Here is a 56,604-nt window from a genome sequence, read left to right on the forward strand (position 1 = left end):
AGGTGACCCACGGCCTTGGTCGGAGTGGTTGGGGTTGCTGGGTGCGTTAGTGGTGGGTTTTTTTTCGCCTTGACCCCAAAAACCCCCCCCCCGCGCCAAGCCAAACCCCACCCTCCTCCCCCCCCCCCCCAGCCAGGGCGGCGGCGACCAGCCGGGCATAGCCAGCGTGTACGTCGGCCGGCACCTTCGGCAGCATGTCGTTCCAGCTCGCGATGTTTGCACCGCGGAGCTGCATCATCCCGAGCGGCCGCGCCAGGAACCACAGGTGGAAGTGCTCACTCCCGTCACCCCACCGATTGAAGTGGGTCCGTCCGACGGCGTCGATCCGGCCGATCGCACCGGTCACGCGCTGGATCATCACGCCCAGCGTCGCGGTCAGCTCCGGCGGCAGGTTGTCGAGCCGGTAGTGCTCCCGCGGCTCCAGGATCGCGACGAACGGCAGACCGTCGGGCCCGAACCCGGTCTTGAGCTTCCACTGTTCGTCACGCCAGATCACTGACCAGTCCGGCTTCTCACACGAGATGCACGGCTTACCGCCGGGCTCACCGGCCCGCGGCGGCTCCGGGATCACCGGCTCGTCCAGTGGCACGACCCGGACATCACCCTCGAACGGGAAGAACGGGTGGCCGATGAACTCGTCGGCCGACATGCGTTCGCCGTACGGGAGGTTGCGGTGGTACTGCGACGGAAGTTCGGTCATGCGCCGCAGTCTGCCGGGGTTGGCCGCAACAGGCCATCGCAATTGCAGGAACCTGCCGAGGCACTACCGTCCCGCGCATGGGGCTGGAGTGGGATCCGAAGCTGGGGGCGGCGGCTGCGGAGTGTGTGGCCGGGTTCCGGCCTGTCTTCGGGGAGTTCGTCGCGCGTGCCGGTAGCGGCGGGCCGGAGCGGATCAAGTTCGCCGCCGAGAAGCTGCTGGACTACGTGAGTGCCCGGTCGATCACCGTCGATCGGCGGATCGAGCACCGGGAGACGTGGGTCGCACTGCGTACCGCAGCCGAGCTGGCAGTGCGCTACCTGGACGCCTGCTGGACGCCGGCCGGGGACGTGGTGCACTGCTGGGTCGAGTACCTCGGTGTGGGCTTTGGGTTCGAGCAGCAGAACGACGAGGAGCTGCGGCTGGAGGACTGGACGAAGGCCTTCGAGCTGGCGGTGATCCTGCGGGATGAGGAGCTGCTGCTCCGGCTGATCGAGTTCACCGACAGCTTCCCGGTCGACGACCTGTCCCCTGACATCCGTGGCTACCTGGCGATCACCGCAGGTGAGCCGCTGGATCCGGATGCACCGCCTGTGCTCCGGGCGATCGCTGACCACGATGCGGCGCAGTTCACTCAGGAGCTGGCCCAGGTACTGCAGCAACGACCAGTTGCGACGGCTGACACCTTGCGGGACCTCCTGCCTTGGTCAGCGCTCGCAATGTCGTCGTACGCGTTCAAGGCCGACCTCGGCATCGAGTCCGGCGCCCTGCCCCGCCGGCTGGTGGAAGGCAGTGGCTACCGTTCTGGGTATGGCGACTGATGACGTGAAGCGGCCGGAGCTCGCGGAGCTGCTGGACCTCGAGGCGCACCCGGAAGGTGGTTGGTACCGCGAGACCTGGCGGTCCGAGGTGACGTTCCAGCCCGACGGGTACGACGGTGACCGGGCCAGCGCGACGGCCATCTACTTCCTGCTGGGACCGGGCGAGGAGTCAGCGTGGCACCGGGTGCGGTCGGCAGAGATCTGGCTGTGGCACTCCGGCGGACCACTGACACTCCAGTACGGCGAATCGCCGGAGCAGGCCGTGTCGGTCACGCTGGGAACTGACGTGGCGGCCGGACAGCAGCCGCAGGTGGTGATCCCGGCCGGCGCGTGGCAGGCAGCCAGGCCGGCCGGGGATCATGCAGTACTGGTGTCGTGCGTGGTGTCGCCCGGCTTCGACTTCAAGGACTTCTCGATGTAAGACACAGCCGGGCGACTCAGCCTTCACATCTGCGGTACGGCGGCCTCCCCCGTCGTCAGCTCGGGCAGGTGCTCACGGACCATGTAACCGCCGGCGCAGGCGATCCAGAGTGCCGAGAGCAACAACGGGACACCCGTCATCAGGAAGCCACCGGCAACGAATGTGCCGGTAGAAGCGAAGATGCCGAACGAGCCGACGACGGACACCACCGCCGCCAGCAGGGCCAGGTAACCGAGCCAGTTCGGCATCAGGTGCGTGCGCATCACTCCGATTCCGGCCGCGGCCAGGGGCAGAGCTGCGGCGAACCCGATCATCGTGGTCAGGACCGACGTCGTCTCGTACATCATCGTTGTGAGCGCAGCGTCCCGGCCGTCGATACCGAAGGCGGTCGCGCCGGTCATCGCCGCGTTGACGAAGATCGCACCACCGACCAGCACCGAACCTGCCAGCAGCGCCAGGTGGACGTCGCTGCGCTCTTCCCGCTCCCGCATCGCCTCGGCGAAGGCGGACGCGAACCAGATGACCAACCCGCCGGCCGCGGCCCACATCAGCGCACTGGTGAGCATAATGCCGCGGTTGTCGGCGATCCAGGCGGTGATGGTGCTCTGTGATTCGTCGACGTTCGGTGGGTTGCCGGGCAGGAACCTGCCCAGGAGAGCCAGGACGACAAACGCCAGCCCGGCGAAGCCACCCCACCGCAACTCGTGTCGCTCAGTCATGGGGAAACACCTCCAGTGTGCACACCACGAAATGTGGTGCGTCTACTGCTGATATTCCTCCGCTTCGGCCAGCCGTCAAGGGGTGCCGTAGAGGGGTGCCGTCCGGCGAACGAGCGCGTCGGCGGACGGCACGGCGCACCCTATTGGAGAACGGTTGCCAAGGCCTCGTAACCAGGCAGTAGATCGATGCCCTCGCGCCCCAACTGCTGGATCGCGACATGGTCGGCGCCAGCCTCCAGATGGGCGTTCAGGCCCTCGGCGATCTCCACCGCTGACCCGTGCAGCACCAGGGCGTCGACCAGCCGGTCGCTACCACCGTCAGCGACATCCTCATCGGTGAACCCGAGCCGCTTCAGATTGCTCACGTAGTTGCTCAGCGCAAGGTAGTTGGCCAGGTAGTCACGGGCAGTCGTTCGGGCGATGTCCACATCCGTTTCGAGCACAACTTTCTGCTCGGGTGCGAGCAGCACTCCGCCGCCCAGCGTCCGCCGTGCCTCCCGGGTGTGCTCCGGAGTGGTCAGGTACGGGAGTGCGCCGGCGGTGCGGCTGCCGGACAGCTGCAGCACCTTCGGACCGAGCGCGGCCAGCGCCCGCCGCTCGACCGGCACCTTGGCGTCGTCCAGCTCGTCGAGGTAGGACACGATCGTCTCGTACGGCGACTTGTACTCAGCACTCCGTTCCCGGTGCCCGATGCCCACTCCGAGCAGAAAGCGTCCCGGCGCGGCCTCCTCGAGGCGGTGGTACGACTCCGCCACGTCCTCGGCCGGCGACTTCCACATGTTCACCACGCTGGTGCCGACAGCAACAGAGCTCGTTGCGGCCAGCAACACCTCGGCGTCGCGCAGACCGGCTCCCGGGGACCCGCCCAGCCACAGCGCGCCGTACCCGGCTTGCTCCAGCGAGGCTGCGAGCTCCGGACCCCAGTGCTGCGCACCGTGCCAGACCCCGAAGCGTCCCAGTTCGATCGCCACGTCGTACCCCTCTCGTCGTCCCACTGTCAGGCACAACCCGGAGCGGTCGGGCAGTACTGCCAGGTGCAAGCATCTCCGATGGGACGGCGGTCTCGTCAATGATGGTTGTCACGTCAAAGGTGACTTGCCCGCTACTTGTCAGTCACATGTCCATCAGACCAACCGATCAGGTGGTATGGCCTGAGCAGGCATACACTCGGCACCGACCTGGCATCATCCGCTCACCGCCGGGCCGCGGTCACAACGATGTGCGCCGTCCTCCTGGAAGGAAAGAAGGGCAAGCAGTGAAGGTCGGAGTTCCGAAGGAAGTCAAGAACCACGAGTACCGGGTGGCCATCACGCCGTCCGGTGTGCACGAGTTCGTGCGCCACGGGCACGAGGTTCTGATCGAGCAGAACGCGGGCAGCGGATCGCTGATCCCCGACGAGGAGTTCGTCACGGCCGGGGCGCGGATCGTGCCCACCGCGGACGAGGTGTGGGGCGAGGCGGACCTGATCCTGAAGGTCAAGGAGCCGGTCGCCGAGGAGTACCACCGGATGCGCAAGGACCAGGTGCTGTTCACGTACCTGCACCTGGCCGCCAGCAAGGAGTGCACCGACGCTCTGCTGACCGCCGGCGTCACCGGCATCGCCTACGAGACGGTTCAGTTACCGGACGGCTCGCTGCCGCTGCTGGCCCCGATGAGCGAGGTCGCCGGCCGGCTCGCGCCGCAGTCAGGCGCCTACCACCTGATGCGCAGCGGTGGTGGGCGTGGTGTCCTGCTCGGCGGAGTTTCCGGCACGCACCCGGCCCGCGTGGTCATCCTGGGCGCCGGTGTCTCCGGCATGAACGCGGCCGCGATCGCGCTCGGGATGCAGGCGCAGGTCCAGCTCTTCGACCGCAACATCGCGCGGCTCCGCCAGGCCGACCAGATCTACCAGGGCCACCTGCTGACGATCGCCTCGAACGCCTACGAGATCGAGCGTGCGGCCCTGGAGGCCGACCTCGTCATCGGTGCGGTGCTGGTCCCCGGTGCCAAGGCGCCGAAGCTGATCGACAACGAGCTGGTGAGCCGGATGAAGCCGGGCAGCGTGCTCGTCGACATCGCGATCGACCAGGGCGGCTGCTTCGAGGACTCGCGTCCGACCACCCACGCGGACCCGGTCTACCAGGTGCACAACTCGCTGTTCTACTGCGTCGCCAACATGCCCGGCGCGGTCCCGAACACGTCGACGTACGCGCTCACCAACGTGACGCTGCCGTACGCGATCGAGCTGGCCAACCTGGGCTGGCGCGAGGCGCTGAAGCGCGACCACAGCCTGGCGCTCGGCCTGAACACCTACGACGGCCACATCACCTACGGCCCCGTCGCGGACGCCCACGACGTCTCCCAGCTCAAGCTGGACGAGGTCCTGGTCTGAGCATCAGCCGTGCGGTTGGTGCTTACCTCGACCACCTGACGGTCGAACGCGGTCTCGCCGCGAACACCCTGGCGTCGTACCGGCGTGATCTGCGCCGGTACGACGCTCACCTGGCCGCGACCGGTATCACCGAGCTCGGCCAGGTCACCGAGGCAGTGGTCAGTGACTTCCTGATGCGGTTGCGTGAGGGCGATGAGGACCATCCGCCGCTCACCGCCTCCAGCGCGGGCCGCACTCTCGTCGCAGTGCGCGGCTTTCACAAGTTCTGCCTGCGTGAGGGGCTGACCGCAGTGGATCCCGCTGCGGCCGTGAAGCCACCGGCTCCGCCACAGCGGTTGCCGAAGGCGTTGTCCGTCGACGAAGTGAGCCGGATCCTGACTGCCGCGGCCGGTGCGGAGGCGGAGCCCGCCGTACTGGCTACTCGGGACGCTGCGCTGCTGGAGTTCCTCTATGGGACCGGTGCGCGCATCTCGGAGGCGGTGGGGCTCGATGTGGACGACATCGACCTGGAGGTCGGTGCAGTGCTGCTGCGAGGTAAGGGCAGCAAGGAGCGGGTCGTTCCGGTCGGCACCTACGCGCTGAACGCGTTGTCGGCGTACCAGGTGCGTGGCCGTCCTGACCTGGTCGGACGGGGACGCGGTACGCACGCACTGTTCCTGAACGCGCGTGGTGGTCGGCTCTCGCGGCAGAGTGCCTGGACGGTGCTGCGGCGCGCGGCGGAGCGGGCCGGGATCGCGAAAGAGATCTCCCCGCACACACTGCGGCACTCGTTCGCGACTCACCTGCTGGACGGCGGCGCCGACGTACGGGTGGTGCAGGAGCTGCTCGGGCACGCGTCGGTGACCACGACGCAGGTTTACACGCTGGTGACCGTCGACAAGCTCCGTGAGGTCTACGCAACGTCACACCCGCGCGCCCTTTAAGGTTCATCGCGTGAGTGAACAGACGGGGGCGGCTGAAGAGCGGCATGCCAGTTGGCTGGAGTTGTTCTTCGATCTGACCGTGGTGGCCGCGGCGGCGCAGATCTCGCACCGCCTGCACGGTGCCGAGACCGTCGGCCAGGTCGCCATCTGCGCAGCGATGTTCTACGCGGTCTGGAGTGTGTGGACCGCGACCAGCGTCTATGCGAACGTGGCGGGCGAGCGCACCCGCCGCCGGACCGTCCTGTGGACGATGCTGGGCATCGGGGTGATGGCCGCGGCCGCTCCGGGCGTCTGGCCGGGACTGCTGCCCGAGCACGGCGCTGCCGAACTCAGTGCCAGAGCATCCGGAGACAGCCGGACCATCGCGTTCACCATCGCGTTCCTGCTCTGCCGCGGCCTCGCGTCACGGTCGGCCAGCAGTGACGGCAAGGTCATCGGCTTCTGGCCGGCTACGCAGGGTGTGTCGGCCGTGCCATGGGTCGTCGCTCTCCTCGTGCGGCCGGAGACGGCGTACTGGCTCTGGCTCGGTGGGATCGCCGCGGACCTGCTGTTCTCGGTGATGGGCGCCCGCAACCCCAAGGCAATGGAGCAACGCGCGGACAGCATCCGGCGGGAGCAGGACAAGCAGCAGCGCCGCGATCGATGGTTCTACCGGTTGCCGTTCGGCCGGCCCGACGACGTACCGGTGCAGCCGCCGCTGATCTCGATGGCGAAGGTCGAGCGAGGGCATCTGGACGAGCGCCTGGGACTGTTCGTGATCATCGTCCTCGGTGAGGCGCTGGCACAGGTGGTCGCAGCCGATACGGCGCTGGAGTGGGACTGGCGGGTGGCGGCGGCGTCGCTGGCGGCATTCTGGCTCGTGATCGAACTGTGGCAGCTCACCACGTTGTACGGGTTCACCCCTGCGCCGCGCAGCACCACCCCGCTGCAGCCGTGGGCCGCACTGCTCGCCCACCTCGGCGTCACCGGGGCGATCCTCGCCATGGCGGCCGGACTGGGTGGGCTGATCGCGGAGTCCGGGGAGCACCCGGAGACCAAGGAACGCTGGTACCTCTTCGGCGGCCTCGCCCTGTACTGCGCGATCAGCGGAGTGGCTGGGGTGATCGGCCGGGTGCGGCTGCGGTGGTTCCTCGGCTGGCAGTTGCCCTGCCTGCTCGCGGCCGTGCTGATCGCGGTGCTCGGGCACGGATTGCCGGGCTGGGCGCTGGCCGCGCTGGCGGCCGTCGTACCGACCTGGTTGGCCGGCTACACCCGGCTCGTGAAACGCTAGACCCCGGTGCTGGGCTTGCCGGAACGGTGTGCAATGATCTGCTCACGGTCGGTCACCACGACGGGGTGATCGGTCTACTGTGGAATGCCGACCGGAAACCGCTCGACCCGGGTGCGGAGTGGCCGCTTGAGAGTGCTTGAATGCACGCTTACAGTCGCAGGCGTCGCCCGTATCGGTTGAAAGGTTTGGCGAGTCATGAACGAGTCGACATTCCCGGGCACCGAGCAGCACCTCGGCGGCGCTTCGCAAGAGCCGCCGGCGGTGACACCTGCCGAACCAAGCGCGCCGCCCCAGCGCACCACGTTGACCCCACCCGAGAACTATGCGGCGATGCCCAGGCCCACGGCCAAGCTCACCGCGGAGGACCTTGCACCTGTGAGCGATCCCAGCGGCCCGCGCAAGATCGGGCCGACCGGCCGTCCGTTGCCGGACCTGCCGGAAGTCCTGCCGCCGACCAAGACCGGTCCGGCGCAGGTCATCGCCATGTGCAACCAGAAGGGTGGCGTGGGCAAGACCACGACCACGATCAACCTCGGTGCCGCGATCGCCGAGACCGGCCGCAAGGTGCTGCTGATCGACTTCGACCCGCAGGGGTCCGCCTCGATCGGGCTCGGCGTGCAGCCGCACGACCTGGAGCTCTCGGTCTACAACCTTCTGATGCAGCGCGACATCACCCCGGCCGAGGTCATCCAGGCGACCCGGGTGCCGAACCTCGACCTGCTGCCGGCCAACATCGACCTGTCCGCGGCCGAGGTGCAGCTGGTCCAGGAGGTCGCCCGGGAGTACACGCTGCAGCGCGTGCTCGAGCCGATCATCCCCAACTACGACGTGATCCTGATCGACTGCGCTCCGTCGCTCGGTCTGCTCACGGTGAACGCGCTGACCGCGTCGAACGGCATCGTCGTACCGCTGGAGTGCGAGTTCTTCGCGCTCCGTGGTCTGGCCATGCTGACCGACACGATCGGCAAGGTGCAGGACCGGCTGAACCCGAAGCTGGAGATCGTCGGCATCCTCGGCACCATGTTCGACGGGCGCACCACGCACGCGCGTGAGGTGCTCGACCGCGTCGTCCAGGCCTTCGACGAGCGGGTTTTCCACACTGTCATCCGGCGCACCGTGAAGTTCCCCGAGACCACGGTCGTCGGCGAACCGATCACGACGTACGCGCCCTCGTCCCAAGCGGCCACGCAGTACCGCGACCTTGCCAAGGAGGTGCTCGCGCGTTGTCCCGCCGGGTGAGCCTGCCAGGTGCCAGTGAACTCTTCGGGGGTGCGGCACCGCAGCAGACCAGACCCGAGAAGCGCACCACCACTGACGGACCGGCTTCGAGTTCCGTGCGTTCGCGCACGGCGGTCGCCGACGACCGGAAGTCCAGTGGACGGATCCGCCACGACACGAAGATCACCGTGTACGTGACGGAGGAAGAGCTGCTCGGATTGGAACAGGTGCGGCTGGCGCTGCGGGCCGAACACGGCCTCAGCGCGGACCGCGGCCGGATCGTGCGCGAGGCGATCGACGTCCTGCTGGCCGACTTCGTCGACCACGGACCGGACTCGGTGCTGGTACGGCGGCTCAAGGCGTCGGAGTGACCGTGTCCGACTCCCTGCCGTTGGACCTGCCGGCCGGTTCGGGCACCGTACCGGTTGTTGCCGAGGGCAAGGGTTTTGAGGTTCACCTGGTGAACTTCGACGGACCGTTCGACCTGCTGCTGCAGCTGATCAGCAAGCACAAGCTCGACATCACCGAGATCGCCTTGTCGGTGATCACGGACGACTTCATCGCGCACATCAAGGCTCTCGGGTCTGATTGGGATCTTGATCAGACGTCAGAGTTCTTGCTGATCGCGGCGACGTTGCTGGATCTGAAGGCGGCTCGACTGCTGCCGAAGGGCGAGGTCGAGGACAGCGAGGATCTCGAGCTGCTCGAAGCGCGGGATCTGCTGTTCGCGCGGCTGTTGCAGTACCGCGCCTTCAAGCAGATCGCGGCGCTGGTGCAGGAGCGGATGGCGACGCAGGCCAAGAGCTTCCCGCGCGCTGTCGGTGTAGAGCCGCGGTTCGCGGAACTGCTTCCTGAGGTGCTGCTCGGCCTGGACCCGAACGGCCTGATGCTGCTTGCGCAGAAGGCGATGGCGCGTAAGGACATCGTCCCCGAGGGTGTGTCCCTGGCCCACCTGCACGCGCCCGCGGTCACGGTTCGCGAGCAGGCGCTCGTGATCGTCGACCGGCTGCGGCGGCAGCGCACCACGACGTTCCGCATGCTCGTGTCGGACTCGCCGGACACGGTGACCACGGTCTGCCGGTTCCTCGCGCTGCTGGAGCTGTTCCGCTCGGCCGACGTGGCGTTCGACCAGGTCACGCCGCTCGGTGAACTCACCATCCGCTGGACCGGTACCGACGACGGCGAGATCGCCGTCAGCGACGAGTTCGACGAGGAGGGCCTCCCGGCCTCCGACGACGGCGAAGCCCCCATAGTCACCGACGAGGACTCCTTCCTGGAACCAGGCGACTCCCTGACCGAAGACACCACCCCTGAGGCTCCCGCCCAGCCCGAACCACCCCACGAGACGGTGCCCCAGTGACCGAACACCCCCCAACAACAGACGAGCTGGACGTCCCCTCACCAGAGGAGTCGAACGCGGTCATTACCTCGGGCGAGGCTGACCCGGACGAGCCCTCAATCGACATCCCGTCAGTGGAGGACGCGGACGGATCTTCCGAGCTCGCGTCTGCTGATGATGCGCCCACCTCCGAGGCCGGTGGGCGGGACGACGCCGACCCCGATGCCGAGGACGCTGCCCCGGAAAGCGACGTACCGGGTGAGGACGCTGAGCCGGGAGACGGCGTACCGGGTGAGGGCGGCGACGTACCGGGGGATGAGGATCATTTGCCGCCGGGGCAGACGGAGGTGCCGACCGGCGACGAGGTGGTGATCGATGACGACACCATGCGGCGGGCGCTTGAGGCGATTTTGATGGTGACGGACGAGCCGTTGCCGGTGCTGACGTTGGCGCGGGCGGTGGGGCGGCCGACGGGTGATGTGGCGGCGGCGCTGAGTGGGTTGTCGGCTGAGTACACCGAGCAAGGGCGTGGGTTCGACCTGCGCGAGATCGGTGGTGGGTGGCGGTACTACACGCGCCCAGAGGCTGCGGCGTTCGTTGAGCGGTTCGTGCTCGACGGGCAGCAGGCGCGGCTCACCCAAGCGGCGCTCGAGACGCTGTCCGTGGTTGCGTACAAGCAGCCGGTCAGCCGCGCGCGCGTCTCCGCGATCCGTGGTGTGAACGTGGACGGTGTCATGCGGACGCTGATCGCCCGCGGGCTCGTGGAAGAGGCCGGTTCGGATACCGACTCGCAGGCGACTCTCTACCGCACCACGTCTTACTTCCTCGAGCGGATGGGCATGCAGTCCCTCGACGACCTCCCCGAGCTCGCGCCGTACCTGCCCGACATGGACGACATCGAGGACGAACTGGCCGCCCAGTCCCTCCCACCGGCCACAGAGGAAGCAGCACCCGACGGTACGACGCCCGCCGAGCCCGAGCCCGAGCCCGAGCCAGAGCCCGAGGACGACAACACTCCCCTCGAAAACGACCTGGCCCCGGCGCCCATCGCCCCAGCCCCCGAAGACGACGACGAGGACGACGAGGATGACGAGTCCGAGTACGGCGAGACTGGGGTGATCGCCTCCGTCGATCCGACGCCTAGTGACGGCGACGAGGACGACGAGTCCGAGTACGGTGCAACTGCGGTCGGGGAGGTTGGTTCGGGCGACTCGATCGCCGAGTCCACCACGTCGGATCCTGCGGATGAGGAAAGCGACCTGAGCGCCGAGGACTCCGCCGACGAGACCTACTCCGGCGGCAGCGCCGACGTGTCCGACGGCGATGAGTCGCCGGTTGTGGGTTCGGGGGATGCACCTAGTCGGTGGTATCCGTACGACCAGACTGCCGAGGAGATCGACTCCGCGGCCGACGTACCTAATGGTGATGGAGAGTTGCGTGAGCGGGGTGAGTGAGGACGAGGGTATTCGGCTGCAGAAGGCTTTGGCGCAGGCCGGGGTCGCGAGCCGGCGGAATGCCGAGATCCTGATCGAGCAGGGGCGCGTCGAGGTCGATGGCGCGGTGGTGACGGAGTTCGGGAAGCGGGTGGACCCGGCGGTCTCGGTCATCCGGGTGGACGGTGAGCGGATCCCGCCGACCAGTGCGCACGCGTACCTCGTGCTGAACAAGCCGCGCGGTGTCGTCACCACGATGTCCGATCCGCAGGGTCGTGCGTGCATCGCCGACTACGTACAGGATCGCGAGGAGCGGCTGTTCCACATCGGCCGGCTCGACACCGACACCGAGGGCCTGCTGCTGCTCACGAACCACGGTGAGTTCGCGCACCGCCTCGCGCATCCGTCGTACGAGGTCTCCAAGACGTACGTCGCCGAGGTCGAAGGCAACGTGAAGCCGGGCACCCTCCGCCGTCTCCTCGACGGCGTCAACCTCGAGGACGGCCCGGCCCAGGCCGACACCGTCAAGGAAATGAGCAGCATCCGCGGCCGCACCCTGGTCCAGATCACCCTGCACGAGGGCCGCAACCGGATCGTCCGCCGCATGTTCGACGCCATCGGTCACCCGGTCAAGCGCCTCACCCGCACCGCCATCGGCCCGGTCCGCCGCGGCAACCTGCACACCGGCGAACTCCGCGAGCTCGACCCCAAGGAACTCGGCCAGCTCCTCGACATCGTCGACCTCTGAGAGCGCCGAACCCCCTTGGCTGCGCGGCCGATACGGGACGCTGGGTATCGGCGACCAGCTAGTACGGCGGCGAGTAGCTAGACGGCGGAGGGCCGGTGCCGGTCGGCTGGCCGGATCGGGGTGGCTGGACGGATGCGGTGTGTCGCGCAGCTTGCGAGTGTTGGGTCATTGGGCCCCGGGCCGGCGGAACAGTGGTGTACCGGTGTCCGGTGGGTGTTGTCAGGGTGAGGGATCCGTCGGGGTGGTTGGTGGTGGTCCAACCCCACTCGGGGGTGTCCTTGATGACGTGGTGGTACTCGCAGAGTGGCGCGAGGCCGGCGAGGCTGGTCTGGCCAGAGACGGCGAACGGGGTGCCGTGGTCGCGGTCGCATTCGCGCGACGAACGGTTGCAGCCGGGCCAGGCACAGACCGGGTGCCGAGCCAGCAGGGTTTCGCTCACGAGCGTGCCTGGGTCGTGTCTGGTGGTGGAGGCCTCGAGGACGGTTCCGTTCATCGGATCGGTGAGCAGCCGGCGCCAGGTGCCGTTGGCCGAGATCCGTCGAGCCATTTCTGCGGGGATCGGGCCGTAGCCGGAGAGTTCGCAGGGGTCATCGTCCAGCCCGAGCAAGGTGCTCGCTGGAATCACGACCTCGATGTGTGGCCTGCGTCGGTGTCGATCCGGTAGCCGGCGGCCGAGCCAGTCGAGGCCGTTGGACAGGATGTGGCCGAAGACATCGACGACGACGTCCGCACGGCGTTGCTCCGCGGTCCGCTTCTCCGGTTGCGAGTCAGTGGATGAAGCGGCGGCCGGTACGTCGGACTGGGCCGGGTGACCCTGGTCGTCGGCAGGCGCCTGCTTGTGGGCGGTCGGCTTGCTGGGCGGAGTTGGGGTGTCTCGTTTGGTGAGGTCGGCCATGGCCTGGACAGCCACGAAGATCTCCTGGATCTTGTCGGCGGTGTGAACGACCCAGAGGCCGGCCATGCCGTCGGGCAGGGGCACGATCTTGCACGTGCGGCCCGGGACTGCCGCACGGTGGCGGTCGGCTTCGGTCTCGGCGGCGTGTTTGGCGACTTGGGTGCGCAAGGACTTGCGGAGGTTGGCGTTGGTCTGGGAGGGTGCCCGGCGCAGTACGTGGGACTCGACGGCCTGTGCGTCATGGTCGGTCAGATCTCGGGTGCTCTCGGAGATTGCCAGGGCTTTGGACCAGGACAGCGAACCGGTACGCACCGCGGTCAGTGTTGCGGCCAGGGGTCCGGTCAGTCGCAGGGCGGTCTCCAGGTGCCGAACCGTGGTGTTGGTCGAGAGGTGGAGGGCGGCGCCGATCTCCGCCGCCCAGGATCGCTCGGGGTCGACGGGACGGCCGGAGGAGTCGAGCGTGGTCGGGCGGTGCAGCTCGGCTGCTTGTGCCTTGCGTTGGCGATAGAACGACGCCATGCCCGAGGCCTTCATCGCCGCGGACCAGGCCGCCAGCCGCTCCGTTGCCTTGATGAACTCGATCAGGGCCATCGGGGACAGCGTCTGTGGGCGGACGTTCTCGAGCGCGGCCGCCAGTTCTGCACCTGGCGGAAGGAAAACCCAGGCCGGTGCCTCGCGACGCAGCATCTCCAGCTCTGCCTCGTCCTGGTCAACGCCGGACCACAGCTCCCATTCCAGGTCGTCGACCTTCGAGAGCGGCGGAACGTCGTCGTACAGGTCGTCTTCGGTGATCTCGAACTCGTCCGGGACCTCGATCAGATGGTCCGGTGGAGCGGGCTCTGTCCATGGCGTGAAGACAGCTGGCCAGCGCCGCTCGGTGACCAGGCCCCCGAGCGCCGTGCCGGCGGACCCGGCATGCGGGGACTCGTCGGATACGCAGGCTTGAGGCGGGGTCATGCAGTCACATTAGAACATCTGTTCGATTATGCAAAATCGAGAGGGAGCGATCGATTCAGCTCCGGGGTCGCGGATGGTCGCGACCGTTTGGTGACCACGATCGGCGGCAGCGGCAGCAGGTCGTCGTACCGGAACCTGGAGGCGATGCAAGTGATAGCCGGGGTTGTGGATGGGCCACGCAACAGACCACAAAGGGATAACGCCGGGCGGCGGCGCGCCTGAGACAGCGCACGGTTGTCGGAGGCGGGACGTAGTGTGGTGGATGTGAACCGGCGAATCTTCGGACTGGAGAACGAGTACGGCGTCACGTGTACCTTTCGCGGTCAGCGCCGACTGACCCCCGACGAGGTGGCGCGGTACCTGTTTCGGCGGGTTGTGTCCTGGGGGCGGAGCAGCAATGTCTTCCTCCGCAACGGGGCACGCCTCTACCTCGACGTGGGCTCCCACCCGGAGTACGCGACCGGCGAGTGCGATTCGGTCACCGACCTGATCGCGCACGACAAGGCCGGTGAGCGGATCCTCGAAGGGCTGCTGGTCGACGCACAGAAGCGGCTGCACGACGAAGGCATCTTCGGTGACGTCTACCTGTTCAAGAACAACACCGACTCGGCCGGTAACAGCTACGGCTGCCATGAGAACTACCTGGTCAGCCGGCACGGCGACTTCGCCAAGCTGGCCGATGTGCTGATCCCGTTCCTGGTCACCCGGCAGTTGATCTGCGGGGCCGGCAAGGTGCTGCAGACGCCGCGCGGTGCGGTGTACAGCGTGAGCCAGCGGGCCGAGCACATCTGGGAGGGCGTCTCCAGTGCGACCACGCGCTCCCGGCCGATCATCAACACCCGCGACGAGCCGCACGCGGACGCCGAGCGGTTCCGTCGGCTGCACGTGATCGTCGGCGACTCGAACATGTCCGAGACCACGATGCTGCTGAAGGTGGCCAGCACCGACCTGGTGCTGCGGATGATCGAGGCCGGCATCGTGATGCGCGACCTGACTCTCGACAACCCGATCCGGGCGATCCGCGAGATCAGCCACGACATGACCGGTCGCCGCGAGGTGCGGCTGGCCAACGGTCGTGAGGCGAGCGCACTCGACATCCAGGGTGAGTACCTGAACAAGGCGCGCGACTTCGTCGACCGCCGCGAGCTGGGGACCCCGGCCGTGGAGCGGGCGCTGAACCTGTGGGAGCGCTGCCTGAAGGCGATCGAGTCCGGCGACCTGTCCGGGATCGAGCGCGAGATCGACTGGGTGATCAAGTACCGGTTGATCGAGCGCTACCGCCAGCAGAACAACCTCGGTCTTGCCAGCCCGCGGGTCGCCCAGCTCGACCTGGCGTACCACGACATCCACCGGCCGCGTGGGCTCTACTACCTGCTTGAGCGCCGGGGCGCGGTGACGCGGGTGGTCGATGACCTGCGCGTCTTCGAGGCCAAGTCGGTGCCGCCGCAGACCACGCGGGCTCGCCTGCGCGGTGAGTTCATCAAGCGGGCCCAGGAGCGCCGCCGCGACTTCACCGTCGACTGGGTGCACCTGAAGCTCAACGACCAGGCCCAGCGCACGGTGCTCTGCAAGGACCCGTTCAAGTCCCACGACGAGCGCGTCGAGAAGCTCATCGCCAGCATGTAGCTGTTGTCTTAATCGAGTGCCCGGCCGATCTGGACCGTCTAGAAAGACTGCATGACGATCGAGATCCGGCCGGTCACTCGCGCCGAGGCCAAGGACTACCTGCGCGTCCTGCCCTGGGTGAACGGCTTCCCGCAGGAAGAGCCGGAGCCTTCGGCCTGGTACGCCGGTCGCGCGGCCAACCCGCCGCAGCGCCAGGCAACGCCCGAACAGCTCGAGCAGTACGCCGATGAGCTGCTGACCGACTGGTTCCGTCCGCAGGCGGCCTTCGTGGAGGGCAAGATCGCCGGCGGTTCCGCGATCGTTTCGGTGCAGATCACGCTGCCCGGTGGCCGACAGGTCCCGATGGGCGGCGTGACCTCGACCGGCGTGCTTCCGACGTACCGGCGTCGTGGACTGTTGCGGAAGATCATGGCCGCGATGCTCGACGACTGCCGAGAGCGCGGTGAGTTCCTCGCCGGGCTGAGTGCGAGTGAGGCGACGATCTACGGCCGGTACGGGTTCGCTCCCGCGACATTCCAGCACCGGTGGGAGGTCCGCCGTACCGACGTTTCCTTCCAGACGCCCTTCACCGACCCGGGACAGTTGGAGTTGGTCGACGGTGCCGAGGCAGCGGCCGTGTGGCCGGTGCTGCATGAGCAGGTGCGAGCTGTGCGCGTCGGTGAGGTCAGCCCGCTGCCAGATAAGTGGAGTGGTCTAGCTGACGGTGGTCCGGCGTACCACCTCATCCACCGCGACGCTGCAGGACAGGTGGACGGCGCAGCGATCTTCCAGCTGCCATGGTCGCCGGATCCTGAGTACGCGGGTGAGCTACAAGTAGAGGCCTTCGAAGCACTCAACCACGACGCCTACCGCGCACTGTGGGGCCTGCTGCTCGACTTCGACCTCACTAAGCGTGTGGTGGCGGCGCGGCGACCGGTCGACGAACCACTCCGCTGGATGCTGACGAACTCGCGGGCACTGAGGCTTGCCCGAACGCGTGACAACCTCTGGCTGAACATCCTCGACGTACAACGCGCTCTAACAGCCCGCACCTACGCAGCGACCGACTCACTAGTGCTGGAAGTAGACGGTGTGCGCTGGCGCCTTGAGACCAGCAAAGACGAAGCAGCTTGTACGGCGGCGCCGGGGGCGGCTGTGGATGTCAGCCTGACCGTGAGTGAGCTGGGATCGCTGTACCTAGGCGGAGTCCGGCCCAGCGAGTTCCGTAACGCCGGCCGGATCACTGAGCACACCAGGGGCGCAGTGTCTCGTCTTGACGCTGTGTTGCGACCGGACCGCGCTCCGCACAACGCAGTGGGCTTCTGAACCGTGTGACTGTACGTGGTGTGACCCAACGGTGACGCATGCGGCCGGTGGCGTGGTTGTGTGTGCAGGCTAGGGTGGTCCGCGTTGTTGCCCGTCGATCGAATGGCGCAGACCGCGCCGGGATGTTTCGAGGTGCTGGTTCGTGCGCAAGTTGCTGAGTCTGGTCGCAGTCGTGGCCCTGGGGTCTTCGATGGTGGCCTGCGGTTCCGACAAGAAGGACGAGTTCGGGGCCGGTGGGATCAAGGTGACGTCGGACTTCGGAGCGAAGCCGACCATCACGCACCGCGAGGGTGAGCCCGACAAGGCTCTGGTGACCGAGGTCCTCAAGGAGGGCGACGGTCCCGAGGTGAAGAAGGGCGAGCTGCTCACCGCGAACTACCTCGGCCAGATCTGGCGCGACGGCAAGGTCTTCGACAACTCCTACGACCGCGGTGCGCCGTCGTCGTTCCCGATCGGTACCGGCGGCGTCATCCCCGGCTGGGACGAGGGTCTGGTCGGCAAGAAGATCGGCAGCCGGGTGATGCTCTCGATCCCGTCCGACAAGGGCTACAAGGCGACGGGCAACGAGCAGGCCGGCATCAAGGGTGACGACACGCTGATCTTCGTCGTCGACCTGGTCGGGGCCGCGGCCAACGACACCAAGCTCGACGCCGAGCCCGCGACCTCGGCGAACACCAAGATCAAGGTCACCGGCGAACTGAACGCCGAGCCCAAGGTCACCGTTCCGGCCGGCACCAAGCCGCCGGCCAAGCCGGGCAAGCCGGTCGTGATCGCGCTCGGCAAGGGCAAGCCGGTTGACAAGGGCACCCAGCTGATCGGCCGCTACGTCGTCTTCGACTACACCGGCAAGAAGCAGGCCAGCACCTGGGACGGCCAGCCCGCCAGCCAGACCGCACCGGCTCAGCCGGGCGCGCCGACCGACCAGCTCCAGGTCGGCCCCGGCCCGGGCGGCCAGGCCGGTGCACTCGACGGCCTCGCCGGGATTCCGGTCGGCAGCCGCGTGCTGGTCGAGCTCCCCGCGACCAAGGACGCCAAGGGCAAGGCCGTCAACGCCTTCGCCGTGATCGACATCCTGAACGCCTTCCCGGCCCCCAAGCAGACGCCGCAGCCGGGCCAGTAGTTCTTCCCGAAGGCCGCCTGACCACTCACGTGGTCAGGCGGTCTTTGTGTTGCTGCGGAACCAGCGGGTGGTTTCGGGGGTGAAGGTCAGCAGGAGTGCGGTGAGCACTGCGGTGACGTGCACGCTGCGCAGTACGGCGGTGAGCAGGAACTGTGCTGACCAGTCGATGCCGGCGAGGTCGTGGTCGAGGAGCCAGCCGATCGGGCCGATCACGAGCGAGGCGATACCTACGGTGCCGAGGAGACCGGCCAGGAGGTAGCGGGCCCAGTTGACGCCGTACCGGAAGTAGCGGTCGATGACGACGAACAGGCCGCCGTAGATCAGGGTGCGGATGGCGATCTGGGCCGCTATGCCGGCCATGGGTGCGTTGTCGCCGACGGCGCCGACGACTCCGACCACGGACTCCGCGACTCCGGTACCGACGGCGAGCAGCCACAGCATGGTGGCCCACCGCGCGGTCAGCGGTGCTTGGGAGGGAGCGAGAACTGTCATGCTCCCAGAGTCGCCCGGTACGGCGTCGCACTCAGGAGCCCTGTGACCACAGTCCGAGTGGTGCTACCTCTACTTCGGTACGTCGACGAGCCCTGCCGCGTGACGACCCGCAGCGGCCGCGGCCTCGAAGTACGCGCGGTCCTCGTCGAGTGAGCGGCCCATGGTGGACAGCTTCACTGGTGCGGCCAGCATGGCGTCGTACAGACCGTCCACACTGACCCGTACTACGCGGTGGCGCGCCTTGAGCGGTTCGGCGGCGTCACGCACCGCGTCGCCGAAGTCGCCGTCCAGATCCGGTACGACGACGTCCGCCGGCTGCAGTGCGACCCGCCCGTACGCCGTGAGGCTGTGATGTGAGATCCCACGGTGACGTGGTCGCGGGTCGGCCTCAGAGATCCGCAGCGACGCCACGGCCCGACCACCGAGCGTTTCGATCGCATTGACCGCCTCACCCGACTGGACTCCGCTGAAGCCCCAGCGAGTCCCCGTCCCCAGATTGCCCGGTCCCTGCGTCAGTACGACGAGCTCCGCCGCCAGCACGTTCACTGCGGTCAGCAGCCCGGTGTGAACCGTGACGGCCTCCCGGTCACCGCCGTACGCCTGACCGACCGTCACCGTGCCGCTCAGCCAGCTACTGTCGCGCAGTGCCGCCACTGTCCGCGAGAACGCGAGTGGCAACGCTCCACCATCAGTCATCACGTAGACGACCCGAGTGTTCGGCCGGGCCTCATAAACCCCAGCCAGTACAGCGGGTAGCGCGGAGTGCAGGTCAGCCACGACGACCGGCGTACCGAAGAGGTCGTCGGCATCGCGCAGTACGTCGTGGTCCGGCGACTCCTGGTCGTCCGCGCCCATCACCATCGCCTGCAGGGGTGTGTAGCGCGCCTTCACCAGGTGACCGCCCTCCGGCGGGTCCTCCGGCAGCCGGTCGGGCAGGGCGACCACCAGGGCGTAGCCGCCGGTCCCGAGCCCCTTGTCGAGCGCTCCGACGTTCAGCAGCACGCGGTCACCCACGACCGGCGTACCGACGAGCTCCGGGTAGGCCAGCGCGCGCACAGGCTGCTCTCCGACCAGCACCGTCAGCTCGACCGCACCTGTCCAACTCCGACCTAGCTGCGACACCACACCATCACGCCAGCGAATCACAGGCCGACACTAGTCGTCCGAACACCTGTTCGGTGGGGGAGGAGGGTTTTGGCCGCCGAAGGCCGTAAGGTGGTCGGGTGTCGGCGCGCAAGAGTGAGCGACTGCTCAACGTGGTCATCTGCCTGCTGGTCGCGCGCACCTACGTGACGAAAGAGCGTATCCGCGAGGTCGTCGAGGGGTACGCGGGCCAGACCGACGATGCCTTCGAGAAGATGTTCGAGCGCGACAAGGACGAATTACGCGACCTCGGCATCCCGATCGAGATGGGCACGATCGACAAGTTCTTCTCCGACGACGTCGGGTACCGGATCCGCCGGGATGTCTTCGAGCTGCCCGAAGTGCAGCTCGAGCCGGACGAGGCCGCCGTACTGGGTGTTGCCGCGCGCGTCTGGCAGCACGCTGGGCTGTCCGAGGCGACCACGTCGGCAGTGCTCAAGCTGAAGGCGGCCGGTATCCAGACCGACCAGTCTGCGCTGAGCGCGATCGAGCCACATGTCGGAGCGTCAGAGCCTGCTTTCGACACCGTCTGGTCGGCTGTGGTCAGCCGGACCGCAGTGCGGTTCCAGTTCCTGCGCAGTGGCGCTACCGAGCCCATGACGCGGACTCTGGAGCCCTGGGGCATCGTGTCCTGGCACGGCCGTTGGTACGTCGTCGGTCGCGACCGCGACCGGGAAGCGACCCGCATGTTCCGGCTGTCGCGCATCGGCGGTGACGTGAAGACAGTCGGCGACGCAGGGGCGTTCACCGTCCCTGAGGGCACCGATCTGCGCTCGCTGGTGTCAGAGCTGGCTCCGCCGCGTCCGACGTCCGAGGCGAAGGTCCGGGCCCGCACCGGTTCCTGTGTCAGCCTGCGCCGCCGCGCCAATGCCATCGAGCCGTACGAGGAGGGCTGGGACCTCCTGCACGTCCCGTACGCCGACTCCGCCGTACTGGCTGAGGAGATCGCGTCGTACGGTCCGGATGCCGTGGTCGAGGGCCCTGGGGACGTGCTGGACGGTGTGCTGTGGAGACTCCGGACGGTGGCCGGTGTCTAACGCACGTGACCAGGTGCAGCGGCTGCTCGCCCTGGTGCCGTACCTGCGGGAGAACGACGGAGCTCGGGTCGACGATGTTGCGAAGGAGTTCGGCGTCCGGCCGAAGCAGATCCTCGCGGACCTGAAGGTGCTGTGGTTCTGCGGTCTGCCCGGCGCTCAGATGGGCGATCTGATCGAGATCGACATCGAGTCCGCCGAGGGCGAAGGCGTCATCCACATCAACAACGCCGACTACCTGGCCCGGCCGCTGCGGCTGGCCGCTGACGAGGCGCTGGCGCTGCTGACCGCACTGCGGACGCTGCGCGAGGTGACTGGCGGTCACGACCGTGATGCCGTCGACCGGGCGATCGCCAAGCTGGAGACAGCTGCTGGTGAGGCTGCCGCGGCGCACGAGGGTTCTGCGGCTCACGTGCACGTCGAGCCGACCAGACCGGAGATCGCCGAGACGGTCAACCGTGCGCTGGCTGGGAAAAGACGCCTGCACCTGACGTACGACGTACCGTCGCGGGACGAGACCACTGAGCGTGACGTGGACCCGATGCGGCTGGTTGTGTCCGACGGGCGCAGCTATCTGGAGGCGTGGTGCCGGCTGGCGGAGGACGTGCGGCTGTTCCGGCTGGACCGGATCGCCGCCGTCAAGCTGCTCGACCTGCCGAGTGAACCGCCGCCGGAGGCTACTCCGCGGGACCTGTCCAACGGCATGTTCCAGCCGTCGGAGCGCGACCTGCTGGCGACGATCCGGCTCGCGCCGCCCGCTCGCTGGGTCGCGGAGTACTACCCGAACGAGTCTGTCGAGGAGGGCCCCGAGGGCTCGCTCATCGTCAAGCTCCGGGTCGCAGACATTGCCTGGCTGCAGCGTCTGGTCCTCCGCCTCGGCGGTGCGGCCACTGTGCTCGATCCGCCCGACCTGAGCAGCCAGATCGCCGAGACGGCCCGCGAGGCGCTGTCGGCGTACGACTTCTAGCCCTGGCTCAGCTGTCGCTCCAGCGGGACCCGGAAACGGGGTGTCACTCGGACTCCGGCCAGCCAAGTGGTCCAGCGAGCGGCCTCGGCCTCGACCAGGGCCTGCGTCTCGCGACCAACGTCTTCGAGCAGTTGGAAGCGCACCTCACCGGACTCCGGCTGGCCCCAGCCGCCGATGATCCGGCCGTCGGCCCAGACCGTCGGACCGATGTTGCCGGTGCTGTCGAACAGCTTGGCCTTGTGCTCGCCGAGGTACCAGCCGCGGTCCTTCCAGCCCATCGGAGTCGGGTCCAGCGCAGGCAGGAACGCTACCCACGGCTCGACCGGAACCTCGGGCTCCTCGTCGCCAGGCAGCACATAACCCACCTGACCGTCCAGATCGACCTCTACGGCCTCCACCGCCGCCAATGCCTTCTTGGTCTGGCCGCCGGTCCATCCGGCCCACCACTGCAGGTCGGCCGCCGTGCCAGGCCCGAACGACGTCAGCCAGGCGCGTGCGAGCGTCACTCGGGCCTCCTCGGCCACGGGCTTGTCGCCCAGGCCACCGGTCAGCCAGTCCGCCGCAGGAGACCACTGGTGCTGGCTGCTCAGCCAGGTGCCGAGAGGTCGGCCGCGGACGATCCTGCCCTCAGCAGCGAGCAGGAACAGCACCCGACTGGTCACGTACGGCGCAGCCGCGTACGCCTTGCCCTCGGCCATGTTGAGTCGGGTCCGCAGCCGGGGCTCGTCCGCTGACAGCTCCTGTGCAGTGGCTGAGCCCCGGAGGGCCAGCGCGGTCGCAGTGGACTCCTCGACGGTCTGCAGCCACGTGCCGCAGGACTCCACACCGTCGGCCACTCCGGCCTCCGCGAGGTGCTTGACCAGCAGTTTGCGCTGTTTGACCGCAATGTCGTCCGCACAGGCGGCCTGGATGACGGGGCCGAAAGACGTCGGTACGACGAACACGGTCCGGCGCATGCCCAACATGCGGATGAGTGAGCGCTCGTCGTACAGGGCACGCTCCGTAGCGGCGACATCACTGCCTGGCACTCGCGCAGCCACAGAAAGGTGCACGGTGGCCGGATCCGTGGCGTGCAACGCAACCATGGCGGCAGCGGCCTCAGCCGCGTCCGCCGCCTGGTTCGACACTGCGAGACGGTGCCGGCGCCCGATCCGCGCCCGCCGCTCCTCGACCCCGATCTGCCGCATCCCGCCCCTTCAAGTCCCGGTGGACACTTGGTTTTACCATCACGTTCCGACACCGTTGTCGGCCGGGACGCCCCGGCCGACGTGGGCCGTGGCGGGGAACCAGATAGGCTCCTTGCTATGTACTGGCTCGTGCTCTTCCTCGCGGTCGTGGCGGTGTGGCTCCTGGTCCTCGCCCTGCTCGCGAAGAAGCTGTGGGGCAAGTCCAAGGCGCTGCTGCGTGAGTTGGGTGCCGCCCAGTCCAAGCTGGACGTTGCGATGTCGCCACCGGCCGCCGTCCAGCAGCCTCGCGCGGACGACCGGGTCCGGGCGTAGTATCCGTCTCGAAACTCCGGCGTGAGCCACGAGTAGAAGTTCTGTGAAAGGGAGACCGACATGAACCCGCTCATCACGATGCCCTCGGGCGCCGAGTGGCTGGTCGTCCTCGCGATCGTCGTGCTGCTCTTCGGATCGACCAAGCTGCCGGCTCTGGTCCGCCAGCTGGGCAAGTCGAAGAAGATCTGGGAGGAAGAGGTCAGCCCCCGCAAGAAGGACGCGGAGCTGACCGAGGAGGCCAGCGTGCCGCCGGTCCAGGCCCCGGTGCAGCAGGCGGCCCCGCAGGCGCAGGCCCAGCCGAACCAGGCCAACGGCCAGGCGCCCGGCGACGGTCTGCCGCCCACGCACACCGCCAACTGAGCCCGAGTAGTACGTCTTGTCGATGGTGAGGTTCGGACGGCGCAAGGAGAAGAAGGAGCGCCGCCCGAAGGACGAAGAGGGTCGGATGACCCTGCGCGAGCACATTGTCGAGCTCCGGAACCGGTTGCTCATCAGTGTGCTCGCCATTGTGGTGTGCACGATCGCCGCCTGGTTCTTCTACAACGAGGCCTTCAACTTCCTCACCAAGCCGTTCAACACCGCGATCCGGCCGTACGCCGAGGCGCGGGAGCTGAAGCCTCAGCTCACGCTGCAGGGCGTCGGCGATCCGCTGACGTTCCGGATCAAGGTCTCGGCGATGATGGGCCTGGTCGCGTCCGGCCCGGTGTGGCTGTTCCAGCTGTGGGCGTTCATCGCGCCCGGCCTGCACCGCAGCGAGAAGAAGTGGGCGTACCTGTTCGCCGCGATCGCCGCGCCGCTGTTCGCCAGCGGTCTCGCGGTCGCGTACTGGACGCTGCCGAAGGGTATCGAGATCCTGCTCGGGTTCACCCCGGACGCGATCCAGAACCTGGTCGAGATCAGCAAGTACCTCGACTTCGTGATCCGGACCATGCTGGTCTTCGGCATCGCGTTCCTGATACCGCTGGTCGTCGTCCTGCTGAACATGCTCGGCATCGTCCCGGCCGCCGCGCTGGGGAAGTTCCGGCCGTACATCATCCTGGTCATCTTCGTGTTCGCCGCGGTGGCGACGCCGTCCGGTGACCCGTTCACGATGTGCCTGCTCGCGGTCCCGATGTGTCTGCTGTTCTTCGTGGCCGAGGTCATTGCCCGCATCAACGACCGCCGCCGCAAGGTTCGCGGCGAAGAGCTCGAAGCCGCATAGTGGGGCGCAGGATCGCGCTGGTGGTCAACCCCACCAGCGGACGCGGCTTGGGTGCTCGGGTGGCTCCGGTGGTCCGGGCGCGGCTGGAGTCCGCCGGGCTGACCGTCGACAGTTACGAGACCACCTGCGCCGAGGACGTCGGCCGGATCTCCGCCGACGTGGTCAGCACCGGCGCGGATGCGGTCGCCCTGATCGGTGGCGACGGCACGATCCACCTCGGTGCCCAGGTGCTGGCCAAGTCCGGGATGCCGTTCGGCGTCATCCCGGCCGGGACCGGTAACGACTTCGCCCGCGGCCTCGGCGTACCGCTGAAGGATCCGGTCGCTGCCGCCGACCTGATCGTGGCCGGCAAGACCCGCACGATCGACCTCGCCGTCGCAAGGGGTGAGTTCATCACCACCGTCGTGGCCGGCGGCTTCGACTCGTTGGTGAACCGGCGGGCCAACGCGATGAGCTGGCCCAAGGGCAACGCCCGCTACACCGTCGCGACTCTCGCCGAGCTGCGCACGTTCACGCCCCTCGAGTACGTCGTCACGATCGACGACCAGGTGATCGAGGGCCCGGCGATGCTCGTCGCGGTCGGCACCGGACCGACGTACGGCGGGGGACTGCAGATCTGCAAGGGCGCGGACATCGCCGACGGCCTGCTCGACATCACGATCATCCAGCCGGTCTCGCGGCTGACGCTGCTGCAGATGTTCCCCAAGCTCGGCAAGGGCACCCATCTCGGGCATCCGGCTGTGCGAACGTACCGGGGGCGGTCCGTGCGGATCGAGTCACCCGGGATCACGGCGTACGGCGACGGCGAGCCGCTGGGTCCGCTCCCTGTGGACATCACGATCGCGCCGGGCGCACTCACAGTTCTCGCCTGACTGCACTCGGCTGACAAACATTTGTTCGCGAACTATTCTCAACTCTGCTCTCCGTCTGATAGTAAAGCTTCCTATCAGTTGCATTCCTCTGGACGCCCCCTCGGAGGTACACATCATGGAGAACCGCCCCACCCGCAGGAGTGCGCTCCTGCTCGGTCTCAGCCTCGCCGCCGTACCGGCCGCCGCGACTCTTGCCACCCGTCTCGCCCCGGCCGCCGACGCCGCCGTACAGGCCGTCAACCTCGACGATCCCGCGAAGAAGGAGATCGCGATGAAGATCGTCTGCAGTGCGGAGAACTCGTCGCTGAACTGGAAGAACTACTACAAGTACATCGAGGACATCGACGACGGCCGTGGCTACACCGCGGGCATCATCGGGTTCTGCTCGGGTACGCACGACATGCTCGAGCTGGTCGAGCTCTACACGAACCGCAAGTCCGGCAACATCCTGGCCAAGTACCTCCCGGCGCTGCGCCGGGTGGACGGCAGTGACTCGCACTCCGGGCTCGACCCGAACTACACCCGGGACTGGGCGACGGCCGCGCAGGACACCGTCTTCCAGCAGTGCCAGAACGACGAGCGCGACCGGGTCTACTTCAACCCGGCAGTCTCCCGCGGCAAGTCCGACGGCGTCCGCGCCCTCGGCCAGTTCTGCTACTACGACGCCATCGTCATGCACGGTGACGGTAACGACGGCACCAGCTTCGGTGGGATCCGCAACCGGGCGCTCGGCAAGGCCAAGCCGCCGGCCCAGGGTGGTAACGAGACCACCTGGCTGAACGCCTTCCTGGACGCTCGCGTCTGGGCCATGAAGCAGGAAGAGGCCCACAGCGACACCAGCCGCGTCGACACCGCTCAGCGCGTCTGGGTCCGCAACGGCAACCTCGACCTCAACACCCCGCTCGACTGGAAGGTCTACGGCGACAGCTACCACATCAGCTGACGTCCCCTGCTCGGCTGCCGGACCCCACACCACCAGGGTGGGGTCCGGTTTTATGTGGAGACGCCATGAAGCGCCGCGTGGTCAGATAGCCGCATGAGTCGTGAGGACCGCGCAATTGCGCGTCAGTTGATGGACAAGGGCAAGGTCGGGCAGCCCCACGAGGATCTGCGCGCCGACTTCAACGGCCGGTTCTCGGTGCTTCCGCTGGGCGACGACGTCACTCTCACGCCGCGCACGCTCGGGGGAGTGCCTGCGCTGGATGTGGCGGTGGAGGGGGCTCAGGGCGACGGGGTGATCCTCTACCTGCACGGTGGCGCGTATGTGGTCGGCAACGCGCGGACCGGAGCCAACCTGGCCGCACCGCTGGCCCGGCGGGTCGGCGTACCGGCTGTGTCGCTGGACTACCGGCTGGCACCGGAGGACCCGTTCCCAGCCGCGGTGGACGACGCACTGGCGGCGTACCGCGAGCTGGCGGGGCAGAACGTCGCACTGGCTGGAGACTCGGCTGGTGGCGGGCTGGCGCTCGCACTCCTGCTGGCTGCGCGGCGTGAGGGCTTGCCGCTACCGGCTGGTGCCGTGCTGTTCTCGCCGTGGACCGATCTGACCTTGAGCGGCGCCAGCATCGATGCGCGCGCTGACTTCGACCCCCTGTTCGCCAGGGAGAACATGGCGGAGTCGGCTGCGCTCTATGTGAGTGAAGCGGACGCCGGTAGCGAGCTGGCCAGCCCTGTGCTGGCGGACCTGACTGGGCTGCCGCCGCTACTGATTCAGGTCGGTACGGCGGAAGTGCTGCTGGACGACTCGCTCCGGCTGGTGATGCGAGCGGCGGAGTGTGAGGTCGACGTGAGCCTGGATGTGGTTGCCGGTGCGCCCCATGTCTTCCAGTACTTCGCCGGGATGATGCCGGAGGCTGACGAAGCCCTGGATCACGCGGCCGCCTTCCTGAAGGCCCGCCTGGCGCGGTAAGTGCGTGGGTTTTTGGGGGTGGGCTCGAATAGTGTGTAGGCATGAGTACTCCGTCCGAGAAATATGCAACCTTCCGCTCGGACCAGGAGCACCCCGCGGTGAAAGAGTTCCGCGGGCTCTACGACTTCGCGCTGGACGAGTTCCAGCTGCGCGCCTGTGCGGCGCTGGAGGACGGTCACCAGGTGCTGGTGGCCGCGCCGACCGGCTCCGGGAAGACGCTGGTCGGTGAGTTCGCCGTCCATCTGGCGCTGCAGCGGGGGCAGAAGTGCTTCTACACGACGCCGATCAAGGCGCTGAGCAACCAGAAGTACTCCGACCTGGTCAGCCGGTACGGCGCCGACAAGGTCGGACTGCTGACGGGTGACAACTCGGTCAACTCCGAGGCCCCGATCGTCGTTATGACGACCGAGGTGCTGCGGAACATGCTGTACGCCGGTTCCTCCACCCTGCTCGGCCTGTCCTACGTGGTGATGGACGAGGTGCACTACCTGGCAGACCGCGCGCGGGGCGCGGTCTGGGAGGAAGTGATCATCCACCTGCCGGACTCGGTGTCGGTGGTCTCGCTGTCGGCGACGGTCAGCAACGCCGAGGAGTTCGGTGACTGGCTGGCGACGGTCCGCGGCAACACGGTCGTCGTGCTGGAGGAGAAGCGGCCGGTGCCGCTCTTCCAGCATGTGATGGTCGGGAAGCGGCTGCACGACCTGTTCGCCGGCGAGACGCCGACGGCGGGTGCTGGTGCGCAGGCGCAGTTCGGCCCGTCGGCAGGCCGTCCTGCTCGCTCGGGCAACCCCGCCAAGGCGGCGGCGACCGGTGGCTCGACCGACCTGCGCGACATGGTCAACCCGCAGCTGGTCAAGATCGCCCGCGACGACAACCGCGTCTTCCGCGACGACTCGCGCAAGCCACGCCGGCGGCGCGACCTCCCGAAGGGGCGGCCGCAGCGGTCGCACTTCACGCCGTTCCGGTCGGATGTGGTGGAGGAGCTGGACGCGGGCGCGCTGCTGCCGGCGATCTTCTTCATCTTCTCGCGGAAGGGCTGCGAGGACGCGATGCTGCAGTGCCTGCGCTCCGGCCTGCGGCTGACCAAGCCGTCGGAGCGCGACGAGATCAAGCGGGTGCTGGCCGAGCGGACGATCGACCTGCCCGACGAGGACCTCGGCGTACTGGGGTATCACGACTTCTCCGAGGCGCTCAGCCGCGGTATCGCGGCGCACCACGCGGGCATGCTGGCCGCGTTCAAGGAGGTCGTCGAGGAGCTGTTCGCGCGCGGCCTGATCAAGGTCGTGTTCGCCACCGAAACGCTTGCCCTGGGCATCAACATGCCGGCGCGCACCGTCGTACTGGAGAAGCTGTCCAAGTGGAACGGTGAGGCGCACGTCGACATCACCCCGGGGGAGTACACGCAGCTCACCGGGCGGGCCGGGCGGCGCGGGATCGATGTCGAGGGGCACGCGGTCGTGCTCTGGCAGCCCGGGTTCGACCCACGCGCTGTGGCTGGGCTCGCGTCCACGCGTACGTACCCACTGCGGTCGTCGTTCTCCCCGTCGTACAACATGGCCGTCAACCTGGTCCGCCAGGTCGGGCGGACGCGCGCCCGCGACATGCTGGAGCTGTCGTTCGCGCAGTTCCAGTCCGACCAGGCCGTGGTCGGGCTGGCGCGCCAGGTGCAGCGCAACACCGAGGCGCTCGAGGGGTACAAGGAGTCGATCGACTGTCACCTCGGCGACTTCCTCGAGTACGCCGCTCTGCGCCGCCGGATCGGGGAGCGTGAGTCCTCGGGATCGAAGGCGCGCAAGCTGGACCGCCGGGTCGAGGCGCAGGAGTCGATCGAGAAGCTTCGGATGGGTGATGTCATCCGGATCCCGGCCGGTCGGAGTGCAGGCTGGGCGCTGGTGCTCGACGCCGGGATGCGGTCGGAGCGCGAAGGGCCGCGGCCGACCGTGCTGACGCTGGACCGGCAGGTGCGGAAGCTGTCGATGATCGACTTCCCGACCCCGGTCGAGGCGATCAGCTCGCTGCGGATCCCGAAGAAGTTCAACGCCCGCAACCCCCAGCAGCGGCGTGAGCTCGCGCAGGTGCTGAGGGTTCGCACCGACATGCTCGGCGAGGACGGCCCGCCGTCGCGTACCCGCGGCCGCGATGTCATCAGTCACGCGGACGACCCGGAGCTGCAGGAGATGCGGGCCGAGCTGCGCGCGCACCCGTGCCACGGTTGCTCCGACCGCGAGGACCACGCCCGCTGGGCCGAGCGCTACTTCCGGCTCGACCGGGAGAACCGCGACGTCCAGCGCAAGATCGAGCAGCGGACGAACACGATCGCCCGCCAGTTCGACCGGGTCTGCCAGGTGCTCGACGCCCTGCACTACCTGGAGGGCGACAAGACCACCGAGGCCGGTGACCGGCTGGCGCGGATCTACACCGAGCTCGACCTGGTCGCGGCGGAGTGCCTGCGGCAAGGCGTCTTCGACAACCTGACCGTGCCCGAGCTGGCCGCAGCGCTGGCTGCGCTCGTCTACGAGTCGCGCTCGAAGGACGAGCCGACCTCACCGCGGTTGCCGCGTGGCGACGTACGGGACGCACTGGAGAAGATGGGCCAGATCTGGCGCGAGCTGTCGGCGCTCGAGCGCGACATGCGCGTCGACTTCCTGCGCTCGATGGACCTCGGCTTCTGCTGGCCGGCCTTCCGCTGGTCCTCCGGTGCATCCCTGGCCGAGGTCCTGTACGAGTCGGACCTGGCCGCGGGCGACTTCGTCCGCTGGACCAAGCAGCTGATCGACCTCACCGAGCAGGTCGCCGACGCAGCAGGTGACAACTCCGCGCTGCGCCACACGGCCCGCCAGGTGGTCGAGCAGATCCGCCGCGGCGTCATCGCCTACGCAACGGTGGTCGACGAAGGCTAGAGATTCGCTGCGCCGGTGCGGCCCTGGCGGTCCTTCACCACGACGCGGAACTCGGTCGCGTTGGTCTTGGTGTAGATCCGGTACGGCGCTGCGTCGTCGGTGCCGAGGACTGTCCAGTGGCCGTTGATGCGGGCTGCGAAGGTGGCCTGGGCATAGGGCTCGTTGGGGACTGTGGCGACCAACTCGGTGCGGCCGTCGGTGGTTGGCGTGCCTTCAGTAAGTGTTGGCCGCGGTCCGGTGGCCGCGGGTGGGAGGGGCTTGCTGCTGCGGTAGACGGCGGCGCTCAGGGGTGGGACGTTCACGCGGATGGATCCTTGCGCGGTTGTGGCAGGTCCTTGTGGTCGGATCTGGTCGTACCGGAGGCCGGACGCGCCGACCGGGATGTCCACGGTCTTCGCGACTGTGCCGGCATTCGCGATGACGACGTACTCGCGACCCGTTGGGCGGTCGATACGGCTGAAGGCGACCACGTCGCCGTCGGCCAGCCGCATCACCTGGTTGCCGCGTTTCCAGACCGGATCGGCGGCGGTGAAGTGGGCGAGGTCCGCGATCTGCTGGTACAGCGGGTGATTGGGGTCGAAGTTGTCGTCGCCCGGTGTGCGATCCGTGCCGACCTGGTCCTGGTTGATGAAGTCCGGCACCTTCGACGGGAACATGTCCTGTCGTGCCTCCGCATCGCCGCCGACTCCGGCGAACCCTTGCTCGTCGCCGTAGTACACGACCGGATTGCCGCGCCACAGGTACAGCAGCTCGTTGCCGAGCTTCACGCGCGCCAGCCACTCCTGCTCGGTCATCCCGGGCCGGTCCTGCTGCAGCATGGTGGAGAGCCGGCCCATGTCGTGGTTCCCGACGAACGTGGTCAGTGAGTACGCGTTCGAGTCCGCGTCGGTGTAGAGGTCGTCCGCATCCGCGACGCTCGCGAGCCCCGCTGCGCCCTTGCCGGCAAGGAAGGAGCGTGCCGCGCCCTGAAACGGGAAGTCCAGTACGGCGGGCATCTTCGCGTCGGTCGTGTAGTGCGACGTGAGCAGCGGGTCGCCGCTGTAGACCTCACCGAAGACGAAGAAGTCTTTCTTGCCCTTGGCAACGGCATGCTGCTGGATCGCCGGGGCGAACGCCTGCCAGAACTCGTCGTTCACATGCTTGGTGGTGTCGACGCGATACCCGTCGATGTTCATCGTGTCGATCCACGACGAGTAGATCCGTTCCATGCCGGCGACCACGCGCGGATGCTCGGTCATCAGGTCGTCGAGTCCGAAGAAGTCGCCGTACTCGAGCTGCTCGCCCTCGAACACGGCCGCGTCACCGCGGTTGTGGTAGAGCGTCGGGTCATTGAGCCAGGCGGGCTTCTTCAGCGTTGGGTCGTTGGTGATCGGCTGGTAGGGGAAGGAGGTTTCGGCCGAGAGCTTCGGGAAGCCGGGTCGGCCGGCGACCGCCGTGATGTCGAAGGGCTTGCCGTTCGCGTCCTTGTACGGCGCCTCGGCCAGCGTCTTGTATGGATGCGCACCCTCGAACGTGATCACATCCGCGGTGTAGCCCGCGGTGATGTCGAAGAAGACCTTGATCCCGCGCGCGTGCGCCTTGTCGACGAACGTTCGCATCTGTGCAGCCGTTCCGAAATGTGGATCGAAACTGGTGAAGTCGGTGATCGCGTAGCCGTGGTACGCCGCGAACGCACCGCCGGCACCGAGGTCGACCACCCAGCGGTTGCGGAACGGCGGGTTCACCCAGACCGCCTTCACGCCGAGGCCGGCCAGGTAGTCCACCTTGCTGCTCAGGCCGGCCAGGTCGCCGCCGTGGAAGAACTGCTTGTCCGTCGGGTCGTAGCCGTTCACGAGCCGACCACCCGGTACGCCGCCTTGGTCGTTGCCCGGATCGCCATTCGCGAACCTGTCGATCATCACCATGTAGAACGGCACCCCGGAAAGTCCGGTCCGGGCCGAGTCGCGGGCCAGGTCGGGTTCCGCCGTACCGGCGTCAGCGGGCTGCACGGCTGTCAGGAGTGCGAGGGCGGCGAAGGCTGCGGCTGTCTTCTTCACTCTCGGCACGCTAATGGACCTCCGGGTTTATAGGGTCGGATGGCATCCGCCTGCCATCGAAGGAGTCATCTCTGTGGAACTGTCCCGCCGGAGTCTGGGAAAGCTCGCCGTCGCCTCTGGAGTGACCTGGGCCGGGGCGGCTGCCTCGGCTGACGCTGCGACTTGGAAGGTGACCGGGACCGCCGTACCGGCGCTGGCCGGGTTCGACAACCAGATGAAGACGTTCATGCAGGCGCGCGGGGTGACCGCCGGCCAGTTGGCTGTCACGTACAAGGGGCGGCTGGTGCTGGCGCGCGGCTACAGCGCCAGTACGGCGGACGTGCAGCCGACGTCGCTGTTCCGGATCGCGAGCCTGTCGAAGTCATTCACCGCGGCTGCGATCCTGCGGCTCGAGCAGGACGGCAAGCTGACGCTGTCGTCGAAGGTCGTTGACCTGCTCGGCATCACTGCACCTGTTGATCCGCGCTGGTCCGACATCACGCTGGGGCGGCTGCTGCAGCATCTGGGTGGTTGGAACCGTGACGTCTCCGGTGACCCGAACTTCAAGGACGCTGCGATCGCACAGGCGCTCGGCGTACCGATGGAGCTGCAGCACGCGGACGTCATCAAGTACATGACCGCGCAGAAGCTGGATGTCGCACCGGGCACCAAGTACGCGTACTCGAACTTCGGGTACCTGCTGGCCGGGCGGGTGATCGAGAAAGTGTCTGGGCTGAGCTACGAGGCCTATGTGCAGCAGAAGCTCCTTGCGCCGTTGCAGATCAAGCGGATGGCGCTCGGGTGGAGCATCGCCAAGCACACCGGCGAGACGTCGTACGAATCGCAGTACACCGGGCGGACTGTGCTCAACAACTCCGGCGCGACGGTCGCATCGCCGTACGGGTCGTTCAGTATGCGCATCCAGGACGCCAACGGCGGCTGGATCGCCAGTGCGCCGGATCTGGTCCGTTGGGCGAAGATGTTCGACGCACCGGGAGCAGTGCTGAACAGTACGTCGCTTGGCCGCGTCTGGGCGCAGCCGGAGACAGGGATCGATCCGACTGGCTGGTACTACGGTCTCGGCTGGCAGGTGCGACCGGTCACCACTGGCGGTACCGGCCGCAACACGTGGCACACCGGGAGCATGCCGGGCACCTCTACCATCCTGGTCCGCACGTACAACGGTATGAGCTGGGCTGCGCTGTTCAACCGGCGCGACGACCCGTCCGGCAAGTCGTACGGCGACATCGACGCGGCGATGTGGACGGCAGCCAACGGCGTCACGTCCTGGCCGACCAACGACCAGTTCCCGCAGTACTTCAGCTAGAACATCAGGGCCCGGAAATGCGGCGTACTGACCTGGGCGTCGCCGGCGATGTCGGCCAGCACCTCGCGCAGGTCGTCGATCGCCCGGTCGCCGAACGTGAGGCGTAGCCGGTTTTCGTAGACCCGGTGGTACTTCCGGGCCGCCTTGAGCGCTGCCTGACCACGATCGGTCAGCTGCAAGAGGCGGACCCGGGCATCCGCCGGATCGGGACGACGTTCGACGTACCCACGCTGCTGCATGTCGTCGGCGAGCTGGCTGGCACCTTGTTTGGTGATCTCCAACCGCTCCGCCAGCCCGCTGATCGTCATCGGCGCCTCGCCGAGCGTCCGCAACACGAATCCGTCCGACCGGCCCTGGTCGTCGAAGCCCTGCTCCGCCATCGCCGCGCGCAGCCCGCGCACGAACTCCTGGTCGGCCAGCACCATCAGGATGCCGAAATCTAGCTTGCCCGGAACCGTCATACCCCTCATGATAGTCAAGTCAGCTTGGTCAAGTTGGCTTGACTAAATTTGGAGGGGACACCATGCAGGTCATTCGCGCGGCCGAGGCGCCGCGATTCCAGCTCCCAGGCGTCGAGTTCACCGTGCTCGCCGCACCCAGCCTCGGCTCGGCCGGTCTGTGCACCTGGCGGCTCACCGTCGACCCCGGCGTCACCGGCGACGCGCCGCACACTCTCGATCGCGACGAGATCTTCACCGTCCTGAGCGGCACCGTCCAGGTCACCCCGGACGGTCCGGAGCTCACCACCGGCGACGCGGTGACCGTCACAGCCGGCGAGCCCATCAGCCTCACCAACCTCGGCTCCGGTCCCGCTGTGCTCCAGGTAGCCATCACCGCCGGCTTCACCGGCACCATGGCCGACGGCACGACTGTGCAGCCTCCCTGGGCCCGATGACGTCCCTGTGACGCGTTAGGTTGAGGCTGAGCGCATAGCCGAGTGGAAGGACAGTGGGATGCCGGAGATCGTGGAACTGGCGGAGCGGCCGTATGTTGCGCTGCGGGCGACCGTGCAGATGGACGGGATCAGTGCGTTCGCGGATCGAATGCATGAGGTGATCCGCTGGCTTGCAGCGCGGGAGATCGCACCGAACGGCGCGCCGTTCTTCAAGTACGACGTGGTGGACATGGAAGCCGGTCTGGTGATGGAGATCGGGTTCCCGGTGGACGATCTGCACGCCGGTGAGGATGAGATCGTCACTGGCGTCCTTCCGGCTGGGCGGTACGCCACTGCGACGTACCACGGTCACCCGCAGGGCCTGCGGGACGCTACGGGTGAGCTGCTCGCCTGGGGCTCCACAGAGGGCGTGGAGTGGGACGCTGACGGTGACAAGTGGGCCGCTCGGCTGGAGGTCTACCTGTCTGACCCGCGTGAGGTGCCGGACATGGCGGACTGGGATACCGAACTGCAGTTCAAGCTCAGGTAGTGCCCACAGTCCTCGCTGGCGTCAGCCGACTCGCTCCGGAGCGCGTGCGGCACGTCGCCTCCCCGCTGATCGAGCTCGGCTGCGCACTCCACGTGCTGGCCGAGCCCCGGCATCACAACCGGCTGGAGTGGGCGTCCGGCGTACCGCTGCCTGCTGAGTTGCGCTCGGAGCTGTTGCAGTGGACGTGGACTGTGCGTGCAGTGCGTGCACGCTTCTTCGCGACGACCGCCTCTACTGGGGTGCCGTCGTGGGCAGATGAGATCGCTGCACTGCGTGCGCGTTCGCCCGAGTCGCTGGCTGCTGAGCTTGTACGTCCGCTGCGGGGTCGGCCATTGAGCAGTCGCGAGGTCGACCTTGACGCCGTACGGCATTGGTCGCGCAGTCGCGGTCGTGAGGTCGCTGCGCTGGTGGAAGCCTTGCTGGACTCACCAGTCGAGCCGGTACGGCGTTTCCTCGACCTGCTGGACGCTTGTTGGTCCACGTGGTTCCACGAGGTGTGGGAGTCGTCGCGCGATGCGTTAGCCGCCCGCGGACGCCAGGACCGCGACTACGCGGTGCGCGACGGCGTACTGGCCATGCTGCAGTCGCTGGACAGCTCCGTCGCCATTCGCGACGACGACAGCGCCGTGGTGCAGAAGGTCCAGAACAAACGCATCGACCTGTCCGACCGCTCCCTGCTGCTCATCCCCAGCAACTACATTGCCCCACACCTCTTCCTCGGCGAGATCCCGGGCGAACCCCTCACCGTCATCTACCCAGCCACTGGCCGCGGCCCCGCCGTCCCCACCGCCCAGCAAGTCCGAGCCCGCCTGGAAGCCCTAGCCGCCCCCGACCGCCTCCAGGTCTGCCGAGCCGTAGCCAGCGAACCCCGCACCGCCGGCGAAATCGCCGCCCTCTGGAACCTCCACCCCACCCAAGTAACCCGCCACCTCAAAGCCCTCACCCGCGCCAACCTCGTCACCGCCGAACGCCAAGGCCGCTTCGTCACCTACCACCTCAACGAAGCCACCCTCCACTCCCTAGGCCCCCACCTCCTCACCCTCATCCTCAGATAACCCCCGCGGTCCGTACCGACGGACGGGTAGTGGTGCCGCTTTCCGCGTCCTTTGCGGCGCATCCCACCGTGCGTCATCCCCCTGCGGCCGACCACTACCCGTTCTTCCGTACGCTCGTGATCGTCATGGATGAACAAGCGATCCGCATCGAGCCATACAACGAACACTGGCCGCGGCAGTTCGTCGCGCTGGGGGAGCGTCTTCGGGGTGCGTTGGGGGATGTCGCTCTGAGGATCGACCACATCGGGTCGACCGCGGTTCCGGGGCTGGCGGCCAAGCCGGTGATCGACGTACAGATGTCTGTGGTGGCTCTCGAGCCGGTAGGGATGTACCGAGAGCCCTTGGAGGGCTTGGGGTTCGTCTACCGGGCTGACAATGCGGAGCGGACGAAGCGGTACTTCCGGGAAGCGCCTGGCGAGCGTCGTACGCACATCCATGTGCGGAAGGCGGGGAGCTTCTCGGAGCAGTTTCCGTTGTTGCTGCGCGACTACCTCCGCACGCACCCCGAGGCGGTGCTGGAGTACGCGGCGTTGAAGCGGCAGCTCGCTGACAGGTTCCGTGATGACCGGGCGGCGTACGGGACGGCGAAGGTGCCGTGGTTCTGGGATGCGATTCGGCGGGCTGATGCGTGGGCGCAGCAGACCGGCTGGGAGCCGCCGCCTACGGACGCTTGAACTCTGTGGTGAGGGTGTCCAGTTGCTGTGCGGTGCCTTGTTCGCGCCACTCCGGTTGCTCTTGGCCGGGGAGGTATGCGCCGTGTTCGGTGAGTACCAGCACGGTTTCGGTGCCGTCCGGCTGGAACTCGACGCTGGTGACAGATGTGGTCGACAGCTGTGAGCCGGCGCGCAGGGTGGACGTGGTGATGATGCGTTCGTTCGGCACGATCTCGGCGTACCGGGCCTCGTAGGTGAGCGGACGGCCCTCGCCGTCGAATCCCTTGACCACCTCGAGTCCGCCGACGGTGAAGTCCTGCGAGTGCTCCGCGCCCTGCGCCATCCAGCGCTTGCGCGCCTCCGGGTTGGCCCAGGCCTCGAAGACCTGCTCGACCGGAGCCGGGTACCGGCGTTCGAGGGTGAACGTCGAATGCGTTACTGCCATGATCATTTTCCTTCCAGGTAGTCGCCGAGCTGATCGAGCTGCCGTTCCCGTTGCGTGCGTTGACCGGAGAGCCAGTGCTCGGCGGTCCGCAGTGTCTGCGGTTCGATCCGGCAACTGCGGACGCGGCCGACCTTCTCGGTGACGATGACGCCCGCGTCCTCCAGCACCTTCAGGTGCTGCATCACCGCGGGCAGCGACATCGCCAGCGGCTCGGCCAGCTCCTTCACCGGCGCCGGCCCGCGGACCAGTCGTTCCACGATCGCCCGCCGGGACGGGTCGGCGAGTGCGTGGAACACCCGATCGAGCTCGCCATGGTTAATCATGTACTTAACTATTGACCCGTACCTCGGGAAAGTCAAGTAGTTGGTTAACTGTTAGCTCTGGGGTTTTAGGAGGTTGCGGAGGGAGCGGGCGGCGGTGAAGCCGGCTCGGTTGGCGCCGATGGTGCTGGCGGAGGGGCCGTAGCCGACCAGGTGGATGTGGGGGTCCAGGGTGGTTTGGGTGCCTTCCATGCGGATGCCGCCGGAGGGCTCGCGCAGGTGCAAGGGGGAGAGGTGGGCCAGGTCGGCGCGGAAGCCGGTGGCCCAGAGGATGGTGTCGATGTGTTGGTGGCGGCCGTCGGGCCAGGTGGCGCCGTCCGGGGTGAGGTGGTCGAACATGGGGAGTCGGGTGTAGACACCGCGATCCCACGCGGGCTGTTCTTGGGGGCGGAGGTGCAGTCCGGTGACACTGACGACGCTGCGGGGTGGGAGGCCGGCGCGGACGCGCTCCTCGACCTTGGCGACGACCTGTCGACCCAGTTCGGGGCCGAATTCCTCGCCCGTGTGCCACTCCGGTCGCCGGCGCGTCACCCAGGTGGTGGTGGCGACCTCGGAGATCTCTGCGAGCAGCTGTACGGCGGACGCGCCGCCGCCAACCACCAGCACCTGCTGACCGGCCAGCTCGGCAGCGCCGCGGTAGTCGGCAGTATGCAGCTGCCGCCCCTGGAAGGTCTCGATCCCTGGGTACCAAGGGATGAACGGCCGATTCCACGTGCCAGTGGCGTTCACCAGAGCCGCAGTCCGGTACGTCGACTGGTCGGTCCGCACCTCGAACCCGCCCTCGATCCGCTGCACGCTCTCCACCGCCACCGGCCGCACCACCGGCAGCCCGAACCGCTTCTCGTACGACGCGAAGTACGACGGCACGAACTCATTCGCCCGCTCCGGCCCCACACTGTCGGGCACTGGCGCACCTGGCAGGTTCGCGATCCCGTGCACGTCGTGCATGGTCAACGAGTCCCACCGGTGCTGCCACGCACCCCCTGGCTCCGGATTGCTGTCCAGTACGACGACCTCGTCGTACGGCGTGAATCCCAGCCGCACGAGGTGGTACGCATCCGACAGCCCCGCCTGGCCGGCACCGATCACCACTACCTGAAGCACACCACCCACAACGCCGACCCGGCGGCGCATCTTCCCGCCGCCGGGTCAGAGCGGTGGATCACTCGTCGGCGATCAGGCGGTCGATCTTCTCGTGGTAGCGCTGGCCGGTCTTGCCGCCGATGACGGCGGCGAGCAGGCTGACGACGATGACGGCAACGGCCGCGATCACGCCACCCGTGGCGAGGGCTCCGTTGGACAGGGCCACGTCAGGACGCTGTACGTCGGTCAGCCAGTCGTACTGGCTGTTCAGCAGCGCTCCGGCGCCGGCGGCGAGGACGGCGACCAGCACTGCCACCATCCAGACCCCGAAACCGTTGCGGGCGCCGTCGAAGCGGGCCAGCCGACCGGCGACGTACCCGCCGCTGTAGAAAGCCACTGCGATCACCACGATCGCCATGACGGCGGCGGTGAGTCCTGCGGCGGCAGGCGCGGCTTCGGCGTCACCGCGGTTGTAGTCCAGGATCTCGGCGGTCAGCAGAGCCACTGCGGAGACCGCGGCGGACAGCAGGACCGACATGGCGATCGCGATCAGCCAGCCGAAGAAGGCTGCACCGAACTTGAATCCCCGATAGACCAGTAGGGCCGCGTCAGCGGCCGGTGGGCGATCCGGTGCGACCAGGGGCCGGTCCGGGACGGTCGTCACGTTGCTCATCGTCCGTTCTCCTCACAGGTGAGCTTCTCGTCCCCCGTACCCGTGAGTGAACGACCTGACACGGCCACGCCAGAGATTTAACGCGCCCCCTACTTAACTGGGGTAGCGGCGTGGCGTGAAGACGAGCGGTCCGGCCGGCCGATCGACAGTGCGGGTCTGCGACGATCCGATGAGCAGCAGGCACCGCATGTCGACACTCTCCGGGTCCAATGAGCCCAGAGTGGTGACAGTGACCGTCTCCTGACTGCCACCCACGTCACGCCCCACCACTACTGGTGTGTCGGCGGAACGGTGTTCCAGCAGCAGGTCTCGCGTGGCGGCGACCTGCCAGGTGCGGGACTTCGAAGCCGGGTTGTAGATCGCAATCGCGAGATCCGCAGCCGCAGCAGCAGACAACCGCTGTGCGATCACCTCCCACGGCTTGAGCCGGTCAGACAACGACAGCACACAAAAGTCGTGTCCTAAAGGCGCACCGACCCGGCTGGCCACGGCCTGCGCCGCAGTCATCCCAGGCAGCACCTGTACGGCGATGTCCGCGTACTCCGGTTCCGACGCGACCTCCGTGACCGCACTGGCCATCGCGAACACACCCGGGTCGCCGGACGACACCACAACGACTGCGGATCCCTTGCGGGCAAGGTCCAAGGCAAACGCGGCTCGCTCCGACTCCACCCGGTTGTCGGACCCGTGCTTGCGTTGCCGCGCGCGGTCCGGCAGCCGATCGACGTACGGGCCGTAGCCGATCAGGTCGTCCGCCCCGGCGATCGCCGCCCGGACCTCAGGAGTCATCCACTCCGGCCCGGCAGGCCCCAAGCCGACGACCGTCACCGAACCCTCGCGTGCAGTCCGTGTTACCGGCGCACTGAAGCTGTTGTTGATCGGACTGGGCAGCAGAGCCAGCGAAAAGTACGGCACCTCGTCCGGATCGACCTCGGAGAGCGGAGCGATCCGCTGCGCGTCAGTCGTGGCGCGCTCGACGTACCAGGCCTCGTCAGCACGCCCAGCCAGCTCGAAAGCCTCACGTACGTTGCCAAAAGTCCGGCCCAGCTTCATCACCGCAGCAGCGTCCGTGTTCCGCAACCGCTCCGCCAGCACGTCTGGCGGCAGCGTCCCCGGCAGCACAGTGAGCACCTCATCGCGCTCACACAACGGCCGACCCAGTACGGCGGCCGCCGCGCTCACCGACGTCACGCCCGGAACCACCTCACACTGGTACCGGTCAGCCAGCCGCTTGTGCATGTGCATGTAGGACCCGTAGAACAACGGATCCCCTTCAGCCAGTACGACGACGTTCCGGCCTGCGTCGAGGTGAGCCGCGAGCCGCTCGGCGCACTCGGCGTAGAACTCGTCCATGGCGCCCTGATAGCCGCCGGGGTGATCAGTGGTCTCCGTGGTGAGCGGATAGACCAGGTGCTCCTCGAGCTGGCCGTCGCGCAGGTACGGCGCGGCGACCGAGCGCGCGATGCTCCGCCCGTGCCGTGCACTGTGGAACGCGATCACGTCCGCAGCACCGATCAGGCGCGCAGCCTTCACCGTGACCAGCTCAGGGTCACCCGGCCCGAGTCCTACGCCCCACAGCTGTCCGGTCACTCTTCCTCGCTCGCAATCGCATTCACAGCGGCGGCGGTGATCGCACTGCCACCACGACGCCCCCGCACCACCAGATACTCCAGACCGAGCGTGTTCGCCGCCAACGCCTCCTTGGACTCGGCAGCACCGATGAACCCGACCGGAATCCCCAGTACGGCGGCCGGCCGCGGCCCGCCCGCTGCGATCACCTCAAGCAACCGGAACAACGTGGTGGGCGCGTTGCCCACCGCGACGACCGCACCGGCCAAGTGGTCGGCCCACAGGTCCACTGCGGCAGCACTCCGTGTCGTCTGCAACTGCGCAGCCATCTCGGGAACACCGGGCGAGCTCAGCGTGCAGATCACCTCGTTGTCAGCGGGCAGCCGCCGGCGCGTGATCCCAGCAGCGACCATCTGTGCGTCACAAAGGATCGGTGCGCCGTTCTGCAGGGCAGTGCGCGCGTTCTTGACCACGTTCGGCGACCAGGCCAGGTCGGCGACCAGATCGGTCATGCCGCAGGCGTGGATCATCCGGACCGCGACCTGGGCGACGTCGGCCGGCAGCTGGTCGAGCGAGGCCTCGGACCGGATCGTCGCGAACGACCGCCGGTAGATCTCCGCGCCGTCCCGCACGTACTCGAACCCGCTCACCACGTCTCCTTCAGCTCGCCGTCGACCATGTACCCGTTGCCAACGGCAAGTATGTCGACAAAGACACCTGCCGGTTTCCCGCACCGGCGCTCACACCCTGACCAGTGCACCCGGCGTCCGTCCCGCACCAGCTGTGGCGTGACCCGCCACGCATCGCTGCGAACATCGGCCAGCGCCTTCGCACACCCGGGGCGCCCCGCACACGCTGTCACACCGTTCCACACCGAGTCAGGCGTTGTGATCAATCCGACTGCCTCCAGCGGCTCAGTAGTCACCGCAGGAAGCACCACGGATCGCCATGGCGTCACTCGCACCCACTCGGCGACCTCGACGAGCACCGCAGCCTGCTCCTGCGTCAGACTGCCCAGTGGAACGGTGGCGACGAGGGCCGTCCCATGCAGACCCGCCTCGACCGGCGCACCGGTCACGGGCAACTCAGTGGAAGCCTGCAAGCCGAGCTGCTCGAAGATGCGCGTCGAGCCGTCCGCTACCTCAACGATGCGCCACTCCGCGCCCTCCCGCAGTTCCAGGAAGGCGGAGGCCACGGCCAGCATCAGCTCGACCACGTCGCCCCAGCCGACTCGCACACCGTGCGTACCAACGATCAGCAGCGCCTCACGAGAGTCGATCGCCTGGACCAGGACGTCTGCCCCAGAGTCGGCCAGATCGCCGCGCCCGTCGTCCAGTGCGAACAGGAACCGGCCAGGCAACTCAGCCAACCCCGGATCGGCACACAGACCCCGGTCCACAGCAGCCGCGAGCGGCAGCACGTCGTACCGGCCGTCGAGACCGGACAGTGGGGAGACGAGGATGTTGCGGACACGCTCGTGCGTCAGCGAGGGGAGCAGCCCGGCGCCGTACAGGCGGTCCGACAGCTCTTGCGGCCCGTCTGGTCGCAGAGCGCGGATCTGGAGGTTGCCACGGGATGTGAGTTCTAGGCGCCCGTCGCCGAGGTCCAGCGACGCAGAACGCAGTACGTCGAGCTGGGTGACGCTCAGCAACCCACCGGGCACGCGGATCCGGGCCAGGCCGCCGTCAGCTGCCTGGTGCACTGCCAGCACACCTGGGCACCTGTCCGCTGAAGTCCTCACCACACCGCGATGCTACGTGGCGGCCGCCTGTGTCCTGGACCACGTCACGACTCCCACGGTGAGAGCAACGCAGACTCCGCCCGCGACCATCGTGGCAGAGACCGACCAGGTGTCCACGACCAGACCGCCCAGCAGCGCGCCGAGGGACAGCACAGCTTGGAACGACGAAGTGAACAGCACAGTCGCCGCCTCCCGGGCCTGCGGAGCCGCCGCGGCGAACATGCTCATCGTGCAGACCGGTACGCCGCCGTACCCGAGGCCCCAGATCACCAGCAGTACGGCGGCTCCCGGTGTCGTGTGCCCGAAGAGGGGCAGTAGCAGCATCGCAACAGCCATCAGGCCAGCACAGGTGGCGAAGGTCAGCCGCAGGTTGCGGGCGGCCGTCGTACCGGCGATGAGGTTTCCGGCCAGGCCGGCACCGCCGTAGACGAGCAGGAGCAGGCTGATCCGGTCTGAGTGCAGGAAGGGCGTGACATAGGTGTACGCGGCGAAGTGGCCGGTCACGACCAGACAAGTGGCTAGGAGTGCGCGCTTGCTGCGCCGGAGGGCACCACGCACCACGGACAGCCGGGTGACCTGCAGGGGCGGCAGCGACGGGACGGTCACGTAGAGAGCGATCATCACCACCAGCGACAGCCCGCCGAGGGCAGCGAACGAGGCACGCCACCCGAGCAGCTCGCCAAGCAAGGTTCCGCCCGGTACGCCGAGCACTGTGCCGAGTGGAACCGCGGAGAAGATCACCGCGGTCGCCCGGGCCGTCCACTGCTCAGGAACGAGCCGTCCGGCCAGCCCGGCGCCGATGGACCAGAAACCGCCGATCGTCAGTCCGACGAAGAGGCGAGCGAGCAGTTCGAGTTCGTACGACGGTGCGGCGGCCGCCAGGAACCCGGCGACCGCGAGCAGCCCCATCAACGCGCACAGCATCAGCCGGCGATCCAGGCGCGCTGTCGTCACCGTGATGACCGGTGCGGCGACGGCGGCGACCAGGCCGGGCATCGTCATCAGCAAGCCGGTCCGGCCCGCGCTCAGGCCGAAGTCGGCGCCGATCGGCGTGAGCAGGCCGACCGGCAGGATCTCAGTGGTGACGATGGTGAAGATCCCCAAGGTCACCGCGGCCACTCCAAGCCGATGCGTGGTGGGCGGACGCGTCATCTCGATGGTCATGGCATCCAGCCAACCCCTTGGCCGGCCGTCAGACCGGCGGGTTTGCGACACCGAAGCGGCAGTCGACATGGTCGTCGTTTTTCCGCTACTGCCAAGGACTGTCGGTCCGGCCTGAGAGAGTCCAGCCATGGCACTCAGAGATCGGCCGTGGCCGGATGACGACCTGACCCTGCAGGACTCCGTGATCGGGTACTTCCAGTTCGTCCACACCACGGTGGTGAACAAACTGGACGGTCTGACCGAGGAGCAGGCGCGGGCGACCCCGCTTCCGAGCTCACCGGTGATGAACCCGCTAGGCCTGGTCAAACACCTCACTGCGGTTCAGCGGCAGCACATCCAGCGCACGATCGGCGGCCAGGACCTCCCCTCGCTATGGCGGTCCGACGACCACGACTACGAGTTCCGGATCGGCCCGGGCGAGACGGTCGCGGCGGTCATCGCGGCGTACGACGCGGAGTGGGAGCTGTCCCAGCAGACGCTGGCGAAGGTCGACTGGACGTCATTCGTGGACGGCTATCACGGCCCGGTCCGAGTCGGGCGGTTCGTCTCTGACGTGCTGCAGGAGTCGGCACGCCACCTGGGGCACCTCGACATCGTCAGGGAGCTCATCGACGGCGCCAAGGGGGAGTGATCGCGACCTGGACTCGATCTATGGCAGGCCGGGTACGCCGAGCGACTCCGGTCGACGCGCAGCCCGTCCGCCGCGCAAGGGAGCGGACGAGCTGACGCGGGCCGGTCAGCCGTTGCTGGTGCCCGGCGTGCAGACCACGAAGCCGTAGGCCTCGATGCTGTCGGAGAGGCCGCCGTCGGCCTTGCTGTAGCGCGCTCCGAAGAACCAGCGGTGTCCGTCGTAGCTCGGCTCGGACTGGTAGAACGTCAGCCCCCGGCCGGAGTTGGTGCCGCCACCGTGGCCGCCGTTCACCACCACCTGGCCCGCCGGACAGCTGGCCTCCCACTGTGCCGTCTGGCCGTCCTGGATGACCTGCTTCACCAGCGCCGGCGGGTTGACGACGAAGCCCGCCGCGTCGCCCTTCGGCCCTTGCGGTCCTGCCGGGCCCTGGACCCCTTGAGGGCCGGCGGCACCCTGCGGACCAGCCGCGCCGGCCGCCCCAGCAGGTCCAGCCGGGCCTAGGTCGCCCTTGGCGCCCTTCTGGTTCCATGAGGTCGGCGTCTCGTAGAAGCGGCACGCACCGCCCTTGGCCGGGTCGATGATCCGGACGTCACCGAACGACTTGTCGACGCACGCGCTGATCGCGACCGGCGCCGGCTCGGCCGCCGACGCGACCAGCACGCTGCTGCCGCCCACTGCGACCGTCGCCCCCAGCACTGCCGCTACGAAGCGCGACTTGCCCACCCGTTGTGCTCTGCTCTTCAGATCCATGCATCGAGTGTGGAAATCAGGGGCCGGTGGCAACAGTCGCGTCCAGGCCGCCGCCGGGGCCAGGACCCCTTCGCGATCGGGCAATCCGCACCAGCAGTCACCCGGCGGTCACCTCGGGTGCATGGCTTAGTCTGCCCGCATGCAGATCGTGGTCATCGGTATCGGGGCAGGCGATCCGGAGCAGCTCACCCTGCAGGCAGTGGCGGCGCTGAACCGGGTCGACGTGTTCTTCGTGCTGGACAAGGGTGATGTGAAGCAGGAGCTGGTCGATCTGCGCACGGAGATCCTGCAGCGCCATGCGACCAGCAAGGAGTACCAGGTCGTCGTCGGCCGGGACCCCGAGCGGGACCGGTCCAGTACGGCGTACGTCGAGGCTGTCGACGACTGGCGACGCCGCCGGGCCGATGTGTGCGCAGAGCTGATCGCAGCGAACCTCAGTGCTGACCAGGTGGGAGCCTTCCTGGTCTGGGGTGACCCGTCGCTCTACGACAGCACGCTGGCGATCCTTGACGACATCCTGGACCGCGGTGAGCTGTCGTTCGAGATCGAGGTGATCCCCGGCATCAGCAGTGTCTCCACACTGGCCGCCCGGCACCGCGTTCCGCTCAATCAGGTGGGACGTCCGATTCAGATCACCACTGGTCGGCGGTTGGCCAAGGAGTGGCCGGAGGGTGTGGACGACGTGGTGGTGATGCTCGACGCCCACACCGCCTTCACTGCACACCTCGACCAGGACGCCACCATCTACTGGGGTGCTTACCTCGGTACGCCGGACGAGCTGCTGATCGCGGGTCCGGTCCGCGAGGTGGCCGCGGAGATCGAGAAGGTGCGAGCCGAGGCCCGGGAGCGCAAGGGCTGGATCATGGACACCTACCTGTTGCGCCGCCCCTAGACCAAAGGTGGTGGTGCTCTGGACCTCCGGCCGAAGCGGCAGCCGCCCGGTCCGCCCGAGGGTGTCGGTATGACGAAGAAACTCTTGGCACTGCTCACCGCGGCGGTCATCCCGCTGGCCATACCCACTGCGGCTACCTCGGCGGACGTCGTACGGACAGACGCAGGACTCGTGCAGAGCAAGACGGTTGGACAGGCGCGTGTCTTCGACGGCATCCCGTACGCCGCGCCCCCGGTCGGCGCACTGCGCTGGAAGGCACCACAGCCGGTGCAGCCGTGGACCGGTGTCCGTGAATCGAAGCTAGGCAACCCCTGTCCGCAGCAAGGCAACTCCGAGGTCCCGAAGGGCTCCACTGCTGAGGACTGCCTCTATCTGAACGTCACTACGCCCAGAGCTCCGGCCAAGAAGCCGCGAGCAGTCATGGTGTGGATTCCGGGCGGCGGCTTCTTCGAGGGCGCCGGCAACAGCTATGAGGCCTCGAAGCTCGCCGCGCGTGGTGACGTGGTCGTTGTGACAGTCAACTACCGGCTGGGCATCTATGGCTTCTTCGGCTACCCGGGTCTGCCTGGCTCCGGCACGTTCGGGCTGCAGGACCAGCAGGCCGCTCTGCGCTGGGTGCAGCGCAACGCGCGTGCCTTCGGTGGTGACCCGCGCAACGTGACCGTCGCAGGGGAGTCCGCCGGTGGCATGAGCGTGTGCGCGCAGCTCACCTCGCCCACCTCGACCGGTCTGTTCAGCAAGGCGATCATGCAGAGCGGCTCGTGCAACTTCAACTGGGGTGACAACAGCCAGCACCCCGGCCAGGCGGCGGACTCGCCCTGGCATCCGGTCCGCGACGTCCAGGCCAACGGCAAGGAGTGGGGCACCGAGAAGCTCCCTGACCTGGACTGCAAGCCCGGCCAGTCCGCCGTCGACTGCCTCCGGACGATCGACTCCGACGTACTGCTGGACGACACCTTCCAGTTCACTCAGCTCGGGTACGGCGGGAGCGCCGTACTGCCGTTGAGCCCAGCGAAGGCATTGCAGGCCGGACTGTTCCACCGGGTGCCGATCATCTCCGGGAACAACCACGACGAGGCCGCTGCGTGGCTGTCGGCCTTCGGGGAGATCAAGGACTATCCCAAGCTCGTGACCGCCATGGTCGGAGCGGAGAAGGCTCCCAAGGTCCTGCGGGAGTACCCGCTGAGCAGCTACGACTCGCCCGCTGCTGCGTGGACCGCAGTCACCACCGACCGGATCTGGTCGTGCACACAGGTCGCCAGCGATCAGCAGGCCGCTCGCAAGGTACCGGTCTACGCGTACGAGTTCGCCGACAAGCACTCACCGCTCGCTGCGCCCGGACTGGGTGCGGCACACGCTGCCGAGCTGGTGTACCTGTTCCGCCCGGGTGGGATCGACTTCCCGCTGACGGCGACCCAGCAGACGCTGTCGAACCAGATGATCGACTACTGGACGGCGTTCGTCCGCACCGGCAACCCGAACGGACCTGATCGCCCGGCCTGGTCCCCGACCGGCCAGCACGAGGTCAAGGGACTCTCACTGGCTCCGACGGACCAGACCGGCATCCACCCGGTCAACCTGAGCACTGAACACCACTGCGCGTTCTGGGCCGGCCTCAGCTAGAGCGGTGACGCAACAGGTCCGATCCGCGCATCAGGAGCGGCGAAAGCAGCAGGAGTAGCAGCGCGTAGAAGCCGACGCCCGGAACGAACGCCGCCAGGATGAAGGCGAGCAGGGTCAGCCCGGTCAGCACGAAGGAGTTCTTGAGCTCCCGGCTGGTGACCGGGTCGTCCGGGTTCTCGATCTCGGCGTGTCCCTTGATCATCCAGGTGAGCGCCGTCTGGCTCGTGCTGAGCGCGAGGATCGTCCCGCTGTAGAAGCCGGCCGTGAACTGCGAGCTCTCGAAACTACCGACGATCTCGGTCGGGAACGGCAGGACCACGATCATCAGCAGCCACACGAGGTTCAGCCGGATCATGCCCGACGTGTAGGCGCGGACGTGCTCGAAGACCCGGTGGTGGCCGAGCCAGAAGTTCGCGATCACCACGAAACTCAGCAGGAACGAGTAGATCTCCGGCTTGTGGTGGGTGATCACCTCGAGCGCGCCGTGCCCCTCGGCCTTGGTCTCGGTCACCACCTCGACCAGCGGCAGAACCAGCAAGGTCAGGGCGATCGCCACGACAGCGTCAGTGAACAGGACCAGCCGATCCGGGTTCCTCGTCATACTCACGGGCGACACCCTAACCAGTCCGGTTCAGGTGTCCGGCAGGGAGACCGTCGACAAGGTGATGCGGTCTTTGCCGGGCGCGGCGCGCAGGTAGGGCTCCACCAGAGCCTGCAACCCCCGGCGGAGGGTGTCCAGGTCGTCGCTGTCGACGTAGAGCGACACCTGGTTGTAGCCGAACTGTTCGCGCCGGCTGTCGAGGTATCCGTGCTCCACGATCCGGTCGTAGTCGGCGGTCAGCTGGGTGAGCATCAGCAGGAGGGCGCGCCGGTGCTGGTCCGGAGTCATCGCGCGGGCCTCGTCCTCCTCGATGTGCGCGACATCCGTGGACTGGTCGACGGTCAGGGTGCGCTCGACGGCGCCCCGGATCCGTCGCTCCCGGACGACCGTCAGCACACCGCCGTCGATCAGCGCCGCGACGTGCCGGTAGAGCGTGGTCGCCGCGACGTCGGGCAGGTCGTGCCTGAGGTCGGTGGTGGTGACCTCCCGGCCCAGCACCCGCTGGATGATGCGCCACCGGATCGGGTGCAGCAGCAGGTCGGCGAGTGGCGTTGAGGGTTCGGCCATGGTCTACCCCTATTGATTCCAAGTGTGGAAATAATATCGTTAGTGGTTCCAATTGCCTTCGACCGAGGAGACTGCCGTGTCGCAAAGCTCAGGAATCTCGCGGCGTACCGTCCTGGCTACCGCAGCCGCCGCTGTACCCATCAGCGCACTGGCGACGACCACTGCCACCGCCACGCCCATCGAAACGTCCACCGCCACCAAACCGTCCCGTACGACGCCTGTCGCGGTCGGACGGCTGTTCGACAAGATCGAGGCCGGGATGGCGAAGTACGCGATCCCTGGCGTCGGTCTGGGCGTTTGGTACCGCGGTCACGAGTATGTCCGCGGTTTCGGCGTCACGAACGTCGACAACCCGTCGCCGGTCACCGGCGACACCGTCTTCCGCATCGGCTCCACCACGAAGACCTTCACCGCGACCGTCATCATGCAGCTGGTCGAGCGTGGACTGGTGCACCTGGACGCGCCGGTTCGGCGCTACCTGCCCAACTTCGCCACAGCTGACCCGACGGTCGGACCGCGTGTCACCGTCCGGCAGTTGCTGAATCACTCCGCCGGCTGGCGGGGTGACACGTTCGTCGACACCGGCGACGGCGACGATGCACTAGCCCGGTACGTCGCTGCGCTGTCCCAGGCGCCGCAGTTGACCCCACTGGGCAAGGTCTTCTCCTACAACAACGCAGCGATCGGTGTGGCCGGGCGGATCGTCGAAGCGGTCACCGGCAAGCCGTACGAGACCGCTGCGCGGCAGATGCTGATCGATCCACTCGGTCTGGCCCACAGCCGGTACTTCCGCAGCGAGCTGGGTGGATTCAGCGTTGCCGCACCGCACAACGTCGTCAACGGGAAGGCGGTCTACGAGCCGGCGTTCGAGGCGATGCCGCGCAGTCTGCACTCGTTCGGCGGTCTGATCTCCAGTGCGCACGACCAGCTGCGCTATGCGCGCTTCCAGCTCGGCCACCACGGGTTCCCGCGGCTGCTGGGCGACCGGACGCGGGTAGCGATGCAGTCCAGCCCCGGACCGGGCGGCACGCTGTTCGTCGAGCTGGACGGCGTCGGCGTCGGCTGGATGCTGCGGCCGACCGCTGAGGGCGTGAAGGTGGTTCAGCACGGTGGTGACTGGAACGGCCAGCACTCCGGGTTCCTGATGGTGCCGAAGCGCGACTTCGCCCTCACAGTGCTCACGAACTCGGAGAGCGGTCCCGCGTTGACCGCGGAGCTGTTCGCCGACGACTGGGCGCTGGCTGAGCTGGCCGGTGTGCACAACCTGCCCGCCGTACTGCGTCCGCTGACGCCGAAGCAGTTGGCGCCGTACGAAGGCACGTACACGGCTACCCAGGTCGGCCTCGACGGGGTGGAGAGCTCGTTCGGCATCGACCTGACAGCCGACAAGGGCCAGCTCCTCGGATCCGCCGAGGGCCAGCCTGCACTCCGTTTCGGCTTCTACCGCCACGACTACGTGCTGTCGCTCGGCCTGGACGGCACGCCCGACTACACCCGCGCCAACTTCGTCCCCGGTCCGGATGGCAAGCCAGCCTTCCTCCGGTACGGCGGCCGCCTGTTCCGCAAGCAGACGGCAGCCACCCGCAGCGCCGGAGGCCGTCAGCTCAAGAGCCTCGCCGAACTGACGACTCCCGCCCGCTAACCAACAGCAGCAGGTCCTGAGCGGTGCCGGTGATCACCTCACCGGCACCGTAGGACCAGTCCAGGTCCGTAGCGCGCAGCTCCGTCTCGGACAGGTCCACTCCGAAGTACTTGAGGTGCTTGGGTCCCAGTCCAGCCAGAACCACACGCAGCCGATCCGGCGGTACCTGGCGATCGATGCCCAGCGCAACGGTCATGTCGAGCCCGTGGATCACGTCGTGGGACAACGCGCCCTCGTAGCCACCGCCCGGCGGCTTCCAGGGGTGGTGGATGTTCTCCCGCAGACAGCTGAGCAGCTCGGCATTGCTCAAGGCTGCAGAGTCAGCACGGGCTGCACGCTCGGAGAACCGGTTGAAACGGCCACCTGCCTTGGCTATCCCCATCAGCACGCGGGGAGTGGAGTACCGGTACGCCATGGTGATGTGAGCAACCACTTCACGCACTCGCCAGCCCGCACACAGGCTCGGCTTGTCCCAGTCCGCTGCGGTCAGTTCACTCAGCAGGTCAGCCAGATCGGTGCGCTCCGCGGCGACGAGGTCTCGAATATCCGTCATATCCCACCGACGAACGACTCAGCTCTGGACAGACACCTGGACCAATCGCTTCTGCAGGTACTTCCGGTCGGCGTCCGTCGTGGCCAACTCAATGGCCTCCGTGTAGGCGGCGACAGCTTCGGTACGGCGGTTGAGCCGGCGCAGGAAGTCCGCCCGAGCGGCTGGGAGCAGGTGGTAACCAGCCAACGACCCAGTGGCCAGTTGATCAACCAGTGCGAGGCCCACGCCCGGCCCATCCGCCATGCCCAGCGCGACGGCGCGGTTGAGCGCAACGACTGGCGTCTGGGGGAGCTGCCCGTAGAGCGCCGCGATCTGCGGCCAGTCCGTGTCGGCTGCGGTCCGGGCGATCGCATGACACGCGGCAATGGCGGCCTGCACCTGGTAGGGACCAGGCATGTGCCGCTGGAGGGTGCGGTCGAGCAGCTCCTCCGCCTCGGTGATCAGCTCGCAGTTCCAGCGCGTCCGGTCCTGCTCGTCCAGAGTGATGAGGACACCGTCGGGGGAGAGGCGTGTCTCGCGGCGTGAGTCGTGGAAGAGCATCAGTGCGAGCAGTCCGGCGGCCTCTGGCTCTTCCGGCATCAGCTCGACGAGCAGTCTGGCCAGCCGGATGCCCTCCTGACTCAGAGTGCTGCGGCTGACATCGGAGTACCCCTCGTTGAAGAGCAGATAGAGCACCGCGAGTACGGCGGGCGTCCGCTCCGGCAGGAGATGCGCCGGTGGCACGCGGTACGGGATTCCGGCGTACTGGATCTTCTGCTTGGCGCGGGTGAGCCGCTTCGACATGGTGGTCTCGCCGACCAGGAACGCCCGCGCGATCTCCGCCGTACTGAGTCCGGCGAGCGTCCGTAACGTCAAGGCGACCCGCGCCTCCATCGCCAGCGCCGGATGGCAGCAGGTGAACATCAAGCGCAGCCGATCGTCCGGTACGTCGTACGCGGGAGGAGGTTCGTCAGTCATCGCAGCGACCTCCTGAAGCTTGGCAGCACCGACCGCCTCGCGGCGGAGCCAGTCGATCGCGCGGTTGCGCGCAGTGGTCGTCAGCCAGGCACCTGGCTTGTCCGGTACGCCGTCGCGCGGCCAGCGCTCGAGAGCCGCAGCGCACGCCTCTTGCGTGCACTCCTCGGCCAGCTCCCAGTCACCGATCATCCGGATCAGCGTGGCGACCACCTGGCCCCACTCCGCCCGGAAGACATCGGCGTACGTCACAGCACCGGGCGGATCTCGATCGTTCCGTAGCTCGCGGCCGGGTGCTTGGCGGCGATCTCGATCGCCTCGTCCAGGTCTGCGCAGTCGATCAGCACGAAGCCACCGATCTGCTCCTTGGTCTCCGCGAACGGGCCGTCGGTGAGCAGCAGCTCCTTGTCGCGGACCCGCACCGTGGTGGCCTCGGACGGCGGCCGCAGCCCGGCACCTCCCGTGACGACGCCCCGGGCCTCCATCTCCTCCGACCAGCCGCCACAGCCGTCGTTGGCATGCTCCTCGGCGTCCTCGCCACCAGCGATCATCAGCAGGTACTTCACAGCCGTCCTCCAACTCGCCATATGCACCGAACAGTTCACCGACGAACGCCCTGATCGGAAACAGACACGACCTACACTGCGACTATGCCTGACCGTACTCAGACCATCGCGTACCCGGCGCCCGGATCGCGGCCGTCTCGACGGGACGAGGAGCCGCTGGCACCTCATGTCATCGTGCTGTTCGGTGCCACCGGTGACCTGGCCAAGCGCAAGCTGCTGCCGGGTCTGGCGTATCTGCAGCAGTCCCGGTACGCCCCGGACGTGCGGATCATCGGGTCGGCCACCGAGGACCTGACCGTGGACGAGTTCCGTGAGCGTGCCCGCCAGGCAGTGGAGACCTACGGGACCCACAAGATGAGTGACGCGGAGTGGGCGCAGTTCGCCGGCCGCCTGGACTACGTGCCGGTTTCAGCCGGTCCCGGGCCGCTGGCCAGCGCCGTACACGCCGCCGAGGAGCTGCTCGGTCCGGACACTCGGCGCCTCCACTACCTGTCGGTGCCGCCGAAGGCGGCCCAGGCAGTGATCGCCATGCTCCGCGACGCCGGACTGGTCGAGCGGGCCCGGGTGGTGATGGAGAAGCCGTTCGGGGACGACCTGGCCAGCGCTATCAAGCTGAACGACTTCGTCCACGAGACCTTCGACGAGTCGCAGGTGTTCCGGATCGACCACTTCCTGGGCAAGGAGGCGGCGCTGAACATCCTCGCCTTCCGGTTCGCCAACGGTCTGTTCGAGCCGATCTGGAACCGCAACCACATCGACCACGTGCAGATCGACATCCCCGAGGAGCTCGGGCTCGACCAGCGCGCCACCTTCTACGAGCCGACCGGCGCGTTCAAGGACATGGTCGTCACGCACCTGATGCAGGTGATGTCGTTCGTCGCGATGGAGCCGCCGACCGCCCTGGAGCCGCGGGCGATCTCGGAGGAGAAGAACAAGGTCTTCCGGTCGATGCTGCCGATCCAGGCGACCGACGTGGTCCGCGGCCAGTACTCCGGGTACCGCAACGAGGAGGGTGTCGCGCCGGACTCCGACACCGAGACGTTCATCGCGCTGAAGGTCGAGATCGACAACTGGCGCTGGGCCGGCGTCCCGTTCTTCCTGCGGACCGGCAAGCGGATGGCGCAGGGCCAGCGGATCATCTCGATCGCCTTCAAGGAGGCGCCGAAGACGATGTTCCCGACCGGCTTCGGAGCGGAGGGTCCGGATCACCTGACCTTCGACCTGGCCGACTCGTCCCGGGTCTCGCTGTCGTTCTACGGCAAGCGGCCCGGCCCGGGGATGCGGCTGGAGAAGCTGTCGATGCAGTTCTCCACGCAGGAGACCAAGAGCGCCGGCGACGTACTGGAGGCCTACGAGCGGCTGATCCTGGACGCGATGCGTGGCGACCACACGCTGTTCACGACCGCCGAGGGCATCGAGTCACTGTGGGAGCGGTCGGCGCACCTGCTGGAGGACCCGCCGCCGGTCAAGACCTACCAGCCCGGTACGTGGGGCCCGAACGCCATTCACCAGCTGATCGCGCCCCGCGCCTGGCGGCTGCCGTTCGAGCGCGAGTGGCGCGAGAACAAGCCCAAGCCTTAGATGTGTACGGCGGCCACTGCCTCGCGGATCGGACCGCGGTGCAGTCCGCCGTGACCCGGCAGCAGTACGTCGGCGTCCAGGTCGACGAGCGGCTTCAGCGCGGTCAGCAGATCCGTCGGGTCGCCGTGCTGGAACAGCGGCGGGATCAGCTGCGGGCCGACGGCCGACACGATCTTGTGCCCGGTGACCAGCGCATCCCCAGTGATCACTGCGCCCGCTGACGGCACGTAGTACGCCGTGTGGCCCGCAGTGTGACCGTGAGTCGGCACAGGGACTGGCTGGCCGGGCAGGTCGAGCGCACCCTCCGACGGGAACGCCTGGACGTGCGGAGCCTTCACGTCCTGCAGGGCGCCGTTCCGGATGATCCCAACGGCCCACGGGAGGACTCTGGGCCGCCAGAGGTTGGCGGCCAGCTTGACCGGAGCCAGCTGGTCCAGGTACTCCCGGTGGGCGTGGCCGACCTCAGCCGGATCGACGTACGTCGGAATGCCGTAGCGACTGTGGAACGGGTTCACCGCACCCATGTGGTCGACGTGCGCATGTGTCAGCAGCACGGCTCGCACGTCCTGGGGCTGGTGCCCGATCGCCCGGATCGACGCTTCGACCGCGTCGACGTCACCGGGGTACCCGCCGTCGATCAGAGTCAGGCCGGAGCCGTCGCGGAGCAGAACCCAGTTCACTGCCGAGCCCTGGACGAAGAAAACGTCCTTGGCGACCTCTTCGTACTTCACTGAATCTCCTGTCGCTCCTGGGTGGCATCCGCAACCCCAACCAATTGTCCGGCATTGTCCCCAGCGCCAGGTAACGTCCGGTGCCGTGAACGTTGAGGAACGCATTCAGGAGCTCGCGGCCCGGATCGTGGAGCTGCGCGACAGCTACTACCAGGGCTCGCCGGTGGTCGCCGACGCGGAGTACGACGCGGTCGAGGATGAGTTGCGCACCCTGATCGCCGCGAACCCGGACCTGACGCCGGACCCGAACCCGCTGGACCAGGTGGGCGCGCCGACCGTGCTGCACGCGCCGATCCGGCACTCGCGCCCGATGCTGTCGCTGGAGAAGGCGACCAAGCCCGAGCAGGTCGAGGCGTTCTTCAGCCGGTTCCCGGGACAACCTGTCGTCGTGATGCCCAAGCTCGACGGGTTGTCGTTGGCTCTGGTCTATGAGGACGGCCGGTTCGCCCGGGCGATCACCCGCGGCGACGGGACCACCGGTGACGATGTGACGCCGCTGGTGCGCGCGCTGGCGGACGGCGTACCGCATCAGCTCGATGCACCCGGCCGTGTCGAGGTGCGGGGTGAAGCGGTGATGCTGCGGTCGACGTTCACGGCGTACAACGAGGCGCACCCGGACAAGCCGCTGATCAACCCGCGCAACGCTGCGGCCGGAACGCTCCGAGCGAAGGACCCGGCCACTGTTTCCGAGCGGCGGCTGCAGTTCCTCGCGTTCGACCTACAGACCGATCCGGATAGCACCGAGGCCGATCTGGAGCGTGGGCTCAAGGCACTCGGCTTCACGGCCGCTGACATGAAGCACTGCACGGACGCTGCTGCAGCTCAGGAAGTGATCACCGGGATCGAGCAGCACCGCAATGAATTGGACTACGACCTGGATGGCGCCGTACTGCGGCTTGCTGATCGCGACGCGTACGCCGCGGCGGGGACGCGGTCGAGCTCGCCGCGCGGTGCGCTCGCGTTCAAGTTCGCCGCCGAGGAGAAGACCACCATCCTGCTGGAGGTCCGCTGGGACGTCGGCAAGACCGGCAAGATCGCTCCGGTCGCCTGGCTCGAGCCGGTCTTCGTCGGCGGTACGACGGTCACTCGCGCCACGCTGGCCAATCAGGAGGTGATCAAGGCCCGGGGGATCAAGATCGGCGACACGGTTCTGGTCCGGCGAGCCGGGGATGTGATCCCGTTCGTGGCCGGCGTGCTCGACGAATCCCGCCGTACCGGCGCTGAGATCGACATCGTCCCGCCGACCAACTGCCCGTCGTGTGACGAGCCGCTGACCGAGCAGGGCAACAGCCGCGAGCTCTTCTGCACCAACGTCGCCTGCCCGGCGCAGACCGTCCGCCGACTGATCCACTGGGCGTCCCGCGCGGCCGCCGACATCGACGCCATCGGCGGTGTCTGGATCGAGCGCCTGGCCGAAGCCGGTGACCTCGAGAACCCGTCGGACTTTTACGGCCTGACCAAGGAACGGCTGCTCGAGTTCGACCGCGTCGGCGAGGTCTCCGCCTCCCGCATGGTCGACTCCATCGAAGCCAGCAAGCAGGTCGGCCTCCGCCGCGCCATGATCGGCCTAGCCATCCCGATGGCTTCTGAAGGTACGGCGGCGCGCCTGTGCCGAGCCGGATTCCCTTCCCTGGAAGCGGTTATCGAGGCAGGCGAAGAAGGCCTGGTCGCTGTGGACGACATCGGCCCCAAGGTCGCCGCGTCGTTGATCGAGCACCTCAACCGCCTGCAGCCCGAACTCGAACGCCTCCGCGCCGCCGGCGTCTCCCTCGACGTACGAGAAGAAGACCTGCCGCCCGTAGTCGCCGCAGGCGCACCACTAGCAGGCAAGACCGTTGTCGTCACCGGCTCCATCTCAGACCCCCGCACCGGCGAGAAGGTCGCCCGACCGGCTTTCCAACGCCTCTGCGAACGAGCCGGAGCCACCATCGCCTCCTCGGTCTCCGCCAGCACCGACTACCTCATCACCGGCGCCGACGTAGGCGCCGCCAAGATCACCAAGGCCGAAAAACTAGAGGTAGAGGTCGTCGATCAGTCCGAGATCTGGGACCAGCTCCTCGAGGCTGGAGTCGCCTAGCCCGCGACCTTCGCCATGACGAAGGGCTGCAGCTTGCGTTGCAGTTCCTTGCCATCAGGCTCAGCCGTCACCTCACTACCGGTCTGT

58 protein-coding genes (1 of these 58 cut by a window edge) are annotated in these 56,604 nt (G+C 67.7%); 33 read left to right on the plus strand and 25 right to left on the minus strand.

All coding sequences use genetic code 11. The features are described from left to right. Positions 1-46 precede the first annotated feature (46 nt). Complete coding sequence (locus tag ACFVWG_RS34760) at positions 47-700, minus strand: hypothetical protein (protein WP_391547719.1); 654 nt, start codon at positions 698-700, stop codon at positions 47-49. Positions 701-777: 77 nt separating this feature from the next. On the opposite strand from ACFVWG_RS34760, the gene ACFVWG_RS34765 reads away from it, so the two are divergent. Together ACFVWG_RS34765 and ACFVWG_RS34770 are read left to right on the plus strand one after the other, a co-directional pair. Then, on the plus strand, positions 778-1,518 hold the full coding sequence (locus ACFVWG_RS34765) for a hypothetical protein (RefSeq protein ID WP_391547720.1): 741 nt from the start codon (positions 778-780) through the stop codon (positions 1,516-1,518). Continuing rightward, positions 1,508-1,939: a cupin domain-containing protein gene (locus tag ACFVWG_RS34770; protein ID WP_391547721.1), complete on the plus strand. Its 432-nt coding sequence runs from the start codon at positions 1,508-1,510 to the stop codon at positions 1,937-1,939. Before ACFVWG_RS34765 ends, ACFVWG_RS34770 begins: the two co-directional genes overlap by 11 nt. A 23-nt stretch (positions 1,940-1,962) precedes the next feature. Here the strand turns inward: ACFVWG_RS34770 and ACFVWG_RS34775 are convergent, their stop codons facing one another. After that, a complete protein-coding gene (locus ACFVWG_RS34775; RefSeq protein ID WP_391547722.1) occupies positions 1,963-2,658 on the minus strand; it encodes a DUF4386 family protein in 696 nt (231 codons plus the stop codon). Between the two features lie 140 nt (positions 2,659-2,798). Then, the gene (locus ACFVWG_RS34780; RefSeq protein ID WP_391547723.1) at positions 2,799-3,629 is read right to left on the minus strand and encodes an LLM class F420-dependent oxidoreductase; all 831 of its coding nucleotides are present in this window, start codon (positions 3,627-3,629) and stop codon (positions 2,799-2,801) included. A 284-nt stretch (positions 3,630-3,913) separates the two neighbouring features. On the opposite strand from ACFVWG_RS34780, the gene ald reads away from it, so the two are divergent. From ald to ACFVWG_RS34820, 8 genes are all read left to right on the plus strand, one after another. Continuing rightward, on the plus strand, positions 3,914-5,029 hold the full coding sequence (ald, locus tag ACFVWG_RS34785) for an alanine dehydrogenase (protein ID WP_391547724.1): 1,116 nt from the start codon (positions 3,914-3,916) through the stop codon (positions 5,027-5,029). Continuing rightward, the gene (xerD, locus tag ACFVWG_RS34790; protein WP_391547884.1) at positions 5,026-5,952 is read left to right on the plus strand and encodes a site-specific tyrosine recombinase XerD; all 927 of its coding nucleotides are present in this window, start codon (positions 5,026-5,028) and stop codon (positions 5,950-5,952) included. Before ald ends, xerD begins: the two co-directional genes overlap by 4 nt. A gap of 10 nt (positions 5,953-5,962) precedes the next feature. After that, positions 5,963-7,222 carry a low temperature requirement protein A gene (locus ACFVWG_RS34795; RefSeq protein ID WP_391547725.1) on the plus strand — a complete coding sequence of 420 codons (1,260 nt, stop codon included), beginning with the start codon at positions 5,963-5,965 and terminating at the stop codon, positions 7,220-7,222. A 330-nt stretch (positions 7,223-7,552) separates the two neighbouring features. Next, on the plus strand, positions 7,553-8,461 hold the full coding sequence (locus tag ACFVWG_RS34800) for a ParA family protein (RefSeq protein WP_391547885.1): 909 nt from the start codon (positions 7,553-7,555) through the stop codon (positions 8,459-8,461). After that, entirely contained in the window at positions 8,446-8,811 is a 366-nt protein-coding gene (locus ACFVWG_RS34805; protein ID WP_132407981.1) for a hypothetical protein, read from the plus strand. The genes ACFVWG_RS34800 and ACFVWG_RS34805 overlap by 16 nt, the downstream gene beginning before the upstream one ends. 2 nt (positions 8,812-8,813) lie before the next feature. After that, positions 8,814-9,800 carry a segregation and condensation protein A gene (locus tag ACFVWG_RS34810; protein ID WP_391547726.1) on the plus strand — a complete coding sequence of 329 codons (987 nt, stop codon included), beginning with the start codon at positions 8,814-8,816 and terminating at the stop codon, positions 9,798-9,800. Then, a complete protein-coding gene (scpB, locus tag ACFVWG_RS34815; protein WP_391547727.1) occupies positions 9,797-11,233 on the plus strand; it encodes an SMC-Scp complex subunit ScpB in 1,437 nt (478 codons plus the stop codon). Before ACFVWG_RS34810 ends, scpB begins: the two co-directional genes overlap by 4 nt. After that, the gene (locus ACFVWG_RS34820; RefSeq protein ID WP_391547728.1) at positions 11,226-11,960 is read left to right on the plus strand and encodes a pseudouridine synthase; all 735 of its coding nucleotides are present in this window, start codon (positions 11,226-11,228) and stop codon (positions 11,958-11,960) included. Before scpB ends, ACFVWG_RS34820 begins: the two co-directional genes overlap by 8 nt. Positions 11,961-12,018: 58 nt before the next feature. Here the strand turns inward: ACFVWG_RS34820 and ACFVWG_RS34825 are convergent, their stop codons facing one another. Next, on the minus strand, positions 12,019-13,812 hold the full coding sequence (locus ACFVWG_RS34825; RefSeq protein ID WP_391547729.1) for a DUF222 domain-containing protein: 1,794 nt from the start codon (positions 13,810-13,812) through the stop codon (positions 12,019-12,021). Positions 13,813-14,076: 264 nt separating this feature from the next. On the opposite strand from ACFVWG_RS34825, the gene pafA reads away from it, so the two are divergent. From pafA to ACFVWG_RS34840, 3 genes are all read left to right on the plus strand, one after another. Continuing rightward, positions 14,077-15,438, plus strand: coding sequence for a Pup--protein ligase (gene pafA / locus ACFVWG_RS34830; RefSeq protein WP_325056951.1), 1,362 nt, complete (start codon positions 14,077-14,079; stop codon positions 15,436-15,438). Between the two features lie 51 nt (positions 15,439-15,489). Then, positions 15,490-16,743, plus strand: a complete 1,254-nt coding sequence (locus ACFVWG_RS34835; protein WP_391547730.1) for a GNAT family N-acetyltransferase — start codon at positions 15,490-15,492, stop codon at positions 16,741-16,743. 142 nt (positions 16,744-16,885) lie between these two features. Further along, on the plus strand, positions 16,886-17,863 hold the full coding sequence (locus ACFVWG_RS34840) for an FKBP-type peptidyl-prolyl cis-trans isomerase (RefSeq protein WP_391547731.1): 978 nt from the start codon (positions 16,886-16,888) through the stop codon (positions 17,861-17,863). A gap of 33 nt (positions 17,864-17,896) precedes the next feature. Here ACFVWG_RS34840 and ACFVWG_RS34845 read toward each other — a convergent pair whose 3' ends face one another. Next, positions 17,897-18,355 (minus strand): hypothetical protein, encoded by a 459-nt coding sequence (locus ACFVWG_RS34845; RefSeq protein ID WP_391547732.1) that lies wholly within the window; start codon positions 18,353-18,355, stop codon positions 17,897-17,899. Positions 18,356-18,424: 69 nt separating this feature from the next. Continuing rightward, positions 18,425-19,501 carry a DUF3866 family protein gene (locus tag ACFVWG_RS34850; RefSeq protein ID WP_391547733.1) on the minus strand — a complete coding sequence of 359 codons (1,077 nt, stop codon included), beginning with the start codon at positions 19,499-19,501 and terminating at the stop codon, positions 18,425-18,427. 77 nt (positions 19,502-19,578) lie between these two features. Here ACFVWG_RS34850 and ACFVWG_RS34855 point away from each other — a divergent pair, with 77 nt between their 5' ends. Further along, entirely contained in the window at positions 19,579-20,535 is a 957-nt protein-coding gene (locus ACFVWG_RS34855) for a helix-turn-helix transcriptional regulator (RefSeq protein ID WP_391547734.1), read from the plus strand. Then, entirely contained in the window at positions 20,528-21,499 is a 972-nt protein-coding gene (locus ACFVWG_RS34860; protein WP_391547735.1) for a helix-turn-helix transcriptional regulator, read from the plus strand. Before ACFVWG_RS34855 ends, ACFVWG_RS34860 begins: the two co-directional genes overlap by 8 nt. Here the strand turns inward: ACFVWG_RS34860 and ACFVWG_RS34865 are convergent. Beyond that, the gene (locus ACFVWG_RS34865) at positions 21,496-22,686 is read right to left on the minus strand and encodes a winged helix DNA-binding domain-containing protein (protein ID WP_391547736.1); all 1,191 of its coding nucleotides are present in this window, start codon (positions 22,684-22,686) and stop codon (positions 21,496-21,498) included. The genes ACFVWG_RS34860 and ACFVWG_RS34865 overlap by 4 nt on opposite strands. Positions 22,687-22,803: 117 nt before the next feature. On the opposite strand from ACFVWG_RS34865, the gene ACFVWG_RS34870 reads away from it, so the two are divergent. The 7 genes from ACFVWG_RS34870 to ACFVWG_RS34900 all read left to right on the plus strand — a co-directional run bounded on the left by ACFVWG_RS34870 (position 22,804) and on the right by ACFVWG_RS34900 (position 29,880). Beyond that, positions 22,804-22,998 carry a hypothetical protein gene (locus tag ACFVWG_RS34870; protein ID WP_391547737.1) on the plus strand — a complete coding sequence of 65 codons (195 nt, stop codon included), beginning with the start codon at positions 22,804-22,806 and terminating at the stop codon, positions 22,996-22,998. 60 nt (positions 22,999-23,058) lie between these two features. Beyond that, positions 23,059-23,358 carry a twin-arginine translocase TatA/TatE family subunit gene (locus ACFVWG_RS34875; RefSeq protein WP_391547738.1) on the plus strand — a complete coding sequence of 100 codons (300 nt, stop codon included), beginning with the start codon at positions 23,059-23,061 and terminating at the stop codon, positions 23,356-23,358. A gap of 22 nt (positions 23,359-23,380) precedes the next feature. Further along, positions 23,381-24,199, plus strand: a complete 819-nt coding sequence (tatC, locus tag ACFVWG_RS34880) for a twin-arginine translocase subunit TatC (protein ID WP_391547739.1) — start codon at positions 23,381-23,383, stop codon at positions 24,197-24,199. Between the two features lie 20 nt (positions 24,200-24,219). Then, positions 24,220-25,071: a diacylglycerol/lipid kinase family protein gene (locus ACFVWG_RS34885; RefSeq protein ID WP_391547740.1), complete on the plus strand. Its 852-nt coding sequence runs from the start codon at positions 24,220-24,222 to the stop codon at positions 25,069-25,071. A 115-nt stretch (positions 25,072-25,186) separates the two neighbouring features. Then, positions 25,187-26,014 carry a chitosanase gene (locus tag ACFVWG_RS34890; RefSeq protein WP_391547741.1) on the plus strand — a complete coding sequence of 276 codons (828 nt, stop codon included), beginning with the start codon at positions 25,187-25,189 and terminating at the stop codon, positions 26,012-26,014. A gap of 93 nt (positions 26,015-26,107) precedes the next feature. Further along, the gene (locus ACFVWG_RS34895) at positions 26,108-26,980 is read left to right on the plus strand and encodes an alpha/beta hydrolase (RefSeq protein WP_391547742.1); all 873 of its coding nucleotides are present in this window, start codon (positions 26,108-26,110) and stop codon (positions 26,978-26,980) included. 41 nt (positions 26,981-27,021) lie between these two features. Continuing rightward, positions 27,022-29,880, plus strand: coding sequence for a DEAD/DEAH box helicase (locus tag ACFVWG_RS34900; RefSeq protein ID WP_391547743.1), 2,859 nt, complete (start codon positions 27,022-27,024; stop codon positions 29,878-29,880). Here the strand turns inward: ACFVWG_RS34900 and ACFVWG_RS34905 are convergent. Next, positions 29,877-31,916, minus strand: a complete 2,040-nt coding sequence (locus ACFVWG_RS34905; protein ID WP_391547744.1) for an alpha-amylase family glycosyl hydrolase — start codon at positions 31,914-31,916, stop codon at positions 29,877-29,879. The genes ACFVWG_RS34900 and ACFVWG_RS34905 overlap by 4 nt on opposite strands. 73 nt (positions 31,917-31,989) lie before the next feature. On the opposite strand from ACFVWG_RS34905, the gene ACFVWG_RS34910 reads away from it, so the two are divergent. Continuing rightward, positions 31,990-33,222 (plus strand): serine hydrolase domain-containing protein, encoded by a 1,233-nt coding sequence (locus tag ACFVWG_RS34910; RefSeq protein ID WP_391547745.1) that lies wholly within the window; start codon positions 31,990-31,992, stop codon positions 33,220-33,222. Here the strand turns inward: ACFVWG_RS34910 and ACFVWG_RS34915 are convergent. Then, entirely contained in the window at positions 33,219-33,683 is a 465-nt protein-coding gene (locus ACFVWG_RS34915) for a MarR family winged helix-turn-helix transcriptional regulator (RefSeq protein WP_391547746.1), read from the minus strand. The genes ACFVWG_RS34910 and ACFVWG_RS34915 overlap by 4 nt on opposite strands. A gap of 62 nt (positions 33,684-33,745) precedes the next feature. On the opposite strand from ACFVWG_RS34915, the gene ACFVWG_RS34920 reads away from it, so the two are divergent. From ACFVWG_RS34920 to ACFVWG_RS34935, 4 genes are all read left to right on the plus strand, one after another. Then, positions 33,746-34,117, plus strand: coding sequence for a cupin domain-containing protein (locus ACFVWG_RS34920; RefSeq protein ID WP_391547747.1), 372 nt, complete (start codon positions 33,746-33,748; stop codon positions 34,115-34,117). A 58-nt stretch (positions 34,118-34,175) separates the two neighbouring features. Further along, entirely contained in the window at positions 34,176-34,646 is a 471-nt protein-coding gene (locus tag ACFVWG_RS34925; RefSeq protein WP_391547748.1) for a GyrI-like domain-containing protein, read from the plus strand. After that, positions 34,646-35,701, plus strand: a complete 1,056-nt coding sequence (locus tag ACFVWG_RS34930; protein ID WP_391547749.1) for a DUF5937 family protein — start codon at positions 34,646-34,648, stop codon at positions 35,699-35,701. Before ACFVWG_RS34925 ends, ACFVWG_RS34930 begins: the two co-directional genes overlap by 1 nt. A gap of 125 nt (positions 35,702-35,826) precedes the next feature. Continuing rightward, complete coding sequence (locus ACFVWG_RS34935) at positions 35,827-36,375, plus strand: GrpB family protein (protein ID WP_391547750.1); 549 nt, start codon at positions 35,827-35,829, stop codon at positions 36,373-36,375. Here the strand turns inward: ACFVWG_RS34935 and ACFVWG_RS34940 are convergent. From ACFVWG_RS34940 to ACFVWG_RS34975, 8 genes are all read right to left on the minus strand, one after another. After that, positions 36,362-36,799, minus strand: a complete 438-nt coding sequence (locus ACFVWG_RS34940; RefSeq protein ID WP_391547751.1) for an SRPBCC family protein — start codon at positions 36,797-36,799, stop codon at positions 36,362-36,364. The genes ACFVWG_RS34935 and ACFVWG_RS34940 overlap by 14 nt on opposite strands. A 2-nt stretch (positions 36,800-36,801) precedes the next feature. Continuing rightward, positions 36,802-37,122 (minus strand): ArsR/SmtB family transcription factor, encoded by a 321-nt coding sequence (locus tag ACFVWG_RS34945; protein WP_391547752.1) that lies wholly within the window; start codon positions 37,120-37,122, stop codon positions 36,802-36,804. 51 nt (positions 37,123-37,173) lie between these two features. Then, the gene (locus ACFVWG_RS34950; protein WP_391547753.1) at positions 37,174-38,223 is read right to left on the minus strand and encodes an NAD(P)-binding domain-containing protein; all 1,050 of its coding nucleotides are present in this window, start codon (positions 38,221-38,223) and stop codon (positions 37,174-37,176) included. 58 nt (positions 38,224-38,281) lie between these two features. Next, complete coding sequence (locus ACFVWG_RS34955) at positions 38,282-38,875, minus strand: hypothetical protein (protein ID WP_391547754.1); 594 nt, start codon at positions 38,873-38,875, stop codon at positions 38,282-38,284. A gap of 93 nt (positions 38,876-38,968) precedes the next feature. Beyond that, positions 38,969-40,465, minus strand: coding sequence for a precorrin-2 C(20)-methyltransferase (locus tag ACFVWG_RS34960; protein ID WP_391547755.1), 1,497 nt, complete (start codon positions 40,463-40,465; stop codon positions 38,969-38,971). Continuing rightward, positions 40,462-41,097 carry a precorrin-8X methylmutase gene (locus tag ACFVWG_RS34965; protein WP_391547756.1) on the minus strand — a complete coding sequence of 212 codons (636 nt, stop codon included), beginning with the start codon at positions 41,095-41,097 and terminating at the stop codon, positions 40,462-40,464. The genes ACFVWG_RS34960 and ACFVWG_RS34965 overlap by 4 nt, the downstream gene beginning before the upstream one ends. Next, positions 41,091-42,155, minus strand: a complete 1,065-nt coding sequence (locus ACFVWG_RS34970; protein ID WP_391547757.1) for a precorrin-3B synthase — start codon at positions 42,153-42,155, stop codon at positions 41,091-41,093. The genes ACFVWG_RS34965 and ACFVWG_RS34970 overlap by 7 nt, the downstream gene beginning before the upstream one ends. Positions 42,156-42,197: 42 nt before the next feature. Beyond that, positions 42,198-43,349, minus strand: a complete 1,152-nt coding sequence (locus tag ACFVWG_RS34975) for an MFS transporter (protein WP_391547758.1) — start codon at positions 43,347-43,349, stop codon at positions 42,198-42,200. Between the two features lie 127 nt (positions 43,350-43,476). On the opposite strand from ACFVWG_RS34975, the gene ACFVWG_RS34980 reads away from it, so the two are divergent. Continuing rightward, complete coding sequence (locus tag ACFVWG_RS34980) at positions 43,477-43,980, plus strand: DinB family protein (protein WP_391547759.1); 504 nt, start codon at positions 43,477-43,479, stop codon at positions 43,978-43,980. Between the two features lie 105 nt (positions 43,981-44,085). On the opposite strand, the gene ACFVWG_RS34985 is transcribed toward ACFVWG_RS34980, so the two are convergent. Next, positions 44,086-44,730, minus strand: coding sequence for a hypothetical protein (locus tag ACFVWG_RS34985; RefSeq protein WP_391547760.1), 645 nt, complete (start codon positions 44,728-44,730; stop codon positions 44,086-44,088). 139 nt (positions 44,731-44,869) lie between these two features. Here ACFVWG_RS34985 and cobF point away from each other — a divergent pair, with 139 nt between their 5' ends. Together cobF and ACFVWG_RS34995 are read left to right on the plus strand one after the other, a co-directional pair. Then, positions 44,870-45,622, plus strand: a complete 753-nt coding sequence (gene cobF, locus ACFVWG_RS34990) for a precorrin-6A synthase (deacetylating) (RefSeq protein ID WP_391547761.1) — start codon at positions 44,870-44,872, stop codon at positions 45,620-45,622. Between the two features lie 69 nt (positions 45,623-45,691). Continuing rightward, complete coding sequence (locus ACFVWG_RS34995; protein WP_391547762.1) at positions 45,692-47,245, plus strand: carboxylesterase/lipase family protein; 1,554 nt, start codon at positions 45,692-45,694, stop codon at positions 47,243-47,245. On the opposite strand, the gene ACFVWG_RS35000 is transcribed toward ACFVWG_RS34995, so the two are convergent. Continuing rightward, positions 47,238-47,846: a TMEM175 family protein gene (locus ACFVWG_RS35000; RefSeq protein WP_391547886.1), complete on the minus strand. Its 609-nt coding sequence runs from the start codon at positions 47,844-47,846 to the stop codon at positions 47,238-47,240. The two genes, ACFVWG_RS34995 and ACFVWG_RS35000, sit on opposite strands and share 8 nt — an antisense overlap. Before the next feature lie 30 nt (positions 47,847-47,876). Next, a complete protein-coding gene (locus ACFVWG_RS35005; RefSeq protein WP_391547763.1) occupies positions 47,877-48,413 on the minus strand; it encodes a hypothetical protein in 537 nt (178 codons plus the stop codon). Between the two features lie 76 nt (positions 48,414-48,489). On the opposite strand from ACFVWG_RS35005, the gene ACFVWG_RS35010 reads away from it, so the two are divergent. Next, positions 48,490-50,055: a serine hydrolase domain-containing protein gene (locus tag ACFVWG_RS35010; RefSeq protein WP_391547764.1), complete on the plus strand. Its 1,566-nt coding sequence runs from the start codon at positions 48,490-48,492 to the stop codon at positions 50,053-50,055. Here ACFVWG_RS35010 and ACFVWG_RS35015 read toward each other — a convergent pair. The 3 genes from ACFVWG_RS35015 to ACFVWG_RS35025 are packed head-to-tail and all read right to left on the minus strand — an operon-like array spanning position 50,018 to position 52,128. Next, positions 50,018-50,608 (minus strand): maleylpyruvate isomerase family mycothiol-dependent enzyme, encoded by a 591-nt coding sequence (locus tag ACFVWG_RS35015; protein WP_391547765.1) that lies wholly within the window; start codon positions 50,606-50,608, stop codon positions 50,018-50,020. The genes ACFVWG_RS35010 and ACFVWG_RS35015 overlap by 38 nt on opposite strands. Before the next feature lie 18 nt (positions 50,609-50,626). Beyond that, positions 50,627-51,814 (minus strand): RNA polymerase sigma factor, encoded by a 1,188-nt coding sequence (locus ACFVWG_RS35020; RefSeq protein ID WP_391547766.1) that lies wholly within the window; start codon positions 51,812-51,814, stop codon positions 50,627-50,629. Beyond that, complete coding sequence (locus tag ACFVWG_RS35025) at positions 51,811-52,128, minus strand: YciI family protein (RefSeq protein ID WP_391547767.1); 318 nt, start codon at positions 52,126-52,128, stop codon at positions 51,811-51,813. Before ACFVWG_RS35025 ends, ACFVWG_RS35020 begins: the two co-directional genes overlap by 4 nt. Before the next feature lie 84 nt (positions 52,129-52,212). Between ACFVWG_RS35025 and zwf the strand changes: the two genes are divergently transcribed. Then, entirely contained in the window at positions 52,213-53,709 is a 1,497-nt protein-coding gene (gene zwf / locus ACFVWG_RS35030) for a glucose-6-phosphate dehydrogenase (protein WP_391547768.1), read from the plus strand. Here zwf and ACFVWG_RS35035 read toward each other — a convergent pair. Continuing rightward, positions 53,706-54,440, minus strand: a complete 735-nt coding sequence (locus ACFVWG_RS35035) for an MBL fold metallo-hydrolase (RefSeq protein ID WP_391547769.1) — start codon at positions 54,438-54,440, stop codon at positions 53,706-53,708. The two genes, zwf and ACFVWG_RS35035, sit on opposite strands and share 4 nt — an antisense overlap. 85 nt (positions 54,441-54,525) lie before the next feature. Here ACFVWG_RS35035 and ligA point away from each other — a divergent pair, with 85 nt between their 5' ends. After that, complete coding sequence (gene ligA, locus ACFVWG_RS35040) at positions 54,526-56,517, plus strand: NAD-dependent DNA ligase LigA (RefSeq protein WP_391547770.1); 1,992 nt, start codon at positions 54,526-54,528, stop codon at positions 56,515-56,517. Here ligA and ACFVWG_RS35045 read toward each other — a convergent pair. Continuing rightward, on the minus strand, positions 56,514-56,604 hold the end of the coding sequence (locus ACFVWG_RS35045; RefSeq protein ID WP_391547771.1) for a hypothetical protein. It continues 509 nt past the right edge of the window; only the last 91 of its 600 coding nucleotides appear in the window; its start codon lies beyond the right edge, outside the window; its stop codon occupies positions 56,514-56,516. The genes ligA and ACFVWG_RS35045 overlap by 4 nt on opposite strands.

Origin of the sequence: Kribbella sp. NPDC058245, assembly GCF_042882005.1 — a bacterium.
Classification (GTDB): Bacteria; Actinomycetota; Actinomycetes; order Propionibacteriales; family Kribbellaceae; genus Kribbella.

Coding starts and splice junctions, on each gene's coding strand:
- ACFVWG_RS35000 (WP_391547886.1), bottom strand. CDS start 47,846: ATGACGAGGAACCCGGATCGGCTGGTCCTGTTCACTGACGCTGTCGTG.
- zwf (WP_391547768.1), top strand. CDS start 52,213: ATGCCTGACCGTACTCAGACCATCGCGTACCCGGCGCCCGGATCGCGG.
- ACFVWG_RS34945 (WP_391547752.1), bottom strand. CDS start 37,122: ATGATTAACCATGGCGAGCTCGATCGGGTGTTCCACGCACTCGCCGAC.
- ACFVWG_RS34995 (WP_391547762.1), top strand. CDS start 45,692: ATGACGAAGAAACTCTTGGCACTGCTCACCGCGGCGGTCATCCCGCTG.
- ACFVWG_RS35015 (WP_391547765.1), bottom strand. CDS start 50,608: ATGACGGATATTCGAGACCTCGTCGCCGCGGAGCGCACCGATCTGGCT.
- ACFVWG_RS34800 (WP_391547885.1), top strand. CDS start 7,553: ATGCCCAGGCCCACGGCCAAGCTCACCGCGGAGGACCTTGCACCTGTG.
- ACFVWG_RS34835 (WP_391547730.1), top strand. CDS start 15,490: ATGACGATCGAGATCCGGCCGGTCACTCGCGCCGAGGCCAAGGACTAC.
- ACFVWG_RS34935 (WP_391547750.1), top strand. CDS start 35,827: ATGGATGAACAAGCGATCCGCATCGAGCCATACAACGAACACTGGCCG.
- ACFVWG_RS34845 (WP_391547732.1), bottom strand. CDS start 18,355: ATGACAGTTCTCGCTCCCTCCCAAGCACCGCTGACCGCGCGGTGGGCC.
- ACFVWG_RS34920 (WP_391547747.1), top strand. CDS start 33,746: ATGCAGGTCATTCGCGCGGCCGAGGCGCCGCGATTCCAGCTCCCAGGC.
- ACFVWG_RS35005 (WP_391547763.1), bottom strand. CDS start 48,413: ATGGCCGAACCCTCAACGCCACTCGCCGACCTGCTGCTGCACCCGATC.
- ACFVWG_RS34890 (WP_391547741.1), top strand. CDS start 25,187: ATGGAGAACCGCCCCACCCGCAGGAGTGCGCTCCTGCTCGGTCTCAGC.
- ACFVWG_RS34760 (WP_391547719.1), bottom strand. CDS start 700: ATGACCGAACTTCCGTCGCAGTACCACCGCAACCTCCCGTACGGCGAA.
- tatC (WP_391547739.1), top strand. CDS start 23,381: ATGGTGAGGTTCGGACGGCGCAAGGAGAAGAAGGAGCGCCGCCCGAAG.
- ACFVWG_RS34770 (WP_391547721.1), top strand. CDS start 1,508: ATGGCGACTGATGACGTGAAGCGGCCGGAGCTCGCGGAGCTGCTGGAC.
- ACFVWG_RS34985 (WP_391547760.1), bottom strand. CDS start 44,730: ATGGATCTGAAGAGCAGAGCACAACGGGTGGGCAAGTCGCGCTTCGTA.
- cobF (WP_391547761.1), top strand. CDS start 44,870: ATGCAGATCGTGGTCATCGGTATCGGGGCAGGCGATCCGGAGCAGCTC.
- ACFVWG_RS34900 (WP_391547743.1), top strand. CDS start 27,022: ATGAGTACTCCGTCCGAGAAATATGCAACCTTCCGCTCGGACCAGGAG.
- ACFVWG_RS34825 (WP_391547729.1), bottom strand. CDS start 13,812: ATGACCCCGCCTCAAGCCTGCGTATCCGACGAGTCCCCGCATGCCGGG.
- ACFVWG_RS34870 (WP_391547737.1), top strand. CDS start 22,804: ATGTACTGGCTCGTGCTCTTCCTCGCGGTCGTGGCGGTGTGGCTCCTG.
- ACFVWG_RS34940 (WP_391547751.1), bottom strand. CDS start 36,799: ATGGCAGTAACGCATTCGACGTTCACCCTCGAACGCCGGTACCCGGCT.
- ACFVWG_RS34975 (WP_391547758.1), bottom strand. CDS start 43,349: ATGACCATCGAGATGACGCGTCCGCCCACCACGCATCGGCTTGGAGTG.
- ACFVWG_RS34955 (WP_391547754.1), bottom strand. CDS start 38,875: ATGAGCAACGTGACGACCGTCCCGGACCGGCCCCTGGTCGCACCGGAT.
- ACFVWG_RS34895 (WP_391547742.1), top strand. CDS start 26,108: ATGAGTCGTGAGGACCGCGCAATTGCGCGTCAGTTGATGGACAAGGGC.
- ACFVWG_RS34925 (WP_391547748.1), top strand. CDS start 34,176: ATGCCGGAGATCGTGGAACTGGCGGAGCGGCCGTATGTTGCGCTGCGG.
- ACFVWG_RS34980 (WP_391547759.1), top strand. CDS start 43,477: ATGGCACTCAGAGATCGGCCGTGGCCGGATGACGACCTGACCCTGCAG.
- ACFVWG_RS34915 (WP_391547746.1), bottom strand. CDS start 33,683: ATGACGGTTCCGGGCAAGCTAGATTTCGGCATCCTGATGGTGCTGGCC.
- ACFVWG_RS34865 (WP_391547736.1), bottom strand. CDS start 22,686: ATGCGGCAGATCGGGGTCGAGGAGCGGCGGGCGCGGATCGGGCGCCGG.
- ACFVWG_RS34875 (WP_391547738.1), top strand. CDS start 23,059: ATGAACCCGCTCATCACGATGCCCTCGGGCGCCGAGTGGCTGGTCGTC.
- ACFVWG_RS34775 (WP_391547722.1), bottom strand. CDS start 2,658: ATGACTGAGCGACACGAGTTGCGGTGGGGTGGCTTCGCCGGGCTGGCG.
- ACFVWG_RS34765 (WP_391547720.1), top strand. CDS start 778: ATGGGGCTGGAGTGGGATCCGAAGCTGGGGGCGGCGGCTGCGGAGTGT.